The organism is Streptomyces sp. NPDC020422 (assembly GCF_044386705.1).
Classification (GTDB): domain Bacteria; phylum Actinomycetota; class Actinomycetes; order Streptomycetales; family Streptomycetaceae; genus Streptomyces.
The window spans coordinates 561965-617765 of record NZ_JBIRVJ010000001.1 but is presented as its reverse complement, the minus strand read 5'-3'; the positions used below and the strand labels follow the sequence as shown (position 1 = coordinate 617765).

The following is a 55801-nucleotide window of genomic DNA, read 5'->3' as shown; positions in this document are numbered from 1 at the left end:
CGAACAACTTCGTCCCCGGCATCGGGCCGAGCCCCGACCGGATGCTGCTGGCCAGGCTCTTCTCGTACGCGGACGCGCACCGGGCCCGCCTCGGCACCAACTACCAGCAGCTTCCCGTCAACGCCCCCGTCGTCGACGTCCACACGTACTCCAAGGACGGGGCGATGGCGTACCGGAAGACGTCCGATCCGGTGTACGCGCCGAACTCCAAGGGCGGACCGGCGGCCGACACCGAGCGCTACGGCACCCCACCGAGCTGGGCGGCGGACGGCGAGATCACCCGGTCGGCGTACGTCTCGCATCCGGAGGACGACGACTGGGGCCAGCCCGGCACCCTCGTGCGCGAGGTCCTGGACGACGCGGCCCGCGACCGGCTGGTCGACAACGTGGTCGGCCATCTCCTCGACGGCGTGAGCGAGCCGGTCCTGGAACGCGCCTTCACGTACTGGAGCAACATCGACGCGGGCATCGGCAAGCGCATCGCCGAGGGTGTCCGCGCCAAGCGGGGCTCGTAGGCCCGGGCGGGGCACCGGATCGGCCGGACCGGTCCGAGCGGGCAGCCGGCAGCCGACGGACATGGCCGTCCCACCGTGAGGCGACCGGGTCATCGCGACCCGGTCGCCTTCACCTACCGCCGGTGGCACCTACCTCGACGCGGCGCCCGCGCACGGTGCCGTGGGGCATGGCCGGATACCTGAGACCGGAAACAGGCTGTTACGGCTCGCGGACACACCGTAGAAACGGGCTGTCCATTTCCACTGATCGTTTTCGGTCCAAGGAGCCCCTCATGACCCGCTTCCGCACCGCCACCATGGTCCTCGCCGCCGCCGCGATGTCCGCCCTCGCCGCCGCGCCCGCCCAGGCGGCCCCCGGTGACGTGACGACCACCTGCGCGAGCACCGCCACCCCGTCCGGTTACGTCGACGTCAGCTGGGGCTACAGCGCCAGCTGCGGGACCCAGAACTTCGACCCGAACATCAAGCAGATCAAGCAGCTCACCGGCCTGCCGATAGGCACCGTCGTCCAGGCCTGCGGGTCCACGTACTACCCGGCCGGCTGGGTAGTGACCAGCTCCTACTACTCCAGCTCGTGCGTCGCGTGGCCGAACTCCGGCTTCAACAACAACGCCTGGACCCTCAAGCGCGTCTCCTGAGGCACGGCGTGCGGTGGCCGAGACCGCGAGGCCCGGGGATCGCCCCGGGACCCGCGGTCGGAGCCACCGTGGCCGATCGCCGGTGAAGCCACTCCTTCGGGTAGCCGCGAGCGCCGCACCGTCACGGCTCTCCCCCAGCGCGGTTACCTGGACGGAAAGCACTCATGGAGCCCGGCCCGGCATCGACGGGCCGCACGAGACAGGTGACGGGTATGCGCACTGAGGCCGCCAAGCGGGCCGAGCTGGTCTTCTCCCTCTTCGACGCCAACGGCAACGGGGTCCTCGACTCCGGCGACTTCGACCTCATGACGGACCGCGTGCTGGAGGCGGCGGTCGCCTCGAGCGCCGAGGACCGGCAGGCCATCCGGGCCGCGTTCCGCCGCTACTGGACGACCCTGGCCACCGAGCTGGACGCCGACGGCGACGGCGTGATCACCGTCGAGGAGTTCCGCCCGTTCGTACTCGACCCCCGGCGCTTCGGCGCCACGGTCACCGAGTTCGCCAGGGCGCTGTCCGCGCTCGGCGACCCGGACGGGGACGGCCTGATCGAGCGCCCGCTCTTCCTGTCGCTGATGACGGCGATCGGCTTCGAGGAGGCGAACATCCACGCGCTCTTCGACGCCTTCGCCCCCGACGCCGCGGACCGCATCACCGTGGCCACGTGGGCCGCCGGCATCGAGGACTACTACGCACCGGACCTGGCCGGGATCCCCGGCGACCGGCTGGTGGGCGCCCCGGCCGTGTGACACGCCCCGGTCGGGTGCGCCCCGGGACGGCCTCGGCCGTCCCGGGGCGCACCGGCGGTCCGGCGGTCCGGCGGTCCGTCACGGTCCCGGCTTGTGGGCGAAGACCCACCGGTTCCCCTCCAGGGCGTCGTTCGGCTCGGGAAGCGGACCGCGTCCGTGCCGGCGGGTGAAGTCGAAGGGCGTGTGCATCGACGTGGACCAGCCCCTGGCCGTCAGGCGGCCCGCCGAGTCGGGGCGCGGCCCGAGGTCGAACAGGTCGAGCAGGTCGATTCCGATCTGTTCCCGCGTCGCCGTGTAGATCGCGCTGTCGCGGTACGCCAGCAGGTCCTTCTCCAGCTTGGCCTCGAAGGCCAGGGCACTGCCGCCGGTGGTCAGCCGGTCCACCGTGTCGATGAGGTGCGTCTCGGCGGCGCCCGGCAGGTAGAAGAGCAGTCCCTCGGCCAGCCAGACGCTCGGTGCGGCCGGGTCGAAGCCGGTGGAGGTCAGCGCGGTGACCCAGTCCGCGCGCAGGTCGACCGGTACCGGGACGCGCTTCGCCCTCGGGGCCGCGGACAGCTCCGTGAGCACCTGCTGCTTGAAGGCCAGCACCCCGGCCCTGTCGATCTCGAAGACGACGCTGTCGGACGGCAGGTCGAGCCGGAAGGCACGCGTGTCGAGCCCCGCGCCCAGCAGCACCACTTGACGGGCGCCGTCGTGGACCGCCCCGAGGACGAAGTCGTCGAGGACCCGGGTCCGCAGCCCGAAGTAGCGGGCGAACCTGCCCCACAGCGGGTCGTCGTCTCCCTTCGGGACCTGCCCGAGGCGCACCGGCCAGCCCCCGCACGCCGGGGCCGCGCGTACGAAGTGTTCGGCGTGCGCGTCCTGGGCCAGGCTGTCGTGGCGGTGGGTCTCGATCGCGCGGGCCGCGGCGACCAGGAGGGCGGTCAGCCCCACCCCCGCGTCCACACCGCCCGCGTCGGCCGGCCGGGGCGCGGGGGCGGCCGTATCGCCTCCGGTGCCCGGCTGGGGGGTCTCCTCGGTGAGGGAGGTTTCGCTCATCGGTCTCTTCTCTCCGGCAGCAGGACGGGTTTGACCACGCGGCCTGCGTCGCAGTCGCGTTCGGCCTCGTTGACGTCGGCCAGCGGATAGGTGTGGATCAGCTGGTCGAAGGGGAAGCGGCCGGCCTGCCACAGGCCGGTGAGCCGGGGTATCAGCAGTCCGGGCACCGCGTCGCCCTCGCAGATGTGGCGTATGCCCCGGCCGCGGTCGAGCGTGCCCGGTTCGAGCCGCAGGGGGGTGTGGAGGCGTGCCACGAGGCCGAGGGTGCCGGTGGGGCGCAGTGCGTTCAGCGCCTCGTTGACGAGCGGTGCCGAGGCCGTGGTGTCGAGGGCGTACTGGGCTCCGCCGTCGGTCAGTCGGCGGATCCGTTCGGACAGTCCGGGCGATCCGGCGGACAGCGCGGTCGCGCCGAAGCGTTCGGCCAGTTCCAGACGGGCGGGGTGCCGGTCGACGGCCACGGTCCGCGCGCCGGCGGCGGTGGCCGCCATCACGGCGGCCAGGCCCACGGCTCCGGCGCCGTAGACCACGAGGGTGTCGGCCGGTCTCGCGGCGAAGGTGTTCAGTACGGCTCCGGCACCGGTGAGGAAGCCGCAGCCGAGCGGCCCGAGCAGTTCGAGCGGCAGGGCGGGGTCGACCCGGACGGCGTTGCGGGCCGGGACGAGCGCGTACGCGGCGAAGGAGGACTGGCCGAACCATCGCGGGGCCAGTGCCCTGCCGCTCGCGTCGGTGAGCCGCGGTGGGTCCTCCTCGCGCCCGCCGAAGAGGTTGAGGGAGGCGAAGGAGTCGCAGTAGGCGGGGGCCGCGGAGCGGCAGTTCCGGCAGTGTCCGCAGGAGTCGAAGCTCAGCACGACGTGGTCGCCGACGCCGAGCGCGACGTCGGGGCCGCCGCCCGTCGCCACCACGACCCCGGCGCCCTCGTGCCCGAGGACCGCCGGGAGCGGGCTGCGGCCGGCGGAGCGGCGTACCGCGAGGTCGGTACGGCACATGCCGGCCCCGGCGATCTCCACCAGGATCTCGCCGGGCTCGGGATCCGTTCCCAGGGTCACTTCCTCGATCGTGAACGGGTCCTCGTACGAGCGCAGCACGGCCGCCTGGAACCTCGTCGTCACGTTTCCTCCTCCCGGGGCCGGTGGACGACGAACGGCCGGAGGTTGCCGTAGAGGCCCCATGGTCCGCCCGCGACGCCGACGCCGCTGTCCTTGACGCCCGCGAAGGGCTGGGCCAGCGAGAGTTCGGCGTGGTGGTTGATCCAGGCGGTGCCGCATTCCAGCCGCTCGGCCACCGCCTCGGCCCGGTCGAGGTCGCTGCCCCAGACGGAGCCGCCCAGCCCGAAGCCGGTGCCGTTGGCCGCGTCGAGGGCCTCGTCGAGGTTCCGGTACGGCAGCACCGGCAGGACCGGCCCGAACTGTTCCTCGGTCACCACGGGGCTGTCGGGCGGTACGTCGGTGAGGATCGTGGGGGCGAAGAAGTACCCCGCTCCGTCGAGCCGGTGGCCGCCGGCCGCGGCCCGGGCGCCGGCCGCGAGGGCCTGCCGGGTGACCTGCTCGACCCGGGCCAGTTGGGGGGCGTTGTTGACCGGACCGATCCGGGTGTGCGGGTCGAGTCCGGATCCGACCGGGACGGCCTTCGCGCGCTGGGCGAGGGCTTCGACGACCTCGGCGTGGCGGCGGGCGGGGACGTAGACGCGTTTGACCGCCATGCAGACCTGCCCGCAGTTGCGGAACGCGGCCCAGAACAGCCGGTCCGCGATGCGGTCCACGTCGACGTCGTCCAGGAGGACGGCGGCGTCGTTGCCGCCCAGCTCCAGGGTGACCCGGGCGAGCGAGGCCGCCGCGCCCTCGGCGACGGCCCGGCCGGTGGGCACCGAGCCGGTGAAGGTGACGTGACGGATGCCCGGGTGGGCGACCAGCCGGGCGCCGAGCGGTTCCCGGCCCGTGACGACGGTCAGGACGTGCTCGGGCAGGACGGCGGCGAGGACGGAGCCGAGCAGCCGGGTGGCGAGGGGGGTGTGCGGGGAGGGTTTGAGGACCACGGTGTTGCCGGCCGCGAGGGCGGGCGCGAACTTCGCTGCCGCGAGCTGGAGCGGGAAGTTCCACGGCACGATCGCGGCGACGGGCCCGACGGGCAGCCAGCGGACCTCGCTGTGCACGGGCCGGCCGTCGTCGATCCGACGGGTCCTGGGGCTCAGGTCGGCGAAGTAGCGCAGTCGGGCGGCCGTACGGGCGATCTCGGCGTGCGACTCGGTCAGGGGCTTGCCCTGCTCCCGCGTGAGCAGCCGGGCCAGTTCGTCCCCGGCGGCTTCCACGGCGTCGGCGGCGGCGCGCAGGGCGGTGGTGCGTGCGGCGTGGTCGGCACGCCAGCCGCGCCAGGCCTGCCGGGCCCGGGCGACCACCTCGTCGAGCTCCTCCGGCTGCTGGTCGGGGGCGTCGTCGAAGGCCTCCCCGGTGGCCGGGTCGAGGACGGCGAGGCGTGCGGGACGATGCCCGGGGACGCGATCGGCTTCCGGTGTCGGCATCCGGATGGTCAGCTCACGGCCGGGGTGCCGAGGGCGTGTGCCCGGGCCTGCCGGTCCATCTCGGCCCGGAAGTCGGCCACCAGATGCGGCTGGATCCGCCCGGCGTTGCGGTCGCCGCCCGCGCAGACCGCACCTCGCACGCCCACGATGTCGGTGCCGATGCGGGTCAGCGGACCGAGATCGGCCTGCTTGACGCTGCCCGCCAGGGCGGCGAGCAGACCGGAGGCGTGGGCGCGCCGGACGAACTCGGCGCAGGCGTCGGGGGGTACGTGGTCGAAGAGCCGCGTGCCGTCCTTGATCGCGGTGTCCAGCATGGCCGCGTCGGCACCGGCGCGGGCGGCGATGTCGGGCAGGGCGAGCGGGTTGACGCAGCCGATGCGGTGGGCGTCGGCGTAGCCCGAGGCGACCACGAGCGCCTCGGGGCGGTGGTCCTTCACCGCACGGACGACCGCTCGCATGACCTCGATGCCCTGCTCGGGAGTCGTGCACCCGTACAGGCCGACCTTGATGTACGTGGCGCCGGAGACGACCGCGCCGAGCGCGGCCTGCGCCACCGTGCCGGGCTTGTACGGCACGTCCCCGACGGTGGCGGACACCGGCTTGTCCGCCGGCACCGCGTCGCGGATCTCCCGGATGACCCACGGGAAGTTGGCGCCCAGCGAGCCCTCGTCGGGCTTCTTGACGTCGACGATGTCGAGGTGTTCCGCGGCTTTCGCGCAGTCGAGGGCTTCCTCGACACCGTCCGGGGAGATGAGCAGCAACACCGTGAGCTCCTTCCGCCGCATGCCCGCCCGACCGAGGACAGGGTGCGGATCACCTGGTTCACCTGCGGTGCGCTCATCCTTTCCGTCGCCCGGCGGGCACCGGTAGGGCGCGCGGAGCTCCCCCGAGGTGCGCGGGGGCACACGTACGAGGTGCCGTTACACCGGCGTGCCCCGGCCGTTTGCCGGTCCGCGCCACCCCTGCCTCCGGATGCGCACTTGTGTACTCCCCCCTCGGCCGGGTGCACTGTGCCCGCGGGACGCGTCAGGTCCGTTCGGCACCGGCCGCGCGGGCAGCCGGCAGGTGCACCACGAGCAGGGTGAAGGCGGCCAGCGCGACGTTGCGGGCCGCGGCGTCCAGACCGTTCCAGTCCGAGGACTGCCACATGGCGAACCACTCGCCGCCGATCGCGAGGAAGCCCATCCCGAAGAGCAGCAGCACCATCACCAGGCCCACCGTGCTCGCCGCGCGGGCGCGGTCGTACACGCCGTGACGCAGCCCCGTGATCCACAGCCACGCGGCGGCGAGGAGGACCATCGCGGCCCCCGTCTCCCAGACGATCACGGCGACGTAGGCGGCGTTCTGGAGCGCGGGAGATTCCACCGCACGCCACATCAGATCAGGGTCCTTGAACGTGGTGTCCATGCTCAGGACGTGCTGGACGAACTGCTGGTTGGTGCCGAAGTCCGTGATGTTCCCGAACGCGACCAGGGTCATGTACACCGCGACGGTGGCGGTCAGCGCGGCCGCCGCGACGGGCGGTGCGCCCAGCCTGAGGAGCCGGTCGCGCCGGGTGGCCGGGGCGCCGGAACCGGTGCCGGTCGGAGGGTGGGCCTGTGCCATGGAGGTGTCCTTCCCGGTCGTCCCGCGGATGCTCGGACCGCGGGCCTACCGTCCCCCTTCCCCACGGGCAGGGCCTCCAGCCCCTCCGCCCTTCGGGGGACGGAAGGCCGTTCGCCCGACGTCCGAAGGAGCTCCGGGCGTCGGGCGGCGCGGCCGCCGTGCGGCGCGGTGCGGCGGTCAGGCGGCTTCGGCGAGGAGGCGGTTGACCAGGGCCGTGAGCTGGGCGGGGGTCCTGGCCAGGCCGAACTCCTCCTCCCCCAGGGACACCTGGAACTCCCGCTCCAGCCTGCTCGCCGTCTCCAGCAGGGCCAGCGAGTCGTAGCCCAGGGCGGTGAACTCGAGCTCCTCGGGGCGGCGGTCGCCGGCCACGGGGTCGCCCTCGCCCGCGCAGTCCCGGATGATCTCCATGAGCCGGTCGGTCGTCAGCTGCGTCATGCGTCTCTTCTCCTGTCGCCGGTGGGTGGGGGTGGCCTGGGGCCGGTGGCGTGGCGGTGCTCAGTGCGGGTTCGTCAGGACCACGGCGGAGTTGAAGCCACCGCGGCCGCGGGCCAGGACCAGGGCCGCGGCGAGCGGGGCCCGGCGCGGGGTGGTCACGAGGTCGAGGGTGTGCTCGGGGCGGGGCCGGCCGACGTTGACGGTCGGGGGGATCACTCCTTCGCCGAGCGCCAGCAGGGCCGTGGCCACGTCGAGGGCGGAGCCGCCGGCGCTCAGCCGGCCGGTCATGGTCTTGGGCGCGGTGACCGGCACTCCGTGCGGGCCGAACAGGGCGCGCAGGGCGTCGGCCTCGGCCGTGTCCTCCTCGCGGGTCCCGGCCGCGTCGGCGAAGACCACGTCGATGTCCTCGGGGTCCAGTTCGGCGTCGTCGAGGGCCGCGCGGGCCGCGCGCAGCAGGTTCGGGGGGCGGCCGGAGCCGGGCGGCGGGTCGAAGGCGGCCGCGTAGCCGGCGATCCGCCCGTAGCACCGGGTGGCGCCGCGGGAGCGGGCGGACTCCTCGTCCTCGAGGACCAGCAGGGCGCCGCCCTCGCCCGGCACATAGCCGTCGGCGCCCGCGCCGAAGGGCCGGTACGCGGCGGTCGGGTCCGTCTCCTCGCTCATCCGGCCCGTGCTGAGCTGGGCCACCCAGCCCCAGGGGCACGGAGAGCCGTCCACCGCTCCGGCGAGCACCATCGGCCGGCCGCGGCGCAGCTGACGGCGGGCCTGTCCCAGCGCGTCCAGGCCGCCGGCCTGTTCGGTGACGAGCGCCCCTGCCGGGCCGCGCAGTCCGTGCCGGATGGAGACCTGTCCGGTGTTGACCGCGTAGAACCACGCGAAGGACTGGTAGGCGCTGACGTGGGCCGGGCCGCGGCCCCACAGGTTCTGCAGCTCCCGGTGGCCGAACTCGAAGCCGCCCGCGGAGGCGGCGGTGACCACCCCCATCCCGTACTCCGGCAGCGCGGCCGGGTCGACCTCGGCGTCGGCGAGGGCCCAGTCGGAGGCCACGAGGGCCATCCGGGTCATGTGGTCGGTCTGCGGCAGGAGCCTGCTGGGCAGGTGCTCCTCGGGCACGAATCCGGGCAGCTCACCGGCCAGGCCGCTCGGGTAGCGGGCCGCGTCGAAGCGGGTGACGGGGCCGATCGCCGAGGTGCCGCGCAGGGTGTTCGCCCAGTGCTCCTCGTGCCCCAGGCCGGTCGGGGCGACCACCCCGAGGCCCGTGACGACGGTGTCCGCGCTCACCGGGCCGTCCCTTCGCCCGCCCCGGGACCGGCCAGCACCATCGCGCTCTGGAAGCCGCCGAACCCGCTGCCGACCGTGAGCACGCGCGAGACCGGCACCGCGCGGGCCTCCAGCGGCACGTAGTCCAGGTCGCACTCGGGATCGGGCTCCCGCAGGTTCGCCGTGGGCGGTACGACGTCCTGCCGGATCGCGAGCGCGCAGGCGGCGATCTCCAGGGAGCCGATGGCACCGAGCGAATGCCCGATCATCGACTTGATGCTGCTCACGGGCGTGCGGCGGGCGTGCTCGCCGAGGGCGAGTTTGAAGGCGGCGGTCTCGTGCCGGTCGTTCTGCCGGGTGCCGGAGCCGTGCGCGTTGACGTAGTCGATCGCGGAGGGGTCCGTGCGGGCGTCGGCGAGGGCCACCCGGATCGCCTCCGCCATCTCCCGCCCGTCGGGCCGCAGTCCGGTCATGTGGAAGGCGTTGCAGCGGCTCGCGAAGCCGGTGATCTCGGCGTACACCTCGGCGCCCCGGCGGCGGGCGTGTTCCCGCTCCTCCAGGACGAAGACCGCCGCGCCCTCGCCCAGCACGAAACCGCGCCGGGTGCGGTCGAAGGGGCGGGACGCCTCCCCCGGCCGGTCGTTGTCGGGGCTGGTCGCCTTGATGGCGTCGAAGCACGCCACCGTGATGGGCGAGATGGGCGCCTCGGTCGCGCCGGCCACCATCACGTCGGCGGCGCCCTCGGCGATCAGGTCGGCCGCCCGGCCCACCGCGTCCAGACCGGACGTGCACCCGGTGGAGACCAGCGAGACGGGCCCTTCCGCCGCGATCCGGTCGTGGGCGACCTCGACGGCGATGGAGCTGGGCACGAAGTAGTCGAAGAGGTGCGGGACGGCATAGGCGTGGTCGACCAGCCAGCGGCTGCCGCCGTCGCTGACGACGGCGTACTCGTTCTCCAGGCTCGTGGTGCACCCCACGGCGCTGCCGATGACGACGCCCACACGGGCCCCGTCCAGCGCCTCCCGGTCGATGCCGCTGTCCTCGATGCCCTCCCTGGCGGCGACGACGGCGAATTGGGCGGCGCGGTCCATGCGGCGGATCTGCCGGGGGGTGAGTCCCTCGGCCGCCGGGTCGAAATCGCATTCCGCGGCTATTCGGGAACGGAACGGGGTGGGGTCGAACGCGGTGATGGTGCGGGTGGCGGTCCGCCCCGAGGTCAGCAGATCCCAGAACGGTTTCACGCCGATCGCTCCGGGTGCCACGACCCCCATTCCCGTGATGACCACGCGCCGATTACTGGCCGCCTTCATCCGCCTCCCCCTTTACCCGCGCCGATGACCTCGACTGAAATGTCCACACGGGGAGCGTGCGCCGGTGGGCTCGCGTTCGGCTCAATGCGGCGTGGAGGATCGCGCGGAGCCTTGACACCGGCGGCGGGACCGTGTCGGACGGCGAGGGCCTGAGGGCCGAGGGGGGCGTCGGCGAGGTGGATTCCCGCTGGAGGAACGCTGGAGCCCGGACCTCGACGGGATGCGGGAGGGGCGGGATGAACGCGGGCGGAGGTGTCCCAGGTGGCAAGAAGCAACCCCCCGCAGCGCCCCTTACCGGCCCCACACGGGGCCGCCGTGACCGGCCGGGTCGGCGGCGAAGCGGCGGGTTCGCGCGGAGGCCCGGGGAGCGAATCTCCGCCACTTTCCGATGACCAACACTTTACGGGAACTTTTCCCGGCGGCGGCGAGTCCAGCGCTACCGCACAACTCCCTTGTCTCCAGCGGACATTGACCAGGAGATTTCGACGACCTAACGTGAAGTCGAGGTGATCAGCCGATGAGGACGTACCTGAATCGGGAGGAAACATCTTGGAGTTCCGGCTTCTGGGGCCCGTAGAAATACGCTGGCGGGGGCGCAACATCATGCCGACCGCGCCCAAGCCCCGACAGGTCATCTCCCTGCTCATGCTGCGGCACAACACCGTGGTCCAGGCTTCCGAACTGATCGACGAGTTATGGCCCGAACTGCCGCCCCCGAGCGCGGTGACCACGTTGCAGACCTACATCTACAAGTTCCGCAAACTCCTGCTGAAGCAGGGGCTCGGAAACCTGCTGCAGACCCAGCCGGGCGGGTACAGCCTCACCATTCCGCCGTCCAGTCTCGACGTCAGCCTCTTCGAGCGGATGGCAGAGGAGGGGCAGGAGCTCCTCCAGCGGGGTGACTCCGCCGCGGCACTGGAGAGTTTCGAGCGGGCACTCGCCCTGTGGCGCGGGCCCGCGCTGGCCGACGTCGAGACGGGCGGACGCCTCTTCTCGTACGTGACCCGGCTCGAAGAGCTGCGCTTCCGCATCCTCGAACAGCGCATCGAGGCCGACCTGGAGACCGGCCGGCACCGCGAACTCATCAGCGAGCTCAAGTCGTTGGTGCTGGAACACCCCCTGCACGAACACCTCCACGGACTGCTCATGGTGGCCCTGCACCGGTCCGGCCGGCGTCACGAGGCGCTGGAGGCCTACCAGAGCCTGCGCCAGAAGATGATCGACGAGCTGGGCCTCGAACCGGGGAAGGAGCTCGCCCGGCTCCAGCAGACCCTGCTCGCCGACCACCCGGCCGAGCCCGAGGAACGACCACGCCCGAGGCTCGCGCCCGCGACGTCCTCCCTGCCGGCGCCGTCGGTCGACGACCGTGCCCGCCTTCCGCCGGAGCCCGCCCCCGCCCCCGTCCCCGTACGGGAGTCGATCGGGAACCCGGCGCAGCTGCCGGCCGGCCTGGCGGGGTTCGTCGGACGGCAGGCGGTGCTCAAGGAACTGGAGGCGGCGCTGCGCGGGCCCGACGACCCGGTCGCCGAGGGGACCGCGGCGCGCATCGGGGTCATCACCGGGCCGCCCGCGATCGGCAAGAGCGCGCTCGCCGTGCACCTGGCGCACATGCTCCGGCCGCGGTTCACCGACGGGCAGCTCCATGCGGACCTGCGCGGATCCACCGCGGAGCCGCGCGACCCCGCCGAGGTGCTGCGCGGCTTCCTGCGGGCCCTGGAGGTGCCGGCCTCCCGGATCCCGGAGAGCCAGGAGGAGTGCGGGGCGCTGTTCCGGTCCCGTACGGCGGGGCGAAGGGTGCTCGTCCTCCTCGACGACGTCGCGTGTTCGGCCCAGATCCGGCACCTGCTGCCCGCCGACCCCCGGTGCGCGCTGCTCGTCACCGGGCGCCGCAGGATGACCGCACTCGTGGAGGCCGAGCGCGTCGAGCTGGGCCCGCCGCCGCAGGAGGAGGCGCTGGAGATCCTCGCGGCCCTCACCGGCAGGCAGCGCGTGGAGCGCGAACCGGAGGCGGCGCTCCGGATCGTGGAGCTGCTGGGGCGGCATCCGCTGGCCCTGCGCTGCGTCGGCGGGCGGCTCGCCGCCGGGCCGCGGCTGTCCCTGACGGCCCTCGCCGACCGGCTCGGAGCGACCCCGCGGATCCTGGACGTGGCACGGCTCGGCGAACTGGACGTGCGCTCCCGGTACGACACGAGCTACGCGGGGCTGACCTCGTCGGAGCAGGGCGCCTTCCGGCTGCTGAGCATGCTGGGCGAGGCGCCGTTCACGGCGGCGCAGGCCGCGGACCTGCTGAACCGGCCGGCCCCCGAGCTGGAGTACGTGCTCGAAGTCCTCGCCGACCAGCACCTGTTGGGCACGGACCGCTCCGCCGACGGGGTCGGACGGTATGTCTTCGACCGGCTGACCCGGGCCTACGCCAAGGAACGGCTGGACGAGACGCTGCGCGCGGCTCCGGTCGCCGAGGAGGTGGGGGCCCGCTGAAGGGCCGCACGACGTTCCGCTGAAGGGCCGCACGACGTTCCGGTGAGGGGCCGGGTGGAGGCGTGAGGGGTGTCCTGGGAGGCCGGTCAGCCGGAGTCGAGAGCTTCTCCACGGGACCCGGCCAGGCTCGCCGCCATGCCTCCGGGACGACCGGACGGCAGGACGACGAGACGAGGAGGGCCGCTCCCATGCCCGACGGGATCCGCCACGACGCCGAGGTGACCTTCGTCAACAGGTTCACCGTCCACGGTCCGGCCGCGGAGTTCGAGGAGGTCTTCGCCCGGACCTCCGCCTTCATGGCCCGCCAGCCGGGCTTCGTCCGGCACAGCCTGCTGCGGGAACTGGAGGACCCGGCCGTCTATGTGAACCTGGCGGTCTGGGCGGACCGGGCCTCGTTCCGGCGGGCGGTGGGGCGGCCGGAGTTCGCCCCGCACGCCGCCGCCCTGCGAGCGCTGAGCCACAGCGAGAACGGGCTCTTCACGGCCCGACTCTCGGTGTCAGGACAGGGTCTTGAGCACCTCGCGCAGGGCCTCGACGACCCGGTCCTGGACGTCCGGGGCGAGTGAGGGGTACATCGGCAGCGAGAAGATCTCCCCGGCCAGCCGCTCGGTCACCGGCAGGGCGCCCTCCCGGTAGCCGAGGTGCCGGAATCCGGTCATGGTGTGGACCGGCCACGGGTAGCTGACGTTGAGTTCGATGTCGTGTTCGCGGAGCGCCTCGATGATCGCGTCCCGGCGCGGGTGGCGCACGACGTAGACGTAGTACACGTGCTCGTTGCCGGGACTGGTCCCGGGGAGGACGAGGTCGGTGTCGGCGAGGCCCTCGGCGTAGCGCCGGGCCACCTCGCGGCGGGCGGCGACATAGGAGTCGAGACGGCGGAGCTTGCGCCGCAGGATCTCGGCCTGCACCTCGTCGAGACGGCTGTTGTGCCCGGGCAGCGCGGTGACGTAATAGCGCTCCTCCATGCCGTAGTAGCGCAGCCGGCGGAGCGCCTCGTCCACCTCGGGGTCGGAGGTGAGGACCGCGCCGCCGTCGCCGTAGGCGCCGAGGACCTTCGTCGGGTAGAAGGAGAAGGCGGCTGCCTTCCCCATGGTCCCCGCCGGGCGGCCGTGGTGCAGGGCGCCGTGGGCCTGCGCGCAGTCCTCGAGGACGGCGAGCCCGTGGCGCGCGGCCAGCTCCTCCAGGGGGGCCATGTCGACGCACTGGCCGTACAGATGCACCGGGAGCAGACAACGGGTGCGCGGGGTCAGGGCGGCCTCGACCCGGGAGACGTCCATCAGGTAGTCCTCGCGCACGTCGACGAAGACCGGGGTGGCCCCGGTGCCGGCGATGGCGAGCACGGTGGGGGCCGCGGTGTTCGAGACGGTGATCACCTCGTCCCCGGGACCGACCCCGAGGGCCTCCAGGCCGAGTTTGACGGCGTTGGTGCCGTTGTCGACGCCCACGCAGTGCCCGGCGCCGTGCCGGGCGGCGAACTCCTCCTCGAACGACCGGACGCTGTCGGCGAGGACCAGGCGGCCCGATCCGAAGACGGTGTCGACCGCGTCGAGGATCTCCTCGCGTTCCGCGGCGTACTCGTCCAGATATCCCCACACACGAATGGTCACGGGCATTCTCCAATTCCGCTCGGATGGGGCCAGATTTCAATGGACGCCGCTCGTATCCCGCTCGATTGCACCTCGACTCGGGATATCCGTTCTTGTCGTCGTTGATTTCGCCTGGCTAGCATCCCTGGCCATGAAGGGAATCATTCTGGCCGGAGGCACGGGAAGCCGTCTCCATCCGATCACGCTGGCCGTGTCGAAACAGTTGCTCCCGGTCGGCGACAAGCCGATGGTCTACTACCCCCTGTCGGTGCTGATGCTGGCCGGCATCCAGGACATCCTCCTCATCAGCACCCCTCACGACCTGGCACTGTTCCGCCGCCTGCTCGGTGACGGGAGCCAGCTCGGCCTGCGCATCACGTACGCGGAGCAGCCGAAGCCGAACGGTATCGCGGAGGCCTTCGTCATCGGCGCCGAGCACATCGGGGACGATTCCGTGGCCCTGGTGCTCGGCGACAACATTTTCCATGGGCATTCCTTCTCCGAGCTGCTCAGGAAAGAGCGCGAAAACGTGGACGGATGCCTGCTCTTCGGATACGCGGTGCACGACCCCGAGCGGTACGGGGTGGGCGAGACCGACGGGAACGGAAAACTCGTCTCCATCGAGGAGAAACCCGCCAGGCCCCGCTCGAACCGGGCGATCACCGGACTCTATTTCTATGCCTCCGACGTGGTCGGGATGGCGGCGGGACTGCGCCCCTCGGCCCGCGGCGAGCTCGAGATCACCGATCTGAACCGCGCCTACATGGAGAGCGGCCGGGCCCGGCTGGTGGAGTTCGGGCGCGGTTTCGCCTGGCTGGACACCGGGACCCCCGAGTCGCTGCTCCAGGCCGCCCAGTACGTGCGGACCCTGGAGGAGCGGCAGGGGGTGCGGATCGCGTGTGTCGAGGAGGTGGCCCTGCGGATGGGCTTCATCGGACCGGAGGAGTGCCACCGGCTCGGCGCGCGGCTGGGCAACTCGGAGTACGGACGGTACGTGATGGCCATCGCGGAGGAGTTCGCCGCCGCCTCCGGGTGAGGGGGCAGCTTCCGGAAGGGGGGTGCCGCTTCCGGGTGAGGGGGCCGCCCCCGGGTCCCGTCAGCCGCGGCGGGCCACGAAGAGCCCCCGTGCCGTCCAGTCGGGGCGCAGGTACTCCGCCGGGCAGCCGGCGTCGGCGAACGCCGCCAGGTACTCCTCCTCGGTGAACAGGGTGAGCAGGTCGATCTCGGTGAACTCCCTGATGCCGTCGGCGTCGCCGACGACGAACCGCACCTCCATCCGGGTGGTCCGGCCCCGGCGGGTCGAGTGCGAGACCCGCGCGACCGTGCGCCGCTCGTCGCTCGCCAGGTCCCCGGCCACGTACCCGTCCAGGAACCGCTCGGGGAACCACCAGGGTTCGACGACCAGCACTCCGCCGGGGCGCAGGTGCCGGGCCATGGCCGCGACCGCCGCCCGCATGTCCGGGAGGTCCGGCAGGTAGCCGATGGCGGTGAAGAGGCAGACCACGGAGTCGAAGGTGCGCCCGAGGTCGAAGTCCCGCATGTCGCCCTGGTGCAGGGGCACTTCCGGCGGGAGGCGGTCGGCGGCCCGCTCCAGCATGGCCGGCGAGAGTTCGAGCCCCTCGGCGTGGGCGAAGTGTCCGGCGAGGGTCTCCAGGTGGGCGCCGGTGCCGCAGGCGACGTCCAGGACGGAGTCCGCGCCGGGGAGCCGTTCCCTGATCAGCCGGACGGTCTCGGTCGCCTCCGCGGCCCAGTCCTTGCCACGGGAGCGGTAGACCAGCTCGTAGACGTCCGCGAGCTCGTGACCGAACATCGGCCTCCTTCGGGTCGGGGCCCGGCGGGCGGGCGCCGGTGGGATGGGCGGGCGGGTCCGCGCGGGGGCGGGGCGAGGGCGCGCGGCAGGGGCGGGTGCGGTGGCGCCGGGGCTCACTCGTCGACCAGCGCGACGGCGCGGGTCCAGCCGGCCCCGGCGCCGGCGATCTTCACGGGGAAGCAGGCGACCCGGAAGCCGTACGGCCCGGGCAGCTCCTCCAGGTGGGCGAGCCGCTCGATCTGGCAGTACTCGCGGTCCCGGCCGATCATGTGCGCCGGCCACAGCACCTGGCGGTCCCCGGTGGCCCGGTAGCGCGCGATGATGTCGCCGAACGGGGCGTCCAGGCTGAAGGCGTCCGTGCCGACGACCCGGACCCCGAGGTCGAGCAGCAGGTGCACGGCGGGGCCGTCGAGGCCGGCGAAGTCGGTGAAGTACCGCTGGGTGCCCTGATGGCGCTGAGCCCCCGTGTGCAGCAGGACGATGTCCAGCGGCTCCGGGCGGCGCCCGATCCGGGCGAACTCCTTCTCCAGCCGCTCCGCGCCGATCGTCCCGGTGGGCGCGTCGGTGAGGTCGAGGACCATCCCGGGCCGCAGGAACCAGTCCAGCGGCACGCGGTCGATGTGGCGCGGGATGCCGTCGCCGTATCCGGCCCGCGAGCCGTAGTGGGAGGGAGCGTCGACATGGGTGCCGGTGTGGGTGGTGAGGGTGAGGCGGTCGAGGGAGAGGAACTCCCCGTCGGGCAGGTCGTCCGGGTCGAAGTCGACGCCGAAGTGGGCACGCATCTCCTCGCTCATGTGCAGGGCTCCCTCGCGGGGCGTGAGGACGCGGTGTTCCACCGGGTCGGGTTCCCAGAGCGCAGCGTCCACCGGCGAGGACAGGTCGATGAGCCTCACGTCGCACCTCCGTGGGTCGGGCCCGAGACCGAGGCCCGGATCGGGGTCCGCCGGGGGGCCGAGGTCCGAGGTCGGCTCGGCTCGGCTCGGGTCGGGTCGGGTCGGGTCGGGATCAGGGTCGGGATCCTCCCGGCAGGTTCCGGAGCCACGGTCGAGCCGCACTGGAGGCCGGGGCCGGTCCGGGCACGAGTCCGGCTCCACGCGGCCGCGCGAGCATCCCGGCAGCGGACCCGCGACCGGCGCGGGCCGGGAGGGAGAAACGTGAGCCAGACCGTCAGCCCGGCGAGCACCTCGTACGCGGCGCTCTGTGCCGGAGTCCGGCGCTTCCACGCCCGGCAGATGCAGCTGCTCGACTCCGGCGACGCCGAGGCCTGGGCGGCCACCTTCACCGAGGACGGCCTGTTCGCGCCGCCCTCGCTGCCCGAGCCGGTGCGCGGGCGCGCGGCCCTGGCCGAGGGCGTCCGCACCGCGCACGCGGCGCTCGTCGCCGAGGGCGAGGTCCGCCGGCACCTGCTGACCACCGAGGTGGTGGAGGAGCCGGCCGACGGCGCGGTGCGGGTGCGCTCGTACGTCCAGGTGGTGGCGACCCGGAAGGACGACGAGCCGCGGCTGGTCCTGATGTGCGTGTGCGAGGACGTCCTGGTGTCCGAGGACGGTGAGTGGCGGGTGCGCGAGCGGTACGTGACCCGCGACGACCGGCCCTGAGCACGGCGCGGGGCCCGGCGGACGCCGTGGGACGTCCGCCGGGCCCCGCGCTGCGCGCCCGCCGGCTCAGCGGAAGGAGTCCGCCGAGACGATCGTGGGTTTGGGGAACGGCAGGACGAAGCGCCCGCCCGCCCGCAGGAACTCCTTCTCCTTCCGCAGGATCTCGTCGGCGTAGTTCCAGGCCAGCATCAGGTAGACGTCGGGCGGGTCGGCCCTGGCGTGCTCGGGGCTGCGGACCGGGATGTGCGTGCCGGGCAGCACCTTGTCCTGTTTGAGCCGGGTGGTGTCGGTGCAGTAGGCGACCTCGTCCGGGCCGAGCCCGCAGAGGTTGAGGATCGTGGTGCCCTTGGCGGAGGCCCCGTAACCGGCGACCCGGTTGCCCTCCGCGACCAACGACCTGACCAGGGCGGGGAGTTCCTCGCGGACCGTGTGGACGCCGCGGACGAACTCCTGGTAGCCGGCGTCGGTGCCGAGCTCCGCCCGCTCCTCGGCGGCGATGAGCGCCCCGACGGCGTCGGTGACGGGGCGCACTCCGTGCAGGCCGACGAGGACCAGCAGGGAGCCGCCGTGGACGGGGAGCCGTTCGACGTCGAAGAGGCTCAGTCCGTGGCGGGTGAAGAGGGTGTCCAGGGTGCGCACCAGGAAGTACGACAGGTGCTCGTGGTAGATGGTGTCGAAGGCGTGCTTCTCCAGCAGGTCCACGGCGTACGGGACTTCGACGGCGAAGACGCCGTCGGGGGCGAGGAGGGCGCGCACCCCGGCGAGCACGCCCGCGAGGTCGTCGATGTGGGCGAAGACGTGCCGGCCGAGGATGAGACGGGCGGGTCCGTGGGCGCGGTGGACCGCCTCGGCGGTGGTGGGGGTGAAGAACTCGGGAAGCGTGGGGATCCCGATCCGCTGGGCGAACGCCGTCAGGTTGCGGGCCGGGTCGACGCCGAGCACGCGGGCCCCGTCCCGGGCGAAGACGGCGAGCTGCTGGCCGGTGTTGCTGCCGAGCTCGACCACCAGGTGGCCGGGGGCGAGTCCGGCGCGCTCGCGGCAGAGCTCCGCGACGAACTCCATGTGCCGGGTCATGGTCTCCGAACCGGAGGTGACGTAGCTGTAGGTGCGGTAGAGCACCTCGGGGTCGACGACGTGGGTGACGCTCATCAGCCGGCAGGAGCGGCAGGACACCACGCCCAGCGGGTAGGCCGGCTCGTCCTCGTAGGAGGCGGCCGGTTCCAGGAACGCGTTGGCCAGCGGCACGTCGCCGAAGGCGACCACCTCCTGCCAGTCGGAGTCCCCGCACACCCGGCACCGGGTGACCTGTCGTACGTTCTCGGCGTTCATCACCGCACCTTCCTCTTTGTGGGCGGCGCAGGCTCCTCGGTCACGAGCAGGCTCTGCAGGCAGGCGACCAGGCTGCGGGCCTGGATGTTGAGGTAGTGGCTGTGGCGCAGCAGCTCGACGAGCTGGTGCACGGTCATCCAGCGGTACTCGGGGTCGTCGGGCGGGACGTCCGCCCGGCCGGCCGGTCCGCCGTCGGTGTCGACGACCAGATAGCGGTTGAGCGCGTGGTGGAAGCGTCCGCCCTCCTCGGAGAGGACGGACTCGAAGCGGATCCGTCCGGGGTCCGCGTGCTCCACCTCGTCGAGGAAGCGCGGCCGGGCGCTGCTCGGCAGGAACGCGTAGGAGTCGGGGGTGCACTGGACGGTGGGCGCGAGTTCCACCACGTCCATGTAGCCGGCCTCGGCCCGGGCGTGCATCAGGACGTGCAGCACCCCGTCGAGGGTCCGGGTCAGGAAGGCGACGACGCCGGTGCCGTGGGGCTCGATCATCGGCTGGGACCAGCCGGCGACCTCACGGCCCCGGGCCTCCACACGGACGCCGATGACGTCGAAGAAGGCACCGCTGTCGTGGGAGATGCGGTCGCGGCTGCGGTGCCAGCCGGGGAGTCCGGCGAGCGGGACGCGGTGGGCGCGGACCTCGGTGCGGGTCCGGGCCTCGGTGATCCAGCTGAGCACGGAGCCCAGCGAGTGCCGGGGCTCGGCCGTCGGGTCGCAGGAGCGGAACAGGGCGGCACGGAACGGGTCGGCGGGCGGCCCGAGTTCCCGGGCGAGCTCCGCGTGGGCGAAGGGCAGGCAGGACAGCACGGTCCGGGCGTCCATGTTGACCAGGTCCCGCTCGGCGAGCAGACGGTGCAGCTGGCCCAGGGTGAACCAGCGGAAGCCCTCGTGGACCTCCACCTCGCCGTCGGCCTCGACCACCATGTTCCGGTTGCGCTTGTGGTGGAAGGCGGAGCCCTGTTCGGACTGGCGGACGTCGACGAGCGGGCCCCGGGGGCCGGGGTCCCGGAACAGGTCCAGGTAGGGCACCGGCCGGCCGCCGTGGACGCCGGTGTAGTTGCTGCGGGTGGCCTGCACGGTCGGGGAGATCTGCAGCCCGCCCGCGTTGCCCGGCTCGACCTTGGCCTGCATCAGGCAGTGCAGGACGCCGTCGAACTCCTTGACCAGGATGCCCAGGACGCCGATCTCGGGCTGGTTGATGATGGGCTGGCTCCAGGCGGGCACCGGTCCGCCCGGGATGCGCACGTCGAGGCCCTCCACGGTGAAGAAGCGGCCCGTGTGGTGGTGCAGGTTGCCGGTGCGGGGGTCGGTCTCCCAGCCGTCGAGCCCGTCCAGCGGGACGCGCTCGACCCGGGTGTAGGAGCGTTCGGCGAGCGCCGCGAACCAGTCGTGGAAGTCCTCGCCCGGGGTGTGGACGCCCTCGCGGGCCCGGGCCGAGGCGGCGACGCGCAGGGGCGTGGGGGTGGTGGGGCGCCGCGGGCTCGCGCGGCGCGTGGTGGCTTCGGTCATGCGTGCTCCACTGGGTGGTCCGCGCGGCTGGCGTCCCACATGTCCTTGATCGATGCGGGCAGGTCGACCTCCGGCCGCCAGCCCAGCAGGCGGCCCGCCCGGCCGATGTCGGCCAGGGTCCAGTCGCCGCCCCGGGAGTCGACGGGTGCGGTGCGCAGGCGTACCGCGCCCGGCGGCGGGGCCGCGGCGGCGATGAGCAGGTCGAGCAGGTGGGAGAGGGGTACGGCCTCGCCGCGGCCCACGTTGACGACCTGTCCGGTCACCGGGGCGGCGGCGGCCGCGAGGACGGCCGCGGCCAGGTCGCGTACGTCCAGGAAGTCCCGGCGGGCGTCGGCGACGGTCAGTTCGGCGGGCCGGTCCGGGGTGGCGGCGCGCAGACTGCGGACCGCGGCGCCGAGGAATCCGGCCGCCGACACGTCCGGTCCGCAGAGGTTGACCACGCGGAGCACCACCCCGTCCACGGTGCCCGCGCGGGTGGCCCGCAGGACGGCTTCGGCCCCGGCGAGCTTGGTGCGCGCGTAGACGGATTCGGGGCGCGGGACGAGGGTCTCGTCGGCGGCGGTGCCGGCGGGCAGCGGACCGTACTCGTGGACGGTGCCGAGCTGCACGAGACGGACCGGTTCCGGCAGCCGGGCGCAGGCGTCGAGCACGTTCTCCACGAGGCGGACGTGGGCGCGTTCGTTCTCCGCCGCGCCGGTGACCCAGCCGCCGGCGGCGTTGACCACGGTGCCGACCCCGGCGGCGGCGAGGAGGTCCGCGAGTTCGGCGGCGTCGACGGCGGCGAGGTCGAGCGGGTGGAACCGGCGGCCGGCCGGGTCCGCGGGCGGGCGCCGGGCCAGGCCGAGGACCGGGCGGCCGGCCCGCTCGAAGGCGGCGGTCACCGCACGGCCCACACAGCCCGTCGCGCCGAGGACGGCGACGGCCGGGCGGTGGGCCGGGGGCCGCCTCCCGCCGGTCATCGGACCGGGCCGCCGCACAGTGCCCGTTCGAGCTCCAGACACCGGCGGTAGTCGGGGAGGGTGCCGGACTTCTCGGCCGTCTCCAGGGTGGGCGCGGCCCGGTCGCGCGGGGACATCACCGGGTCGAGGCCCTCGGGCAGCGGCAGGTCGAGCACCGGGTCGTACACCGACAGGGAGAGCTCGTTCTCCGGTACGTACTCGCCGGAGAGCATGTACGACATCACGGTGTCGTCCTCCAGCGCCACGAAGGCGTGGGCCACGCCGACGGGGAAGTAGACGGCGCGGAACTCCTCCTGGTCGAGCAGGACGGTCTCCGAGCGTCCGTAGGTCGGCGAGCCGACCCGGACGTCGATGACGATGTCCAGGGCGCTGCCGCGCGCGCAGTACACGTACTTGGCGATGCCCGGGGGCGTGAGGGTGTAGTGGGCGCCCCGGATCGTGCCGCGCCGGGAGCGGCTGTGGTTGGTCTGGGCCACGGGGAACAGGGGGTGGCCCAGGGCCTCTCGGGCGGCCGTCTCCTGGAAGGGCGAGACGAAGAGCCCTCGTTCGTCGGTGAAGATCCTCGGCCGGAACTCGAACGCGCCGTCCACGGCGAGCTGTCGCGACTCCATGACACCGTCCTCGTCTGCTGGGGGTGGGTGCCGGCATTGCCGGCGGCGTTCTGCGGGGTCAGATGACGCGCACCTCGGGCGCGTAGACGATCCAGCGCCCGCCGGACTCGCGGAACAGCCGCTCCTTGGCCATGATCTCCTCGGCGTGGTTCCAGGCGAACAGCACCGCGTAGTCCGGGTAGGGCTCGGTCAGGGCCTCGGTCGGGCGGACCGGGATGTGCGTGCCGGGGGTGAGCCGTCCGTGCTTGGCGGGCGTCGCGTCGCAGACCCACTCGATCAACTCGGGTCCGATGCCGCAGTAGTTGGTCACGGTGGCGCTCTTGGCGGTGGCGCCGTAGCCGACGACCCGCTTGCCGTCGGCGCGCAGGCCGCGCAGGAGGGCGGTCAGATCGGTGCGGATGCGTTCGATCCCGGCGGCGAAGCCCTCGAAGACCTCGGGCCGCCCCAGCCCCCGGCGCTCCTCCTCGGCGGCCAGCGCGGCGACGGCCCGGCTCGGGGTGCCGCGGCCGGCCCGCCGGAGGGTGTAGCGGAGCTCGCCCCCGTGCACCGGCAGCCGTTCGACGTCGACGACCTCGAAGCCGTAGCGGGCCGCGGCGGTGCGCACCGAGGTGAGGGTGAAGAAGTAGAAGTGCTCGTCGTAGATCTGGTCGAAGGTCGTGCGTTCCAGGATGTCGCCGAGGTAGGGGTCCTCGAAGACGAAGACGCCGTCCTCGGCGAGCAGGGTGTCGAGCCCGCGGAAGACGGAGTCGAGGTAGGGGATGTGGCAGATGGTGTTGGCCGAGTAGACGAGGTCGGCGGGGCCGTCCGCGGCGCGGATCTCGGCCGCCGTCGCCTCCTCGAAGAAGGTGTTGCGGACCCGGACGCCCTGCTGGCGGGCGAGTTCGGCGACGCCGCCGGAGGGCTCGACGCCCAGGTGGCGGATGCCCTCCTTGGCGAGGGCCCGCAGCATCACGCCGTCGTTGCAGCCGATCTCCACGACGAAGGGGTCGGCCCCGCGCAGATGGGTCCGGGAGAGCCGGCCGGCGGTCCGCTCGAAGTGGCGGCGCATGTGGGCGGAGCCGGACGAGTGGTAGGGGTAGGCGGCGTGGAACATGCGGTCCCGGGGGACCTCGTCCAGGAGCTGGGTCATGCCGCAGGACTCGCACAGGCCCACGGCGAGCCGGTAGAAGTACTCCTCGTCGACCCGGTCGGGGTCCACGAAGGCGTCGGAGAGTGGCTGGCGCCCGAAGTCGAAGAACTGACGGACGGGTCCTCCACAGACACGGCACATGGGGGGCCTTCCTCGCGGTCATTGGGTCCGGTTCAGGGGGTCGGGTGGGCACGGCCGGTGTCCCGGCGTGCGGCGGGGAAGCGGAACACGCCCCCGGTGATCGGTGCGCGGAGTCGGCGCAGCACCTCGCCGGTGCGGGCCAGGTCGGGCAGCTCCGCGGCGCAGGCCGCCAGGGCCGCCTCGGCCGCCAGCCGGGCCGCCGGGAGGACGAGGGCGTCGAACCGCCCGGTCTGCGGAAGGAGGGCGGGCGCGGGCCGGCGGACGTCGAACCGGTCCGGGTCGGTGTGGCGGACCGGGTCGCGGTGCGCGGCCGCGGCGAGCACGACGACTTCCTCGCCCCGCGCCACCTTGGTGCCGGCGAGTTCCAGGTCCTGGCCCCCGTAGAGCCGGTGCAGCCGTACGGGCGGGGCGCAGCGCAGGGTCTCCGCGACGCAGGCGGGGGCGAGGCCGGGGTCCTCGCACAGGGCCCGCCACTGGTCGGGGTGGTCCAGGAGGAGGGCGACCGCGTCGGCGGTCAGGGTCGTGGCGAGCTCGACGCCCACCAGGGTCAGCAGGGCGCAGACCGTCAGGACGTCGGCGGGCGCGGTCGGCCCGTCGGGTCCGGGGGCCGCGAGGAGCCGCCCGGCCAGGCCCGGCCCGTGCGGGCGGCCGGTCGGGGGGTCCGCGCGCCTCGCCCCGGCCTCGCGGACCGTCTCGGCGAGCAGCGCGTGGAGCTCCGGGAGCACGGCGCCGTACCGGCGGGCGGTGTCCAGGCGCGGCGGGCAGAGCGTGGCGTCCAGCCCGCCCGCGGCCTCGGCGCACAGCCGGGCGAAGCGCTCGGCGTGCCGTGCGGGCACACCGAGCAGGACGCGCGCGGCCCCCGTGGTGGCGGGCCGGACCAGGTCGTCGACCAGGTCGAAGCGCTCCCCCAGCGCGGCCGCCCGCTCCCGGTAGGCGCGGACGGCCGCCGGGCGCAGACGGCGCAGGGCCGGCTCGCCCAGCACCGGTTCCGCACGGCGGTGGAGCCGCTCGTACTCCGCGCGGTCGAGCGCGGCCGGCAGCTCGGGCAGCGGCAGCGCCTCCCGCAGTGCCGGTACGTCCCAGGGCGCGGGCTCCCCGGCGGGTCCGCCGGGGGCGGGGCCGGGGTCGGGCGGCCGGGGGGTGAGGCGTGGGTCGGCCAGGGCGGCCGCGGCCACCTCGTGATCGGCCGTCACCCACGCCTCGGCGCTGCTCCAGTAGAGGGGACCCCGGTCGCGGACCTGCCGTCCGAGGTCGTTCGGGTCGTCTCCGGCCGCGCGGAGCAGCAGCGCGTACGGATCTCCTTTGGTGCCCAGAATCCATTGGACGCCGCGCAGGGTCAGCAGCACACGCCCCAACTCGCCGTCGGTCATGCTCGCCGTCATGGGCAGGACGCTAGGCAGGCGTGCTCGATCCCCCCTCGACTCCGCTTGGCCGTGCCCGGGGCCGCCGTCGAGCCGGGCACGAGGATGCGGTGGCACCGGCGCCGTAGGGTCACGCGGTCATGGACATCATCGGCAAGGGTTTCATCGCCCGGCATCTGTGGCCGTTGCGCGAGGCGCATCCCGGGGTGACGGTGCTGGCCGCGGGTGTGCCGCGCCAGCACCTGCCGGACGGCGAGCACGAGCGGGAGGCGGCGCTGGTGCGGGAGACGGTCGCCCGTTGCCGCCGGCGCGGCGAACTGCTGGTCTTCCTCTCCACGGCCAGCATGTACGGCGGTCCCGGCTGCCGGGGGCGCGAGGACGACCCGCTCGTGCCGAGCACCCGCTACGGCCGGCACAAGTTCGCCCTGGAGCAGGTCGTGCGGGACTCGGGCGTGGCTCATCTGGTGCTGCGCCTCGGCTATGTCCTGGGGCCGCACGGGCCGGACTTCCGGCTGGTCCCGGCGCTGGTGTCACAACTGCGCGAGGGGCGGGTCCGGGTGCACCCGGGGGCCCGGCGCGACCTGCTGCACGTGGCGGACTTCGTCGGGCTCGTGGACGGACTGCTCGCCTCCGGGGTGCGCGACGAGACGGTGAACGTGGCCTCCGGCGACTGCGTGGAGGTGCGGGAGCTCGTCGCGCACCTCAAGCGGCGGCTGGGTCTCAAGGCCGAGGAGGTGGTGGTGGGCGGGGGCGACAGCGCCTTCTCCCACTGCCCCTCGGTGGCGAAGCTGCGGCGCCTGGTGCCTCAGGCGGCCGGGGCGCGGTTCGGGCCGGGCTATCACCGGCGGGCCCTGGACCGCTATCTGCGGGAGACGGCCGGCTGAGCCGGCCGGTGCCGGGCCGCGGCCGAGGGGCGGCGGCTCTCGAACGGGCGTCGACGCGCGGTGGGCGCCGTCACAGCCGCCCCGGTCCGAACCGGGGGGCAGGGAAGGGGAGTCGAGTGAAGGAAGCGGGGAGCACGATGACGACGCACGACGGGACCCTGGCGGTCGCGCCCGATCTGCGCGAGCCGAGGACCTCCTCCGGCGGGGCGCTGCTCGATCTGCTGGCCGGGCACCTGCCGGCGGTGCGGGCCGGGGCCGGGCGGGCCGACCGGGCGGGCGTCTTCCCGGCGGAGGTGTTCGCGGGGCTGCGCGCGCAGGGGGTGCTCGGGGCCACCGTGCCCGTGGAGCTGGGCGGCCTGGGGGTCGGTTCGCTGCACGACGTCTGCCTGGCCCTGACGACGGTGGCGGAGGCGGACGCGTCCACGGCGCTCGCGCTGCACATGCAGCTCAGCCGGGGGCTGACCTTCGCCCACGAGTGGCGGCACGGGGACGGTCCGGCGCGGGCGCTCGCCGAGCGGCTGCTGCGGGGCATGGGCGCGGGCGAGGCGGTGGTGTGCACGACGGTCAAGGACGCGGGCGGCGGCAAGGTGGTCACCCGGCTGCGGCCGGCGCCGGACGGCGGCTGGCTGCTGTCGGGCCGCAAGACCCTGGCGAGCATGGCGCCGATCGCCACCGACTTCGTGGTCTCGGCGCGGGTGGAGGTGGCCGGAGTGGAGCGCTCGGCGGCCGCCGTGCTGCCGCGGACGGCCCCCGGGCTGACGGTCCTCGACAACTGGGACGGGCTCGGCATGCGGGCCTCGGGCAGCGTGGACGTCCTGCTGGAGGACTGTCCGGTCCGGGCCGGGGACGTGTTCCTGCGGGGGCCGGTCGGGGAGCCGTCGGACGCGGCCCTGGCGGGCCAGACGGTCAGTTCGATCACCATGCTCGGGATCTACGTGGGGGTGGCGCAGGCCGCCCGGGACCACGTGGTGGCGGAGCTGGCCCGGCGGGGCGGGCTGCCGGCGGCGGGCGCCGCGACGCGCACGCTGCTCGCCGAGATCGAGGCCCGGCTGTACGCGCTGCGCACCACGGTGGCCGGCACCCTGACGGTCGCGGACCACCTGGCGTACGCCTTCGACGCCGATCCGGCGGAGCGCGGCCGGCGCATGATGTTCGACTTCCAGCGCGCCAAGCTGATGGTGAACCGGCTGGCGCCGGAGATCGTCTCCGACTGCCTTTCGGTGATCGGCGGAGCCTCCTACTCCGGCACCCATCCGCTGGCGCGGCACTACCGGGACGTCCGGGCGGGGGCGTTCATGCACCCGTTCACCTACCCCGACGCGGTGGACTGGCTGTCCGGGGCGGTGCTGGACGGCGCGAAGGGCTGACAGCCGGAGAGGGGGAGGACCGGATCACCGGTCCTCCCCCTCTCCGTGCGCCCGTCGGCCCGTTACCGCCGGGCGTGGGCGACCGCGTGTGCCATGGTGGCGGTGCTGTTGCGGCCCAGGGCGCCGCGGACGAAGGCGCGGGCGTCGGCGACGGTGGCGTCCGGTCCGAGGACGTCCGGGACGGCCTTCTCGTCGAGGACCACGGTGTGCGCGGAGGTGATCCGGCCCTCGTCGAACAGCCACACCCCGGTGTGGGCGGTCATCAGGGCGGGGGTGACGAGCTGTTTGTAGACGATCCGCTCGTGCGGGAAGCAGATCCGCACGGAGCTGGTGGCGTGCGAGGAGCCGTCCGCCGTCCTGGTCTCCATCTCCAGGGTCTGGACGCCGGGGGTCTCCTCGGCGAGTGCGGCGCGGGCCACGTGGGGCAGCCGCTCGGGCCAGCGGCCGGCCTCGTCCACGAAGGCGTAGGCGGCCTTGGCGTCTCCGGTGAACTCCATCGTGTCCCGGAAGGTCAGGACGAGCTCGGCGCGGTTCTCGGCCTGTTCGGCCGCGGTGCGCAGGGCGGCCAGCTCGGCGGCGCTGTTCCGGTCGACCGCGCGCAGGATCCACTCCGTCTTCTCCGGGTCGTCGTCCACGGCCCGGAAGTCGTGCAGCAGCCGGACCCGGCTCTCGGTGCCGGAGAGCGGCTCGACGATCCACTCCCCGCCCATCGCGGCCACCGGCGGCTGGGAGACCTCCTGGCGGAAACGGACGCTGAGCCGCTCGCGGTCGAGCAGCCGGCGTGAGGTCCAGCTCTTGACCTGCCCGTTGGCGGTGGCCCAGATCCGGATGCGCTCCTGCGTCTCGCCGCGCTCGACGTGTTCGACGTGCACGGTGGGCGGGAAGGTCTCCGGCCAGCGGCCGACGTCGGCGATCAGGCCGAAGACGCGCCGCGCCGCGGCGGCCACCGTGATCGCGTGTTCGGTGTGGTGGGTCACGGGAAGTGCCATGGTCCTCCGTCCGGCTCCACTGCGGGTCAGTGGGTCCCCAGCGTCGGTCCCGGCTCTGGACGGCGGCTGGAGAACCGCTCGGGCGGCCGGACGGACAGGGCGTGGCGGAACAGGTCCAGCGGGTCCCAGCGTTCCTTGGCCCGTTGCAGCCGCCGGTGGTTGCCCCGGTGGTAGAGCGTGCTCCAGGGCACGCCCGAGGTGTTCCAGCGCGGGTCGGCGAGGTCGGTGTCCGGGTAGTTGAGGTACGCGCCGCCGTTGGCGTCGCCGGGTACGGGGACGCCGCCGGTGTCGGCGTGCAGCTCGCGGTAGAGCTCGCGGACCCAGGCCAGTTGGCCCCCGGTCTGCCGCTCCTCGCCCCACAGGGCCTCGTGGACGACGCTGAACAGGCAGTCGCGGTGGGGCATGGCGGTGGCGTCAGGGCGGACGGTGTTGATCCGGCCGCCGAGGAAGGTGAGGTAGACGCCCGCGGTGGCGAACTCCTCCCCGCCCCGGTTCAGATGCGTGTGCAGGACGCCGGCCTGCCGGTCCGTCCAGGGGGTGCGCAGCAGCGTCGACTTGGACTTGAACCGGGCCCCGCCGGGCCACTGCACGCCGCCCAGCACCGACTTGAGCCAGGGCGTGGTGGCGCCGGTCACCGTGTACGGGGCGGCGACGGCGCCGGCGAGTTCGGCGACGAAGGCGTCGAGGAGCTCTTCCGCGCGCGGCCGGGAGGCGTCGAGGGCGGCGTCCACGGTGATCCGCCCGCTCGCCCGGTGGCCGAGGGTGAGTCCGCTGGAGAGCTCCGCGTACGGGGAGTCGAGCCCGGCGTGCCGCCGGTGCCAGTCGCCGTGGACGCGCAGCAGTCTGACGAAGGCCTCCCGGTCCAGGTCCTGCCACTGCCAGCCGAGGGAGACGGACCGCACGGCGGCGGGCGGCCGGGGCAGCAGCCCGCCGGGGGCGCCCGAGGCGCCCGGCGAGCGGAAGAGGTAGCGGGTGACGATGCCGAAGGTTCCTCCTCCGCCACCGGTGTGGGCCCACCACAACTCCCGCTCGGCTCCGGTCGAGTCGCGGGTGGCCTCGACGATCCGGGCCCGGCCCGACCGGTCCACGACGACGACCTCGACGCCGTACAGGTGGTCGACGACCAGCCCGTACCGGCGGGAGAGGGCCCCGTAGCCGCCGCCGGCGACGTGCCCGCCGACCCCGACCGTGGGGCAGCCGCCGCCGGGCAGGGTCACGCCCCATCCCAGATAGAGCGTCCGGTAGACCCGCCCGAGCGTGGCTCCGGACTCGACGGCGAAGAGCTCCCGGTCCGGGTCGTGGGAGACGGCCGTCATCTCGGAGACGTCGACGAGCACCCGCACGGCGGGGTCGTCCACGAAGCCCTCGAAGCAGTGGCCGCCGCTGCGCACGGCGATCCGCTTGCGGTCGCGGGCGGCCGCGTCCACGGCGCTGACCACCTGCTCCGCCGAGCCGACCAGGTGCACCACGTCGGGGGTGCCGGCGAAGCGGCCGTTGTGCCCGCGGGTGGTGAGCTCGACATAGCGGGGGTCGGCCGGCCCGATCACCACCGGGCCGAGGGGCGGCGGACCGCCGGCGTCGCGCGCGGCGGCCTCCGCCGGCGGGGCGCCGAGCAGGGCGGCGCCCCCGGAAGCCGCCGAGAGCTCCATCAGCCGTCTGCGCGTGAGTCGTGCCAAGGGGATGCACCGCCCTTCCCGTGCGGCCGTCGGCCGCTCGCCCGTGGGCGGCCAGCGTGGGCGCCGCCGCTGGCACGCCGGTGGAGGGGCGCTGGACGGCACCGGTCGCCACCGGACGGGGGCGGGGCGGGGCGGGCGCGAAGGGGTTCGTGACGGGCGGTTCGAAGGGATGCGCGGAACCGTCAGCAAGGCTGACAAAGACGTTATTGACGCTTCTAAGCTCTCAGAAGTCAAGAGCCCAGAGCATCTGACTTCCCCTCGGCCTGTCCGGGGCCGGACCCCCGGCCCCGCGGAGCCATGACCAGCGGCCCTCCCAGGCCCTGCCCCCTCCACGACCCCCGTACGGGAGAACCCATGATCCACACACGCGGACTCACCCGCAGTTTCCGCGCCAAGGGAGAGACCGTCGAAGCCGTGCGCGGTCTCGACCTCGACATCGAAGCGGGATCCGTCGTCGCCTTCCTCGGCCCGAACGGCGCCGGGAAGACCACCAGTCTGCGGATGCTCACCACCCTGCTCCCCCCGTCCTCGGGCACCGCCAGCGTCGCCGGGCACGACGTCGTGACCGACCCCGCCGGGGTGCGCCGCCGCATCGGCTACCTGGGCCAGGGGAACAGCGCCGGGACCAACTTCCGCGTCACCGACGAGCTCGTCACCCAGGGCCGCGCCTACGGGCTCGGCAAGGCGGAGTCCCGCGACCGCGCCGAGCGCCTGCTGGGCGCGCTGGAGCTGGAGGGACTGGCCCGCCGCACGGTGGGCACCCTCTCCGGCGGCCAGCGCCGCCGCCTGGACATCGCCATGGCCCTGGTCCACGAGCCGGAGCTGCTCTTCCTCGACGAGCCCACCACCGGTCTCGACCCGCACAGCCGCGCCAACATCTGGGAGCACGTGCTGCGGCTGCACAAGGACCTCGGTACCACCGTGGTGTTCACGACCCACTACCTGGAGGAGGCCGACCTCTGGGCCCGGCGGGTGCTGGTCGTCGACCACGGCCGGGTGATCGCCGACGACTCCCCCGAGAACCTCAAGGCCGACCTGGCCGGCGACCTCGTCACCGTGGGGACCGCCGACGCCGCCGACGCGGGACGGGCGGCCGAACTGGCCCGCGCCCTCCCCGGCGTGCGCGAGGCGAGCGCCGAGGACACCGAGGTGCGGGTGCGCGCCTCCGACGGCGACGTGCTGCTGCCCGGCCTGCTGCGCCGGCTGGACGCGGCGGGGTTAGGGGTGCGCAGCGCCCGGCTCGCCCGCCCCACCCTCGACGACGTCTTCCTCACCCTGACCGGCCGCACCCTTCGGGAGAGCGCCGATCCCGCCCCCGCCGACGCCGCCGACGCGCACCCCGGAGCCTGACCATGAAGGTGATCGACGACACCCGCACCGCGTTCGCCCGCGAGCTGCTGCCCGAACTGCGCCAGCCCGCCGGGCTCCTCTTCACGATGATGCTGCCCTTCCTGTTCCTCGGGCTGTTCGCGCCGCTCCTGCCGGGCATGGGCACGAGCGGCGGCGGGACCGCAACGGGCTCCCCCTGGCAGTGGTTCGTGCCCGGCATGCTCGTGCTGCTGGGCCTCTCCGCCACCGCGGGGGCGGGCGCCTCGCTGCTCAACGAGATCTCCTCGGGCGCCTTCGAGCGGATGCTCGTCACCCCGCTCAACCGGGCGGCCATGCTCGTCGGCCGGACCCTGAAGGAGGTCGTGGTCCTGCTCACGCAGGCCCTGCTGATCCTCGTCCTGCTGCTGCCCACCGACTTCCGCCTCCATCTGGCCGGCGCCGTGGCGGGCCTCGCCCTGCTGAGCGTCTTCGGCGTCGGGATCGGCGCCCTCTCCTTCACCCTGGCGCTCCACTCCCGCAAGCAGCAGACCCTCTTCTATGGGGTGCAGCAGGTGATCTTCTTCCCGCTGCTGCTGCTCTCCGGGGTCCTGCTGCCCATCACCCAGGCCTCGGCGCCGGGCTGGCTGTACGTGCTGAGCCGGATCAACCCCGTGACCTACGTGGTCGAGGCCGAACGCGCCCTCTTCGCCGGCCGGATGGCCGAGACGAGCGTGCTGTACGGGGTGGTCGCGGCGGTCGCCATCGCGGTGCTGGGCGTCTGGGCCGGCATCCGCGGCATGCGCGACGCGACCGCGTGAGCGCCTCCCGCACCCCTCCGCCCGAGCCCCGTGCTCCTCGAAGGAAGGACGACCGTTGGACACCCGAACCGTGGACGTCTGGTTCGACCCCTCCTGTCCGTACACCCTGCTGACCTCGCGCTGGCTGCGGGAGGCGGCCCGGATCCGCCCGCTGGACCTGCGCTGGCACCTGATGAGCCTGACCTTCCTCAACGAGGGCCTCGACGAGGATCCGGAGGGGGACGCCGAGGGATACCTCCTGGTGCCCGCGCGGATCGCGACGGCCGTGCTGCACGAGCACGGGCAGCGGGCCCTGGTCCGCTTCCACGAGGCCCTGTGGGCCGACCGCACCAAGCGCTGGATCGGCGACCCCGCGGTGGCCCTGGCGGCCGCGGGGCTGCCGCCCGGCCTCGCGGCGGCCGGCGCCGGCAGCGCGTACGACAAGCGGCTGCGGGCCTCGCACACCGACGCGCTGGGACTGCTCGGCCCGCGCACCGGCACCCCCGTGGTCGCCGTGTCCGACCCGGCGGAGCCCGACCGGCCCGCGGTGGCGTTCTTCGGCCCGGTCCTCTCCCGCGTGCCGCGCGGGGAGGCGGCGGGACTCCTGTGGGACGGGGCGCTGCTGGTCGCGGGCACCCCCGGCTTCCACGAGCTCAAGGGGACGCCCGCCGACCCGGACCCGGACGTCGGCGCGGCGGACGGGCCGGCGTGACGCGGGGCGGGGCGGCGGGCGGGGGTGGAGCGGTGGCGTGCTCCGGCCGGTCAGTAGTTGCCCAGACCGCCGCAGACGTTGAGGGCCTGGGCGGTGATGGCCGCGGCCGTGTCCGTGACCAGGTAGCCGACCAGCCCCGCCACCTCCTCGGGGGTGCTGTAGCGGCCCAGCGGGATCTTCGCCTCGAAGCGTTCGAGGACCGCCTCGGGGGTGGTGTCCCACACCGCCGCGTACCCCGCGCGCACCCGCTCGGCCATGGGGGTCTCCACGTACCCGGGGCAGACGGCGTTGACGGTGATGCCGGTCCTGGCCAGTTCCAGGCCCAGCGCCTTGGTGAAGCCGACGACGCCGTGCTTGGAGGCGGAGTACGGGGCGCCGAGCACGACGCCCTGCTTGCCGCCGGTGGAGGCGATGTTGACGACCCGGCCCCGGCCGCGCTCCAGCATGCCGCCGGTGGTCAGGGCGGCCCTGGTCACCCGGAACACGCTGGTGAGGTTGGTGTCGAGCACGTCGAGCCACAGCTCGTCCGTCAGCTCGGCGGTGGGGCCGCCCCCGTTGCGCCCCGCGTTGTTGACGAGGACGTCGAGCGGGCCGAAGCGGGCGACGGCGGCGCGCACGAAGGCGTCCACCTGCTCCGTGGAGCGCACGTCGCAGCTCTGCCCGTCGGCGTCCACGCCCTCCTTCCGCAGGAGTTCGACGGTCTCGGCGACCGCGTCGCCGTCCCGGGCGCAGAGGAAGATCCGCAGCCCTTCCCGGCCCAGTGTGCGGGCCACGGCGAGGCCGATCCCGCTGGTCGCCCCGGTGACGACGGCCACCCGTTCCTCCGCGCCGGTCATGGTCCCTCCCGGATCGTGACGTGGGGTGTGCGTACGGAGATGTGCGCACGGTGCCCGAGGGTGGCAACGCCCGCTCGACGGGTGCTGGAGCCCGGCAGGAACGCGACACACCGCAGTACGACAGGAACACGACGCACGAAGGAGAGGACGACATGACCGTTCTGGTGACGGGTGCCACGGGGAACGTGGGCCGGCACGTGGTGCGGGGTCTGCTGGCGGCGGGCGAGCGGGTGCGGGCGATGACCCGGGCGCCCGAGCGGGCCGCGCTGCCCGAGGGGGTGGAGGTGGTGCGCGGCGACCTCGCCGATCCGTCGAGCCTGGACGCCGCGCTCGCCGGGGTCGACCGGGCCTACCTCTTCCCGCTCCCCGGCACCGCCGAGGAGTTCACGGCGCGGGCCGCCAAGGCCGGGGTGCGGCGGATCGTCGTGCTCTCCTCGGTGTCGGCCGAGTACGCGGACGGCGACTACAGCGGCGACCACCACACCGCGGTGGAGCGGGCGGTGGAGGCTTCCGGCCTGGAGTGGACGCACGTCAGGCCCGGCGAGTTCATGGCCAACCTGCTGACCTGGTGGGCACCGACCATCCGGGCGGAGAACGTGGTCCGCGCCCCCTTCGGCGCGGCCCGCAGCGCCCCGGTGCACGAGGCCGACATCGCCGACGTGGCACTGGCGGCGCTGCTCCAGGACGGGCACGCCGGGCGGGCCTACTCCTTCGCCGGGCCGGAGTCCCTGGCCAAGCACGAGCAGGTGCGCACGCTGAGCCGGGTCCTGGGCCGCGAACTCCGCTTCGAGGAGCTGACGGTGGACGAGGCCCGTGCCCTGTGGCTGGGGCAGGGCATGCCGCGGGAGGCGGTGGACTGGCTGCTGCAGGACCCGGTGGACGTGCCGGTGGGTCCGACCGCCGAGCACATCACCGGGCGGCCGGCCCGGACGTTCGCGGAGTGGGTGGACGACCACCGCGCGGACTTCTGAGGCGTCCCCCGCGGGGCGAGCGGCGTTTCCGGCTCCGCGTTCAGTGCCGGTCGAGCGGGTCTCCAGGGCAGCCGTCGACCGTGTTCGGGACCTCTTCCCGGAGCGAGTGGAACGATGGGACGCCGACATGGTGGATGCCGCAGAGAACGCGCTGATCCGACGCCTGATCCGAGCCGGAGCCGGCACCGACGACGAGATCGACGTCCTGCTGAAGGACGCCGGTCTCGCCGCGGTGGCGCGGGTCCTCGTCGAGGAGGTGCTGTTCCGCTGCCCCGAACCGGTGAACACCGCGCCCGTCGAGGTGGCGCTCGACCTCACCCACGGCGGTGAACGGCACGGCGTCGCGCTGCGCGTGGTGCGCGACGAGCCCGTCCGGGTGGTCCCCGACGACTCGGCCCGGGTCCGCTCCCGGGTGACGTTCACCGCCGCGGGACTGCTCCGCCGGCTCTTCGGGTCGACGGACTCCCCGCTCACCGGGGACTTCGGCAACTCCTTCCTGCCGACGCCCGAGGACCCCGCGCAGGTGCGCGAGCTGCTGACCGAGATGAACACGGTGCTGCGCGCGGCCGCCCAGGCCACCGCCACCCTGATGGCGGGATGCACGGGTCGCTGCCCCGACCTGGGCGAGCTGTCCATCCGCTACGGCTCCGACAAGTGGGCCAGCTTCCACTGGTACACGGCCCACTACGAGCGCCACTTCGCCCGCTACCGGGACCGCCAGGTGCGGGTCCTGGAGATCGGGATCGGCGGCTTCGAGGACGACCTGGGCGGCGGCTCGCTGAAGATGTGGAAGCGCTTCTTCCCCCGGGGCGAGATCTTCGGCCTGGACCTGTACGACAAGACGGCGCTGACCGAGCCGCGGATCACGGCGCTGGTCGGCGACCAGAACGATCCGGAGCACCTGACCGCGATGGCGCGCGAGCACGGGCCGTTCGACCTGGTCATCGACGACGGCAGCCACGTCAACGAGCATGTGCGCACCTCGTTCCGGACCCTGTTCCCGCTGGTGCGGCCCGGCGGCCTGTACGTGATCGAGGACCTCCAGACCGCCTACTTCGGCGACTTCGGCGGCAGCTCCGGCGGCGTCGCCGGGCCCGACACCTCGCTCGGTCTCGTCAAGGGGCTGATCGACGACCTGCACCACCGGGAGCACCGGGACCCCGCCGTCGGCCGTCCCACGGTGACCCAGGCCACCGTGACCGGGGTGCACGCCTACCACAACCTCGTCTTCGTGGAGAAGGGCACCAACGGGGAGGACACCCTCCCCACGTGGATGGACGCCGACGTGTGGACCGCCCTCGGCGCCAAGTGAGGCGGGCGGGACGGTCCGAGCGCATCGAGACGGAGGGAGTTCACCGTGCGCGTCCTGTTCACCGTGTCGTCCTGGCCCACCCAGTACGCGGCCATGGTCCCCCTGGGCTGGGCGCTCCAGGCGGCCGGCCACGAGGTCCGGGTGCTGTGCGCCGCCTCCCAGGCGGACGCGGTCGGCCGGTCCGGCCTGCTGCCGGTGCCGGTCCTGTCGGGGATGGAGGAGGTGCTGCGGCTGCGGCTGCAGTACCACGCGGAGGCGGTCAGCGGGCTCTGGCCGTATCCCTGGCTCCCTCCGCACCCGGTGACGGGCGAACGCATGGACCGGCTCGACGCGTTCGACGCCGAGCGGTTCGCCGCGGAGACCGGGCCGGCCCTGGCGGAGTCGGCTGCCCGGAGTTTCGACGCGGCCGTGTCCTACGCCCGGGACTGGCGGCCGCGGCTCGTCCTGCACGATCCCGGCAGCCTGGAGGGCCTGCTCGTCGCCAAGCTGTTCGACGTCCCGTCGGCGCTGTGCCTGTGGGGACCGGCGAGTCCGCACGACCCGGAGCACATGCGGATCGTCCCCACCGACCACAGCGGATCCTTCCCCCGGTACGGCCTGGGGACGTTCGACCTCGGGATGGTCGAGCGGGTCGTCGACCCGAGCCCGCCGTCGCTGAAGGTCCCGGTCCTGGCGGAGCGGCTGCCCGTGCGCTACGTCCCGTACAACGGTGCCGGGGCCGTCCCGGCCTGGACCGTCCGGCCGCCGGAGCGGACCCGGGTCTGCGTCGGCTGGTCGACCGCCCTGTCGACGCTGTGCGGCCCCGACTCGTTCCTGCTCCCCCGGATCGTCGCCGCCCTCGAGGGGCTGGACTGCGAGGTCGTGCTCACCGCCACCGCGCGGGACGTCGCCGCGCTCGGCACGGTGCCCGACTCGGTCCGGGTCGCCACGCACCTGCCGCTGGCCGCCCTGCTGCCGGGCTGCGCGGCCGTGCTCCACCACGGCGGCAGCGGCAGTGCCCTGACGGCGCTGTGGGCGGGGGTTCCGCAGTTCGTCGCGACCTTCGCCGCCGAGCAGCAGATCGTCGGCGAGCGGCTGGCGGCCGGCGGAGCCGCGCTGCACGTCCCGGGGCACCTCGCCGACGAGGACGCGATCAGGACCGGCGTCGAGCGCCTGATCGAGGACCGGAGCCACCGGGACGCCGCCGCTCGGCTCCGCGCGGAGATCACGCAGGCCCCGAGCCCCGCCGCGCTCGCCACCGATCTGGAGGCGCTGGCGACGGGCGGGTGAGCGGCGGGCGGCACGGCCCGCGGGGCGATCGCGGCGGCCTCGGTGCTCAGCTGTCGAGGTCCTTGCGAGGCCTCCTCCGGATCCTGCCCGGCATGACCACACGAACCGAGGAAACCGAAGGCCCGGGCCGCCCGCCCGCGGACCGCGCCCCGCGCGGGATCGTCGTCACCGGCGGCGGCACCGGCATCGGCCGGGCCACCGCCCTCGCCTTCGCCGAGCGCGGCGACCGGGTGCTCGTCGTCGGCCGCACCGCGGCCACCCTCGCCGGGACCGCCGAACTCCATCCCGGCATCCGGGTCCTGGTCGCCGACGTCACCGAGCCGGACGCCCCGGACCGGATCGCCGAGGACGCCGTGAGCGCCTTCGGCGGGGTCGACGTGCTGGTGAACAACGCGGCCGCGATGGGCTACCGACCGCTCGCCGCCCTGGACCGGGCCGAGGCCGAACGGCAGCTCCACACCAACCTCCTGGCCCCCGTGCTGCTCACCCGGGCCGCGCTGCCGCACCTGGCGAAGCGGTCCGGCACGGTGGTGAACATCGGCTCGGCCGGCGCGCTCGGCCTGCGCTCCTGGCCGGACAACGGCCTGTACGGGGCCGCCAAGGCCGGTCTCGACTTCCTCACCAGGACCTGGGCGGTGGAGCTGGCCCCGCACGGCGTCCGGGTCGTGGGGATCGCTCCCGGGGTGACCGACACCCGGGCCGATCCGGACCCGGCCGGCGGCGAGCCGGAGCAGGCGGACTTCCTGGAGCGGATCGCCGCCCGGACCCCGAGCGGCCGGGTCGCCCGCCCCGAGGAGATCGCCTGGTGGGTCGTCCAGCTCACCCGGCCGGAGGCCGCGTACGCCAACGGCCTGGTGGTCCCGGTCGACGGCGGACTGTCCCTCACCTGACCCGCCCCGGATCCCCCGGCGATCCGGGCCCCGCCGATCCGCCCCGCCGCTCCGAGTCCTGCCGAACCGCCCTGGCCGATCCGCCCCCGCCGCTCCGAGTCCTGCCGATCCGCCCTGGCCGATCCGCCCCCGCCGCTCCGAGCCCTGCCGATCCGAACCGTCCGAGAGGGGAACGCCGATGCGCGTCCTGTTCCAGCCCTTCGCCGCCGCCACCCACGTCGCCGCCCAGGTACCGCTCGCGTGGGCGCTGCGCGCCGCAGGACACGAGGTGCGGGTCGCGGCCCAGCCGGACGTGACCGAGGACATCACCCGGGCCGGCCTCACCGCGGTGCCGGTCGGCGAGCCGCTGCACGTCGCGGCCAAGATGAACCCCGACGACGCGGGGCTGCCGGCCGAGCTGCGCGACGACGCCTGGCTCCGCGCCCTCGATCCGGGCGAGATCCACCCCGCGCGGCTCACGCCGGGGCACCTGCACGGGATCTTCGCCGCGTGGACCCCGCTGGTGCACCGGAACACGGTGCCCGACCGCATGATCGACGACCTGGTCGCCTTCGCCCGGGACTGGCGGCCGGACCTGGTGGTCTGGGACACCATGACGTACGCCGGCCCGGTCGCCGCCAGGGCCTCGGGCGCCGCGCATGCCCGGCTGCTGTTCGGCCTCGACCTGGTGGGCCTGCTGCGCGAACGCTACCGGGCCGTCCTGGACCGGCTGCCGCCGGAGCTGCGGGACGACCCGCTGGAGGAGTGGCTGGGCCCGGTCCTGGAACGGCACGGTCTTTCCGGGCCTGGCCGGGGCTTCGACGAGCACATGGTGACCGGCCAGTGGACCATCGACCCGGTCCCCGCCTCCGTGGCCCTGCCGCTCCCGCTGCCCCGGGTCCCGGTGCGCTACGTGCCGTACAACGGGCGGGCGGTGGTGCCCGGATGGCTCGACGAGGCTCCCCCGCGACGCCGGGTGTGCCTGACCCTCGGCGTCTCCTTCCGAGAGGTGGTCGGCCGGGACCAGGCCTCCGTCGGCGAACTCCTCGCGGCCGTCGCCGACCTGGACGTGGAGGTGGTGGCGACGCTCGACTCCGGGCAGCTCGCGGAGCTGGGGCCGTTGCCGCCGAACGTGCGCGCCGTCGACTTCGTCCCGCTGAACGAGCTGCTGCCGAGCTGCGCGGCGGTGATCCACCACGGCGGCGCGGGGACCTTCCTGACGGCGCTGGCGCACGGGGTGCCCCAGGTCGTGGTCCCGGCCCGGATGTGGTGCAACACCCCTCGGGCGGAGCGGGCCCGGGCAGCCGGGGTCGCCCTGACCTGCCCGCCGGAGGAGCTGACCGCCGCCCGGCTGCGCGCGATGGTGCGGCGGGTGCTCGACGACGGGTCGTTCGCGCGCGCCGCGGCCAAGGTGCGCGAGGAGCTGCGCGGGACCCCGTCGCCCGCGGAGATCGTGCCGGGTCTGGAGCGGCGGGTGGCCGCGCACCGCTCGGACCGGCGGAACGGCGGGGCGTGACATACCGTCGGGGAAGAGAAGATCACGCGTCTCCCGGTCGAGGTGAACCTTGCGGACACACATCCCCTATCTCCTGGCCGTGGCGAGCACGGTGGCGACGCGCCGGGTCGACGAGCGCCTGCAGGACTACGACCTGACGGTTCGTCAGTACGGTCTGCTGACCCAGCTCTCGCTCGAACCGGAGCTGACCATGGCGGAGCTCGCCCGCCAGCTCGGCGTCGCCCGGCAGTCCGTGCACCAGCTGGTGAACGACCTCGCCGAGGCCGGTCATCTGCGCCGCCGGCCGGGCGCCGACGACCGCTCGCGCCGGCTGGAGATCACCGACACCGCCCGCTATCTGCTCAGCCGCATCGACGGGCCGCTGGAGCGGGTCGAGACGGAGCTGCTCGGCGACCTCGACGCGGACGAGGTCGAGACCCTGCGCGAGCTGCTGCAGCGCGTCCTGGCTCATGCGACCGACGACGAGGCCTGGCTGCCCGGCCCCTGAGGAGGGGGTCGAGGGCGGATCGAGGCGGGCTCGACCGCGCGGGGCGGGCCGCCCGCCGTTGCGCTCGCGCGCGTCGAGGCGGCTTCGAGGTCCGCTCCCTAGCCTCGCCGCCATGCGAGTGCTGTTTGTGACCCTGGCCGCCACACCCCACTTCTTCGTCCAGGTCCCGTTGGCCTGGGCCCTGCGCGCCGCCGGCCACGAGGTGCGTGTCGCCAGTCAGCCGGACCTCGTGGAGGCCATCACCGCGGCGGGGCTCCCCGCCGTCCCGGTGGGGCCCCGGCTGGCCCAGGACGAGTCCGTCGAGGAGCTGCGGCGGCGGCAGGAGAAGGCCGCCGAACGGCTCGCGGACCCGCCCGACGCCCAGGAACTGATGCGGATGACGGAGGACCGCCCCGAGCGGCTGACCCCGGACTTCCTCGACGGCCTGTTCACCGTCATGACCTCGTCCATCTTCCAGAACTTCTCCGCCGAGGAGACCGTCGACGACCTGGTCGCGCTGACCCGTCGCTGGCGTCCCGACCTGGTGGTCTGGGACACCCTCATGATGGGCGGCTCCATCGCGGCCCGGGCCTGCGGGGCGGCGCACGCGCGCCTGCTCTACGGCCTCGACCTCGTCGGCACCATGCGGCAGCGCCACCGCGCCTCGCTCGCCGCCCGGCCGCGGGCGCTGCGCGAGGACCCGCTCGCCGAGTGGCTGCGGTGGACCGCGGCCCGCCACGGCGGCGGCTTCTCCGAGGACCTGGTCACCGGCCAGTGGACCGTCGACCCCGCTCCCGCCCCGCTGCGCACCCCGACGGACCTGCCGTGGGTGCCGGTGCGGCACATCCCGTACAACGGGCGGTCCGTGCTGCCCGACTGGCTGCGCGAGCCCCCCTCCCGGCCGCGGATCTGTCTGACCCTCGGGCTCTCGTTCCGCGAGGTGATGGGCGGCGAGCAGACCTCCGTCCGGGTCCTCCTGGAGGCGCTCGCCGGGCTCGACGCGGAGGTCGTGGCGACCCTCGACGCGGGCCAGCTCGCCGAGGCCGGCAGGCTGCCCGACAACGTGCGGGCCGTGGACTTCGTCCCGCTCGACGCGCTGCTGCCGTCCTGCTCCGCGATCGTGCACCAGGGCGGGTTCGGCACCTCCCAGAACGCGCTGGTGCACGGCGTCCCGCAGATCGTCGTCCCCAACGACCTGTGGGACCTCCATCCGAGGGCGGAGCTGGTGGTCCGCTCGGGCGCCGGTCTGCGCCCCGCCGGCCCGGGTCCGCTGACCCCGGCGGAGCTGCGCGGGCTGGTCACCCGGGTGCTGGGCGAACCCTCCTTCGCGCGCAACGCGGCGCGGCTCGGGGACGAGATCGCGGGCATGCCGTCACCGGCCGAACTGGTCCCCGTCCTGGAGGGGCTGACGCGGCGGCACCGGCGGAGCGCCTGGCCCGCCTGAGCCGCCGGCTCCCCCGGCGTCCGTCGCCTCCCGCAGCGCCTCGCCGAGCGCCGCGCGCCACGGCCGGGGCGGCGGGATCCCGGCCTCCCGCCAGCGGGCGTGGCCCAGCACGGTGTAACGAGGACGCGGGGCCCGACCGCCGAACGCCGCACCGGACACCGGGCGCACCCGGCCGGGGTCGGCGCCGACGAGCCGGAACACCTCGCACGCCAGCTCGTACCACGTGGCGCGGCCCGCGTTGGTGGCGTGGAAGACGCCGTGCGCGCCCGGCGTCCGTCCGAGGGCGAGCAGCAGCCGGGCCACGTCCGCCGCCCAGGTCGGCTGCCCCACCTGGTCGGCGACCACGTCCACGGGTCCCTCGCCGCCCGCGCGCCCGATCATCGTGCGGACGAAGTTCGGCCCGTGCCGGCCGTACAGCCAGGCGGTGCGGACCACGGCGCCCCGGTCGGGCAGCAGCTCCAGAACGGCCCGTTCGCCCGCGCGTTTGCTGCGTCCGTACGCGTTGCGGGGGTCCGTCGGGTGGCCCTCGGGGTACGGGGTGTCGGCGTCGCCCGGGAAGACGTAGTCGGTGGAGAGGTGCAGCAGCCGGGTGCCGTGCCGGGCGCAGCGGGCCGCCAGGTGCCGGGCGCCGTCCCCGTTCACCAGGAGCGCGCGTTCCTCCTCGCCTTCGGCGGCCTCCACGTGCGTGTAGGCCGCGCAGTTGACGACGAGGTCGGGGCGGTGGCGGGCGAAGGCGGCGACGAGGGCGTCGGGGTCGGTGACATCCAGGGCGCGCCGGTCCAGACCGACCGCGTCGGCGCCCGCGGCGGCCAGGGCCGCCGTCACCTCGCGTCCGAGGAGCCCGCCGGCTCCGGTGACCAGCCATCTCATCGGGAACTCCTTCTCCGGGATCGGTGATCCGTGCGCGGTCGTCCGTCCAGCGGGCCGGTGCGCGGCGGGCGTTCGTCCAGTGGGCGTCGAGCCGTCGGTGACCGCCGGGGCCGACACTCGGGCCTCGACATCCACGACGTTGGAGGCACGATGGCGCTGTTCGCCGTGCTGGCGACCCAGTCCCCGACCGGTATCCCCGCCGACGAGTTCAGGCGGCGACTGCCCGAAGGGTTCGGCTACATCAGGGGTTTGGTGGACAAGGGGATCATCCGGCACAACTGGATCAGGGTCGGCGCCTCGGGCGGCCTGCTCATCTACGAGGTCGCCTCGCACGAGGAGCTGAACACGCTGCTGTACGGGAACCCGCTCAGCCCGCACCTCCGCTTCGAGGTGATCCCCCTGGCGGAGGTCGGCGGCTTCGACCCGACGGCGTTCGAGCGGCAGGCGGGTGGGGCGGCGGTCAGGAGGCCGTGAGCGCCCGGGCGAGGGCGCGGTAGAAGGCCGTCACCCCGGGTTCCTTCGGCGAGAGGTGCCCGCGGGCGGCGAAGCGGGAGCCGGCCACCCGCTGGACCGCCTCCATGCCTTCGCGGTCCTCCCGGTTGACCACCTCGGCGCCGGCCGCGACCTCGGCGAACTGCTCGTCGAGGGCCGCCCGGTCCAGGCCGGCCAGAGCGGCGGGGTGCATCAGCACCCCGCCGCGGACCTCGACCCGGTCGACGGCCAGCGGGATCATCGTGATCCAGACGACGGAGTCGCCGAAGGCGGCGAGGCTGCCGCAGGGGAAGACGGCGCAGTTGTACATGGTCGCCCGCTGGTCGGCGTCGAGCGGCAGCGCCGTGGCGGCGAGGGGTTCGCGGAACGGGCTGAGCAGCCGGGTGACCCAGCGGGTCTCGGTCCGCACCTCCATGGCGCCGCCGGGCGGGGTGATGAGCGCCACCGTGGTGGGGTGGAGACCCATGGCGTGGTAGTTCTCGTGGGCGTTCTGCACCGCGACCTTCCAGTTGCACCGCCACTCCTCGGTCCAGGAGGCGACCTGCGTCATCTCGGGCAGCCGGTAGGCGGTGAGCTCCTCGCCGGTCCGCCGCAGGTGCGGGGCCAGCGGCTCGGCGGTCCCGTCCGGGTTGAGGAAGACGAGGCCCCGCCACTCCTCCACCGCCGGCGTCGGCCGGTGCGGGCCGAGGGCGGACCGGGCGCGCAGGGCGCCGTCCGGGCCCCGGGTGACCGTGAGGGGCCGGCCGGCCGGGGCGAGGGTCACGCTCGCGCCGGGCTCGGCCAGCTGGTCCGTGTGGGCGGCGAGCAGCCAGGACCGGGCGAGGACCAGGTCCGCTTCCGCCTCCCACAGCTCCGGTGAGGTGAAGGCCGCCGGGGGGAGGCTCAGCTGGGGGGCGTCGTCGTCCAGGTAGCGTTCCAGCTCCGCCAGGATCTCCGTGAGCGTCATGCTCCTCGCCGTTCCTTCCGGTGCAGGGCCGTGAGCCGTTCGATGGCGGCGACGGCCTCGTTGGGCGTCGGCATCTCCTCGGTCTCCCGCCGCAGCCGCCGGGCGTGCGCGGTGTACGACGGGTCCCCCAGCACCGTGGCGACCTTCTCGCGGAAGCGGTCGGGGGTGAACTCGCGCAGCGGCAGGGCGAGGAGGTTGCCCTGCTTCTCGTAGGCGGCGCCCATGGATTCGGTGACCCACTCCCAGCCGGTGAGGAGGACCTGGGGGACGCCGTGGAACTCCGCGGTGGCCTTGGTCTGGTAGCCGCCGTGGTGCACGACGGCCGCGCAGGTGGGCAGCAGGTCGTGCAGGGGCACGTGGTCCACGACCCGTACGGTGTCGGGGAGCGGCGGCAGGTGGGCGCGCTGCCGTTCGGAGAGGGCGGCGACGACCTCGACGTCCAGTCCGGCGAGGGCGTCCAGCATGCCGGTGAGGACCGTGTCGAGGTCCCACAAGCCGTAGCCGCTGTCGATGCTCACGCCGAGGGTGAGGCAGACCCGGGGCCGGGCCGGCGGCTCACGCAGCCAGCGGGGCACGGCCGAGCGCCCGTTGTAGGGGATGTAGCGGGCGGGCACGACGGTCAGGCCCAGGTCCTCGCGGAGGCTCGCCGGGCGGGTGTCGACGGTCCACTGGCCGGTGAGCACGGACTCGTCGAAGCGGGCTTCGGCGCCGAGGCGTTCCAGGGTCCGGTCGAGCCATTCGGCGGTGGGGTCCTCGCGGTGCTCGGGCGGCTGTTCGGCGGCGAGCCGCAGGAAGGCGCGTCGGGTGCCGAGTTGCATGGCGAGTTCCGGTCCGGAGACCAGGCGGGCGTGCGCGGCGCCGACGGTGAGCGCCGCGACGGGCCCGGCCAGGCAGAGCGTCTCCCAGATGACCAGGTCGGGCTGCCAGTGGCGGGCGTAGGCGACGAGTTCGTCGATCAACCGGTCGGAGTTGAGGCGGGAGTTGAGGGCGGGGACGATGACGCTCTCGTAGCCGAGCTGGTCCGCCCAGCTGTCGTCCCGGCCCGGGTCCGGGCCCGCTTCGGAGGCCCGCCCGGGGTTCTGGTCGGCCGTGCCGAAGTGGGCGATGGCCTCCTTGTGGAAGTCCTCGAGCCCTTCGTACCAGGGCGGGCTGTCGAGGGGGACGGCCGTGATGCCCGTCCGGGTGACGGTCTCGACCACGTCGGGGACGCAGGCGGCGCGCACCTCGTGTCCCGCGGTGCGCAGGGCCCAGGCCAGTGGGGCGAGCAGTTGGAAGTGGCTGCCTTCCAGGGAGCTGAACAGGACCCTCATCGCTCTCCCGTCCTCCTCGTGCCCGGGGCGGCGGTCGCCCGCAGGGGGACCCGGGCGGGGCCCCGGGTCAGCGGCGCCCGGGGGCGGCGTACCGCCGGGGCGGCGGGGTTCAGTGCGGCGTACCGGTCCGCCACGGCCGCGAGGAGGCTCTCCGCCATCGCGCGGCGGAGCGGTGCCGTGGCCCGCAGCACGGGCGGACCGGCCGCGCCTGGGCCGTCGTCGAGCAGCACCGCGAGCCGTTCGCCGGGCGCGATCCGGGCGCCCGCGAGCTCGATGTCGGCGTGGGCGGCCAGCGGGGCGATCCGCACCGGCGGCTCGGCGTCGAGGGCCCGGTCGACCGCGGCGGCCGCCTCGCCGCGCGGCAGGGGCAGCCGGGCTCCGAGGACGGTACGGGCGACGAGGTCGGCGCCGGTGCGGGCGCCGGTCACGACCGTGGCCGGGTCCGGGGCGCCGGGGACGGCGCGGAGGAGGGAGCGCAGCACGTCGAGGGCGGGGCCGGTGCGGCGGGCGGTCGCGAACCGCTGCGGGCACACCAGCGCGTCCAGGGCGGTCCCGCAGTCCGCGAGGGCCTGGGCGAAACGCCCGTGCTCGGCCTCCGGGATGGCGCAGGCCCGGGCGAGGGCGGCCGCCGCCAGGGGTTCGGCCACGTCGGCGACCAGGTCGAACTCGGGTCCCGCCGCGTCGAGCAGGCGGACGCACAGGGGGTCGAGGTCGGGGACGGGCAGGGGAGCCGTGGGCGGCCGGGAGGCCTCGCCGGGGAGGACGGGCTCGTGCCGGGTCCCGGGGTGGGCGAGCAGGGCGGCGCCGACGGCCGGGTCCGCGGTGACCCAGGGCCCGGGGCCGGAGCGCCACAGGGGCCCGGCGGCCCGGACGCGCTCCCGCAGCGGTCCCGGGTCCTCGTCGACGTCGCAGAGGAGGGCGGCGTACGGGTCGCCCTTGAGCCGGTGCAGCCACAGCGTCCCGTACGCGCGCTGGAGCCGCTCCCCCAGCTCCGCGAGCTCCGCCGGGTCCGCCGGGTCCGCCGGGCCTTCCGGGTCCGCCCTGTTCTCCGGGTCCGTCCGGGGCGTGGTCACGCGTCGGCTCCGGCTTCGGGGGCGATGAGGGGGAACCGGTCTCCGTCGACCGGGGCGCCCGGCTGCAGATGGGCGACCGGATGGTCCTGGACGCCGGGGCGGTAGGTGGCGTCGGAGTCCATGTAGACGGCGGCGAAGGCGAGCCGGCGTTCGCCGTCCGTGTTGGCCCCGGCCATGTGCACGGTGCGGAAGTCGTGGAAGACGATGTCGCCGGCGCGCATCGGGACGGCCACCCTGGGGCTGAACGGGAAGTCCGGCCAGACCTCCTCCATCGGCCGGTAGTCCCGGAACCCGGCCAGATGGATCTGGCGGTGCTCGGGCGGGCGGCGGTGCGAGCCGGGGAGGTAGACGAGGGAGCCCCGGTCGGCGGGCACGTCCACGAGGGGGATCCACACGGTGAGGGCGCGGGTCAGTCCGGCGAGCGGCAGGCCCGGTTCGTCGTCGTGGACGACGGTGGGCAGGTGGACGTGGGGGTCCTTCTTGAGGACGTCGGTGCCGTAGAGGCGCAGCGGCCCGCCGGCCAGGCTCTCGGCGGCCCGGGTGACCACGGGGTGCAGGGCCAGGCGGCGCAGTGCGGGGTGCTTGAGCCAGGCGGCCTCGACGTAGTGGACCTGGGTCTCCGCATCGGAGGCGCCCCAGGTCTCGGGGCCCTCCTTGTCGAGGAGTTCCTCGGCGGCGGCCCGGTAGCCGGCCACCTCTTCGGGGGAGAGCACCGCCCGGAAGTGGACGAAGCCCTGGTCGTGGTAGTGGCGGAGGGCTTCCTCGTCGGGGTGGCCGTGCTCCGTCAGACAGGCGGTCGTCAGCATCTGTTCGTCTTTCCTGGCTCGTGGGGGGGGCGGTTCACCCGACGGCCGCGACGAGCCGGGCGGCCGTCTCGGCGGGGGTGGGCATCGCGCGCAGTTCGTCCCTGACCTGGCGGGCGTTCTCGCGGAGGCTCTCGTCGTCGAGCAGGGTCAGGCACTGGGCGGCGCCGAGGTCCTTCGCCTCGGCCACGATCCCGATGCCGCGGGCGGGCAGCAGGTCCGCCCCGGTCTGCTGGTAGGAGCCGCGCGGGATGACGCACTGCGGGAGTCCCGCGGCGGCGGCCGTGAGCATGGTGCCGCTGCCGCCGTGGTGGATGATCGCGTCGCAGCCGTGCAGGAGGAGGTCGAGCGGGGCCCAGTCGACGAGGCGGACGTTGGGCGGGGCGTCGCCGAGCAGCGCGGGGTCGCCGCCGCCGAGGGTGACCACGAACTCGGCCTCCACACCCCGGGCCGCCTCCATGAGGGGTTCCAGGATCGCGAGTCCGCCCCACTGGGCCTCGATGGTGCCGAGGGTGACGGCGATGCGCCGCGAGCCCGGGGGTTCGGCCAGCCACGCGGGGAGCACGGACCCGCCGTTGTAGGGCACGTGGCGCAGTGGCCGGGCGAGGGGCGTGCGCCGGTCCTCGGGGAGCAGGGCGGTGAGGCTGTCGGGGAGGGTGGTGAGGGGGATGGTCTCGGCGGGTTCGCCGGAGACGCCGTGGCGGTCCCAGTGCGGTGCCATCCCGGCGCGGAGCAGGCTGCGCAGGCGGGCGCCGCTGTCGTACGAGCCGAGGCGGGGCTCGATCAGGGGTACCCGGAGCGCGGCGGCGACCAGTCGGCCGGCGCCCTGGAGGGGCGGGGCGACGACGAGGTCGGGCGACCACTGCCGGGCCGCCGCCAGGGCACCGTCCACCATGACCCCGGAGACCCGGGCGAAGAGGGTGGCGAGTTCGGCGTCGTCGGGGTCCTCGGCGAACATCGGGTGGTCGACCGGGGCGCCGTCGGCCCCGGGCTCCCGGGGCAGGTAGACGGGCAGGTAGTCGAGGCCGGGCGTGACGTCGACGACGTCGAACCCCGCATCGGCGGCGGCCAGGCTGAGGCCGCCGGTGGCGTATCTGACCCGGTGTCCGGCGGCGCGGAAGGCCTGGGCGAGGGGAATGGTCGGGAAGAGGTGGCCGAGGCCGGGAGAGGTCAGGAACAGGACGCGCATGCGGCCTCCAGCCGGGAGTCGTGGGTCGGTTCGTCGTCGGGGCGCGTCGGGGGCGTCACGCGGCGGTGCCGAGGAAGAGCCCCCGGCCGGAGTGCGGTCCGGGGACGTACGCGACGGTGAGACCGGCCGCCCTGAACGCGGCCTCGTAGGTCGTGCGGGCGAACAGGGAGATGCGGTGGGTCTCGCTGAAGTGCCGGGCGCCCGCGCCGGCGTCGGCCACCACGTAGTGGACGTCCATCCGGCAGGCGTCCCCGTCCCGGGCGGAGTGCGAGACGCGGGCCACGGTCCGGCCCGCGAGGGTGGTGACGTCCCCGGAGACGTAGCCGTCGAGGTAGGTCTCGGGGAACCACCAGGGGTCGACGGCCACCACTCCCCCGGGTGTCAGGTGCCGCGCGAACGCGGCGAGGGTGGCGTGGAGTTCGCCCTCGTCGGTGGCGTATCCGATGGATCCGAACATGCACGTGACGACGTCGAAGCGGGCGTCGAGCTCGAAGCCGCGCATGTCGCCGAGGTGGACGGGCACGTCCGGCAGGGAGCGGCGCGCGGCGCGGACCATCGGCTCGGACAGCTCCAGGCCGGCGACCCGCTCGTACAGGCCGGCGAAGTGGCGCAGGTGCGCGCCGGTGCCGCAGGCGACGTCGAGCAGCGAGTCGGCTCCGGGCCGCAGCCGGCGGACGTGCCGGGTGAGCTCCCGTGCCTCGGCCCGGTAGTCCTTGCCGCGGCTCTCGTGGATCAGTTCGTGGATCTCGGTGAGGTCAGCGCCGTACATGGTCGGATCGTCCGCGGGCGCGGTGGAGGAAGCGGCCAGGACGGGTGGAGGCGGGGCGGCCCGGGTGTCGACCGGGCGGCGAGGGGTTCACGAGTGCCCGCGAGCACCCTCGGCCGGACCGAACCGAGGGAGGGCCGACGTGGACGTCCGGGAGATCGTGGCGGAGCTTGAGCGGTATCTGGGGCCGGATGCGGCGGCGTTGAGCCTGCCGCCCGCGGCCTTCACCTCGCCGGAGCTGTGGGAGCGGGAGCGGGAGCGGGTGTTCGGCCGCTCGTGGGTGCTGGTGGCGCACGTGGACGAGCTGGCGGACCCCGGTGCGTACGTGGCGCTGTCGGTGGCGGGTGAGCCGGTGGTCGTGGTGCGCGGCGAGGACGGGGTGCTGCGCGGTCTGTCGACGGTGTGCCGGCACCGGTTGATGCCGGTGGTGGAGGAGGGTTCCGGCCGCACGGACGTGTTCACCTGCCCGTACCACCTGTGGCGGTACGGGCTCGACGGGCGGCTCGTCGGCGCCACCCACATGAAGCGGAACCCTGCCTTCGACCCGTCGGCCTGCCGGCTGCCCGGGTTCGCGGTGGAGGAGTGGCGGGGTTTCGTCTTCGTCAACCTCGACGCCTCGGCCGAGCCCCTGGCACCGCATCTGCGCCGGATCGGCGAGGACCTGGTGAACTACCGGCTGCCGGAGCTGACCCAGGTCGCCTCCTGGACCGAGGAGTGGCGCTGCAACTGGAAGGTCGCCGTCGAGAACGCGCACGAGAACTACCACGTCATGGGCTTCCACCCGGAGACCCTGCAGCCGACCACGCCGGGCGGTGCACCGACCCGGGTCCGCGCGGACTCGCCGTGGGCCGACAGCATGCGGGTCAGGTACGCGGCCCCGCTGGAGCCGGGGGTCCTCGACCTCACCGAGGAGGAACGGGCCCATCTGTACGGCTTCTTCGTCTTTCCCTCGGGGAGTCTGGCCGCCTCCGGGGACATGGTCGTCTGGCTGAGCCTGATCCCCGCTTCCCTCGACCGCACGCTGGTCAGGGGCGGGATCCTGATGCCCGCGTCCATGGTGGAGCACCAGGACCGCGACACGGTCAGGAAGGAGGCCGAGGCCTATGCCGCCGTGATCAACGGGGAGGACCGGCGCGGCCTGGAGGCCGTCCAGCGGGGTGCCATGTCCCGTTTCGGCGAGCGGGGTCACCTGTCCCCCAAGGAGCCCGGCGTCCTCCTCTTCTACCGGAGCCTGGCCCGCGCCCTGTGCCGCGAGGACGGGGAGTATCCCGGGGGCCTCTGACCGTCCGGGCGCGGCGGGCCCGGTCCGCCCGCGGCGCGCAGGACGCCGGGGCGTCGCCGAGGTCAGACGGTGCTGATGTCGGCGAGGGTGCTCTGGAGCCGGCGGATCGCGTCCTCTGCCTCCGCGTACTGATCACGGGTCGGGCGGACGGTGCCGAAGGTGGGACCGTCCTCGGTGGGCAGGGCGCGCCAGTGCAGGATCGGTGTGAGCGCCGTGGTGGCCGCGCCGATGAACCAGGCGAGACGACCGTGGATCTGGGCGAGGGCGATGGCCAGATCGGCGAGCGCCTCACGCAGGTGTGCCAGCCGGTCGACCGCGGACAGGGCCTGCTGGGCCTCCGGGGGGCCGACGGCAGCGCCCAGGTCGGCGGCGGCCTTGGCGGCGACGATACGGTCGGCGGGTTCCGGGGCCCACGTCTGCTCGCGGATCTGTCGTTCGGCTTCCTCTACCAGGTCCTCGATGACCGCTCGCATATCCATGGCCGTCACCCTATGCCCGTTTCCGTGCTCCCACGGCAGGGCCCGGAGAGGCCTGCTGGTCGGCTCTCCTCAGGCTGTCCAGATCCCGTAATAGGCGATACATTTGCCCCCTGAAACTCCATGAAGTGAAACGCGGGAGGCCCAGGGGCGCGGTCTGCAGGACGGTGCGCGGGCACTCGGTGGCTCCCGCAGCCGAAGGGAAGTCCATGAGCCCCACGCTGGCCGACGAGATCCGCAGTCGGCTCGGAGAGCTGAGCCCCGCCGAACGCAAGGTCGCGCGTGTCCTGCTGGCCGGCTACCCCGCCGCGGTCTTCGAGACGGTCGCCACGATCGCGGAGCGGGCCGGCGTTTCGGCGCCCACCGTGCTGCGGTGCGCGTCGCGGCTGGGCTACAGGGGATTCCCCGATCTGCAGGCGGCGCTGCGCTCGGAGCTCGACGCCCGCAACGCCTCGCCGATCACGCTCTACGCGGCCGCCGAGACGGCGGAGCGGGAGACGACGGCCGGGCCGAGCTCGGTGGCCACCCCGCTCGGCGAGCGTTCGGCCCTGGTGCAGCAGGCGGTCGCCCGGACCTTCGACGAGGTGGCCCAGCACGAGTTCGCGGTGGCGGTGAGCCTCCTCGGCGATCCCAGACGCCGGGTGCACCTGGGGGGAGGAAGGTTCACGCACCTCCTGGCCGAGTACCTGGGCCTGCACCTGATGCAGTTCCGCGACCAGGTGAGCCTCCTGCCGCACAAGGACGTGGAGCGGACCTCGTTCCTCACCCAGCTGACCCGACGCGACGTCACCGTGCTCTTCGACTACCGGCGTTACGAGGCCGACAAGACGCTCATCGCCGAACTGGCCCGGGAGCGCGGCGGCAAGGTCATCGTGTTCACCGACCCCTGGCTCTCGCCCGCCGCAGCCCATGCGGACGTCGTCCTCATCACCCAGGTGTCCTCGGACTCCCCCTACGACAGCCTGACACCCGCGATGGCGGTCGTCGAGGCGCTCGTCGGCGAGGTCCTCGACCGCATCGGCGGCGACGGCCACGAGCGGATGAAGGAGGCGGAGGGGATCGCCCGGCGCACCGGCCTGCTGTGAGCGAACCCCTCAGTCGGGCTCAGTCGAGGGCCCCGTTGACGGTGGCCCGCTCGATCCCGATGCCGGGGACCTTGTACTTCGTGAGGATCCTGCGGTAGGAGCCGTCGTCCATGAGGGACTGGAGGGCCGCCTGGACGGCTTCCTTCAGGCCCGGGCGGTCCTTGGCCAAGCCGATCCCCATCGGGGAGGCGCTGTACTCTCCCACCGCCTCGCGTCCCGTCACCGTGGCGAAGGCCGTGCCGCCGTCAGCCTGGGAGGCGACGTACGCGGCGGTGACCTCGTCCAGGTAGTCGGCGACGACCTTGCCGCTTCTGAGGGCCAGCTGGGCCTCGGAGTCCTTCGAGAACGCGAGGATCCGGATGGGCGCGAGGTTCTTCGCCTTGCAGAGCTGCTGGCGCTGCTGAAGGAGCTTCTGGTGGTTGGTGCCCGTCTGCACTCCGACGGGCTTTCCGCACACGTCCGTCACGACCCTGATGTTCTCCGGGTTGCCCTTCCTGACGAGCCAGCCGGGGCCCGCGTTGAGGTAGTCGACGAAGTCCACGGACCGCTGTCTGGACTTCTTGTCCGTCATGGCCGACATGACGGCGTCGAACTTCCCCGCCTGCACCGCGGGCAGGATCCCGTCGAACTTCTGCGGCGTGAACTCGAACCTGACCCCGAGGCGGGCCCCTATCGCCTGGCCGAGGTCGTAGTCGATTCCGGTGATCCGGCTGCTCCCCGGCCCGGTGTACATCTCGAAGGGCGGGTAGGGGACGTCGGTGGCGACGCGGACGACACCTTCCGCACGGATGTCCTCGGGCAGCAGGGCGGAGAACTCGGGGTTCGGCCTGATCGTGAGGCCCGGCAGGACGGTCACGGGGCCGGCCGTCCGGGACCGGGCGGGCGGCGGGGTCTCGTGGCCGGTGCCGCATCCCGGGACGAGGAGCGCCAGGAGGGCGACGGAGACGACCGTGGGGCGGGGGTGAACCGTCATGGGGCGGCCTTTCGCTGAGGGGAGGACCGGCCCGCGGATCCCGGAGAGGCGCATGCCGACGTCGCCTTGCCGGACGCGTGGGCCGGAAGCTGTCTTGCGTACGGGGGTTCGCTCTTTTTTTGGGAGGGGGTCGGACGCGGCGGAGCCGGCCGACCCGAGGTGCCGGCTCCGCCGCCCGCCCGATCACCGCGGGGCGATGTCGATCCGCAGGTCGATCAGGGTCCGGGCGCTGGTGCCGTCCTCGGTGAAGGCGGCGAAGCCGCGTGCCTTGGCGAAGGTCACGGTGAACCGCGGTCCGGTCTCGAAGGTCGTCGCGGTGGCGGTGTTCTGCGCCCGGGTCGACGCGAGGGCGCGGGCGGTGGTGCGGAAGGAGTAGGGGGTGCCGTCCGGGTTGGCGGCCGAGAAGAAGACGTCGGTGTTGGCCGGCACGGGGGTCGTGGCGGCGGGGACCAGAGGCCGCTTGCCCGGGCGGACGCGCGGTGTCCACGAGCGGGCGTCGTACTGGTCTCCGTCGGTGAGGTAGCTGTACCGGGCCCGGTGGAGGGACCAGCCGTGCGCGGAGTCGTGTGCGCGGGCGTCCCGCAGGTCGAGGACGGCGACGCCGTTCGGGCCGAGGACCGTGATGTGCTCACGGCTGCTGCCGGGCCGGTCGACGACCAGGGCGGTGTTCTCCTCCAGGGCGTAGACGCGGTCGTGGCCGGTGTCGGAGGCGAGGCGCAGCGCCCGGCCTTCGCGGCCGTAGGCCCCGGTGTGGGTGTCGACGAGTCCGGAGCGCAGGAAGCCGAATCCTCCCTGGGGGATGTATCCGAGGCGGGCGGGGTCGTCGAAGTAGCCGGGTGCGCTGCCGTCCCGGAGCGACTCGTAGGACTCGCCGCCGCTGACCATGTCGGGGCCGGAGGCGATCTGGGCGCCCGCGGAGGAACCGGAGACCACGGCCCCGTGGGCGAGCTTGGCGCGGATGGCGGCGAGGACCTTGGAGTCCTGGTGCGCGTCCCCGCGCATCAGGGTGGTGAGGTAGCGGTACTGGTCGCCGCCGCCGAAGAAGAAGCCGGTCATGGACTCGACCTGGGCGACGACGGCGTCCGAGTCGGCCTCGGCCACGTGGTCGAGGTCGACGGGGATCCACTGGGCGTCCGCGGCGCCGTGCCGCTTGAAGAGGTCGGCGTAGTAGGCGCCGTTGCAGGCGGAGTTGCTGCACAGGGCGGGATCGCCGGCGTGGGGGTCCTGGCTCTCGGGCACGGAGGCGGCGGTGATGACGCCGATGCGGGCCCGCGGCCCGCCGGCCCGCTTGATGATCTCCCCGTAGACCTGGGTGTTGTTCTCCTTCAGTGCTCCGCCGACGAGCACGAGGGACCCGGCCCGGTTCGGGGCCGGCGGGGAGTCGGCGGTCGCGGGCGGTGCCGCGGTGAGGAGGGCCAGGGCGAGGCCGCCGGCGAGGACGGTGCGGCGGGCGGCCGGAGCGGAAGGAACGCGCATGGGTGCCTCCGAGGGCGGGAGAGGGGGGCGGGCCCGTGTGTCCGGCGTACCGGTGCGGGCCCGGGTCGGTCCGGCGTGGTCGCCGAGTGCGCGGGCGGAGGGAAGCGGAGCTTCCCTCCGCCGGTGCGTCGAGGGGGTTCAGGTGGTGCCGGCGGCGCCGAGGGCGACGATGAGGTCGGCGAGCATGGCGACGCGCTGCGGGACGCTCGTGGTGTCGAGCCATTCCTGGGGCGTGTGGTCGGCGCCTCCCACCGGGCCCAGGCCGTCCAGGACCGGAACTCCGGTTCCCGCGATGAGGTTGGCGTCCCCGACTCCGCCGGTCGCCGCGGCACCGAGCTCGATGCCGGCCGCGTGCGCCGCGCGGCGCGCGTGGTCGAACATGCGCCGGGAGGCGGGGGTGTCCTCCATCGGCGGACACAGGTCGAGCTGCTCCACCGCCACGGTGACGCCCGGGACGCCCGGATGGGCGGCGGCGTCCTGGATGGCGCGGGTGACGCGCTGGATGTCGGCCGTCGTGGCGGCGCGCACCTCGACGCGGAGCTCGGCGTCGGGGCAGACGATGTTGGCGCGGGTGCCGGCCCTGACCACCCCGACGTTGACCGTCACGTCGTCCCAGTGGCCGTTGAGGGCCTGCAGGGCGACGGTCAGATGGGCGGCGGCGAGGGCGGCGTTGGCTCCGCGCTCGGGTTCGATGCCGGCGTGCGCGGCTCGCCCGGTGACGGTGAGGCGGAAGTCCGCGACGCCCTTGCGCGCGATGACCAGGTCCCCGTTCTCCCGGGCGCATTCGAGGCCGAGACCGTAGTGCACGTCCCTGGCGGTGCTCTCGATCAGGGGGCGGCTGGCCGGGGAGCCGATCTCCTCGTCGGGGGTCGCGAGGAAGACCAGCTCGGCGTAGGAGTCCGCGCCGCACTCCCCGAGGATCTCCAGGGCGGTGAGCCCCGCGAGCAGACCGCCCTTGTCGTCGCTGACCCCGGGCCCGTACGCCGTGGAGCCCTCGACCCGGAAGGGGCGGGCGGCAGCGGTGCCGTCCTCGAAGACGGTGTCCATGTGGCCGGCGAGGAGGATCCTGCGGCCGCCCTCCGCCTCGGGAAGGCCGCCGCGTCTGCGCCCGATGAGGGCGTCGCCGGTCCGGCGTCCGTCGGCGGCGGCCGGGAAGCCGACGCGTTCGACCTCGAAGCCGATCCGCTGCAGTCGGCGCTCGACCCAGTCGGCGACCCGGTCGACGCCTTCGGCGCTGTAGGAACCGGAGTCGACGGAGACCAGCTGCTCCAGGTCGCGCAGGTAGTCGGGGCGGCGCTCCCGGGCGAGGTCGAGGAAGTGCCCGTACCGGTGCTGCCGGCGGGTGGGGGCGCTCACAGGACCTTGGACAGGAAGGCGCGGGTGCGCTCCTGCTCCGGGTCGACGAGCACCGTGCGGGGGTCGCCCGCCTCCACGACGACGCCCTCGTCCATGAAGACCGCGGTGTCGCCGACCTCGCGGGCGAAGCCGATCTCGTGGGTGACGACGACCATGGTCATGCCGTCGGCGGCGAGCTGGCGCATGACGTCCAGGACGTCGCCGACGAGCTCGGGGTCGAGGGCGGAGGTCGGCTCGTCGAAGAGCATCAGCTTGGGCCGCATGGCCAGCGCGCGGGCGATCGCCACGCGCTGCTGCTGGCCACCGGACAGCTGGGCGGGGTAGTGGTGGGCGCGGTCGCCGAGTCCGACCCGCGCCAACAGCTCCTGCGCCCGCTCACGGGCCTCGCCCCGGGCGACCGACGCGACCTTCACGGGGGCTTCCATGACGTTCTCGACGGCGGTCATGTGCGGGAACAGGTTGAACCGCTGGAAGACCATGCCGATGTCCCGCCGGCGTTCGGCGACCTCGCGCTCGCGCAGTTCGTGGAGTCTGTCGCCCTGCTGGCGGTAGCCGACGAGCTGTCCGTCGACGGAGAGCCGCCCTCCGTCGATCTTCTCCAGGTGGTTGATGCAGCGCAGGAACGTGGACTTGCCCGAGCCGGAGGGGCCGAGGAGGCAGCACACCTGGCCGCGTTCCACGGTGAGGTCGATCCCCTTGAGGACCTCCAGCTTCCCGAAGTG

General features: G+C 74.1%; 54 protein-coding genes (2 of these 54 cut by a window edge). 22 read left to right on the top strand and 32 right to left on the bottom strand.

Annotation, left to right across the window (positions count from 1 at the left end):
• The 3 genes from ACH414_RS02750 to ACH414_RS02740 all read left to right on the top strand — a co-directional run.
• Positions 1–515 carry the 3' end of a catalase gene (locus ACH414_RS02750; protein WP_398940643.1) on the top strand. 946 nt of this gene lie to the left of the window's left edge, so only the last 515 of its 1461 coding nucleotides appear in the window; its start codon lies beyond the left edge, outside the window; its stop codon occupies positions 513–515.
• A gap of 272 nt (positions 516–787) precedes the next feature.
• Positions 788–1153, top strand: a complete 366-nt coding sequence (locus tag ACH414_RS02745) for a hypothetical protein (protein WP_398940642.1) — start codon at positions 788–790, stop codon at positions 1151–1153.
• A 212-nt stretch (positions 1154–1365) separates the two neighbouring features.
• The gene (locus ACH414_RS02740; RefSeq protein ID WP_382534737.1) at positions 1366–1899 is read left to right on the top strand and encodes an EF-hand domain-containing protein; all 534 of its coding nucleotides are present in this window, start codon (positions 1366–1368) and stop codon (positions 1897–1899) included.
• Positions 1900–1977: 78 nt separating this feature from the next.
• Here ACH414_RS02740 and ACH414_RS02735 read toward each other — a convergent pair whose 3' ends face one another.
• From ACH414_RS02735 to ACH414_RS02700, 8 genes are all read right to left on the bottom strand, one after another.
• On the bottom strand, positions 1978–2937 hold the full coding sequence (locus tag ACH414_RS02735; RefSeq protein ID WP_382534735.1) for a class I SAM-dependent methyltransferase: 960 nt from the start codon (positions 2935–2937) through the stop codon (positions 1978–1980).
• Complete coding sequence (locus ACH414_RS02730) at positions 2934–4022, bottom strand: NAD(P)-dependent alcohol dehydrogenase (protein ID WP_398940752.1); 1089 nt, start codon at positions 4020–4022, stop codon at positions 2934–2936. The genes ACH414_RS02735 and ACH414_RS02730 overlap by 4 nt, the downstream gene beginning before the upstream one ends.
• A gap of 20 nt (positions 4023–4042) precedes the next feature.
• Positions 4043–5452, bottom strand: coding sequence for an aldehyde dehydrogenase family protein (locus ACH414_RS02725; RefSeq protein WP_398940641.1), 1410 nt, complete (start codon positions 5450–5452; stop codon positions 4043–4045).
• 8 nt (positions 5453–5460) lie between these two features.
• On the bottom strand, positions 5461–6216 hold the full coding sequence (locus ACH414_RS02720; RefSeq protein WP_382534731.1) for a (5-formylfuran-3-yl)methyl phosphate synthase: 756 nt from the start codon (positions 6214–6216) through the stop codon (positions 5461–5463).
• A gap of 262 nt (positions 6217–6478) precedes the next feature.
• Positions 6479–7057, bottom strand: coding sequence for a DUF2165 domain-containing protein (locus ACH414_RS02715; RefSeq protein WP_382534729.1), 579 nt, complete (start codon positions 7055–7057; stop codon positions 6479–6481).
• Between the two features lie 177 nt (positions 7058–7234).
• A complete protein-coding gene (locus tag ACH414_RS02710) occupies positions 7235–7492 on the bottom strand; it encodes an acyl carrier protein (protein WP_382534727.1) in 258 nt (85 codons plus the stop codon).
• Between the two features lie 60 nt (positions 7493–7552).
• On the bottom strand, positions 7553–8770 hold the full coding sequence (locus ACH414_RS02705; protein ID WP_398940640.1) for a ketosynthase chain-length factor: 1218 nt from the start codon (positions 8768–8770) through the stop codon (positions 7553–7555).
• Entirely contained in the window at positions 8767–10059 is a 1293-nt protein-coding gene (locus ACH414_RS02700) for a beta-ketoacyl-[acyl-carrier-protein] synthase family protein (RefSeq protein WP_398940639.1), read from the bottom strand. The genes ACH414_RS02705 and ACH414_RS02700 overlap by 4 nt, the downstream gene beginning before the upstream one ends.
• A 603-nt stretch (positions 10060–10662) precedes the next feature.
• On the opposite strand from ACH414_RS02700, the gene ACH414_RS02695 reads away from it, so the two are divergent.
• Both ACH414_RS02695 and ACH414_RS02690 read left to right on the top strand, forming a co-directional pair.
• A complete protein-coding gene (locus tag ACH414_RS02695) occupies positions 10663–12537 on the top strand; it encodes a BTAD domain-containing putative transcriptional regulator (protein WP_398940638.1) in 1875 nt (624 codons plus the stop codon).
• A gap of 188 nt (positions 12538–12725) precedes the next feature.
• Entirely contained in the window at positions 12726–13103 is a 378-nt protein-coding gene (locus ACH414_RS02690; protein ID WP_398940637.1) for an antibiotic biosynthesis monooxygenase family protein, read from the top strand.
• Here the strand turns inward: ACH414_RS02690 and ACH414_RS02685 are convergent.
• Positions 13035–14144: a DegT/DnrJ/EryC1/StrS family aminotransferase gene (locus tag ACH414_RS02685; protein ID WP_398940636.1), complete on the bottom strand. Its 1110-nt coding sequence runs from the start codon at positions 14142–14144 to the stop codon at positions 13035–13037. The two genes, ACH414_RS02690 and ACH414_RS02685, sit on opposite strands and share 69 nt — an antisense overlap.
• A 130-nt stretch (positions 14145–14274) precedes the next feature.
• On the opposite strand from ACH414_RS02685, the gene rfbA reads away from it, so the two are divergent.
• The gene (gene rfbA / locus ACH414_RS02680) at positions 14275–15159 is read left to right on the top strand and encodes a glucose-1-phosphate thymidylyltransferase RfbA (protein WP_398940635.1); all 885 of its coding nucleotides are present in this window, start codon (positions 14275–14277) and stop codon (positions 15157–15159) included.
• A 60-nt stretch (positions 15160–15219) separates the two neighbouring features.
• Here the strand turns inward: rfbA and ACH414_RS02675 are convergent, their stop codons facing one another.
• Both ACH414_RS02675 and ACH414_RS02670 read right to left on the bottom strand, forming a co-directional pair.
• Positions 15220–15933, bottom strand: coding sequence for a class I SAM-dependent methyltransferase (locus tag ACH414_RS02675; RefSeq protein ID WP_398940634.1), 714 nt, complete (start codon positions 15931–15933; stop codon positions 15220–15222).
• A gap of 113 nt (positions 15934–16046) precedes the next feature.
• Complete coding sequence (locus ACH414_RS02670; RefSeq protein ID WP_398940633.1) at positions 16047–16826, bottom strand: cyclase family protein; 780 nt, start codon at positions 16824–16826, stop codon at positions 16047–16049.
• Positions 16827–17087: 261 nt separating this feature from the next.
• Here ACH414_RS02670 and ACH414_RS02665 point away from each other — a divergent pair, with 261 nt between their 5' ends.
• The gene (locus tag ACH414_RS02665) at positions 17088–17531 is read left to right on the top strand and encodes a nuclear transport factor 2 family protein (protein WP_398940632.1); all 444 of its coding nucleotides are present in this window, start codon (positions 17088–17090) and stop codon (positions 17529–17531) included.
• A gap of 66 nt (positions 17532–17597) precedes the next feature.
• On the opposite strand, the gene ACH414_RS02660 is transcribed toward ACH414_RS02665, so the two are convergent.
• Genes ACH414_RS02660 through ACH414_RS02635 form a run of 6 tightly spaced genes read right to left on the bottom strand, consistent with a single transcriptional unit; the run spans position 17598 to position 24587 of the window.
• Positions 17598–18860, bottom strand: a complete 1263-nt coding sequence (locus ACH414_RS02660) for a methyltransferase domain-containing protein (protein ID WP_398940631.1) — start codon at positions 18858–18860, stop codon at positions 17598–17600.
• Positions 18860–20365, bottom strand: a complete 1506-nt coding sequence (locus ACH414_RS02655) for an NDP-hexose 2,3-dehydratase family protein (protein WP_398940630.1) — start codon at positions 20363–20365, stop codon at positions 18860–18862. Before ACH414_RS02655 ends, ACH414_RS02660 begins: the two co-directional genes overlap by 1 nt.
• On the bottom strand, positions 20362–21324 hold the full coding sequence (locus tag ACH414_RS02650) for an NAD-dependent epimerase/dehydratase family protein (protein WP_398940629.1): 963 nt from the start codon (positions 21322–21324) through the stop codon (positions 20362–20364). Before ACH414_RS02650 ends, ACH414_RS02655 begins: the two co-directional genes overlap by 4 nt.
• Positions 21321–21935 carry a dTDP-4-dehydrorhamnose 3,5-epimerase family protein gene (locus ACH414_RS02645; protein ID WP_398940628.1) on the bottom strand — a complete coding sequence of 205 codons (615 nt, stop codon included), beginning with the start codon at positions 21933–21935 and terminating at the stop codon, positions 21321–21323. The genes ACH414_RS02650 and ACH414_RS02645 overlap by 4 nt, the downstream gene beginning before the upstream one ends.
• A 58-nt stretch (positions 21936–21993) precedes the next feature.
• A complete protein-coding gene (locus tag ACH414_RS02640) occupies positions 21994–23205 on the bottom strand; it encodes a methyltransferase domain-containing protein (RefSeq protein ID WP_398940627.1) in 1212 nt (403 codons plus the stop codon).
• A gap of 32 nt (positions 23206–23237) precedes the next feature.
• The gene (locus ACH414_RS02635; protein WP_398940626.1) at positions 23238–24587 is read right to left on the bottom strand and encodes a P450-derived glycosyltransferase activator; all 1350 of its coding nucleotides are present in this window, start codon (positions 24585–24587) and stop codon (positions 23238–23240) included.
• 119 nt (positions 24588–24706) lie between these two features.
• On the opposite strand from ACH414_RS02635, the gene ACH414_RS02630 reads away from it, so the two are divergent.
• Both ACH414_RS02630 and ACH414_RS02625 read left to right on the top strand, forming a co-directional pair.
• On the top strand, positions 24707–25450 hold the full coding sequence (locus ACH414_RS02630; RefSeq protein WP_398940625.1) for an NAD-dependent epimerase/dehydratase family protein: 744 nt from the start codon (positions 24707–24709) through the stop codon (positions 25448–25450).
• Between the two features lie 137 nt (positions 25451–25587).
• Positions 25588–26817, top strand: coding sequence for an acyl-CoA dehydrogenase family protein (locus ACH414_RS02625; protein ID WP_398940624.1), 1230 nt, complete (start codon positions 25588–25590; stop codon positions 26815–26817).
• Between the two features lie 62 nt (positions 26818–26879).
• Here the strand turns inward: ACH414_RS02625 and ACH414_RS02620 are convergent, their stop codons facing one another.
• Positions 26880–27806: an aromatase/cyclase gene (locus tag ACH414_RS02620; RefSeq protein WP_398940623.1), complete on the bottom strand. Its 927-nt coding sequence runs from the start codon at positions 27804–27806 to the stop codon at positions 26880–26882.
• Between the two features lie 26 nt (positions 27807–27832).
• The gene (locus tag ACH414_RS02615) at positions 27833–29482 is read right to left on the bottom strand and encodes an FAD-binding oxidoreductase (RefSeq protein ID WP_398940622.1); all 1650 of its coding nucleotides are present in this window, start codon (positions 29480–29482) and stop codon (positions 27833–27835) included.
• A gap of 354 nt (positions 29483–29836) precedes the next feature.
• Between ACH414_RS02615 and ACH414_RS02610 the strand changes: the two genes are divergently transcribed.
• Genes ACH414_RS02610 through ACH414_RS02600 form a run of 3 tightly spaced genes read left to right on the top strand, consistent with a single transcriptional unit; the run spans position 29837 to position 32299 of the window.
• Positions 29837–30832, top strand: coding sequence for an ATP-binding cassette domain-containing protein (locus tag ACH414_RS02610; protein ID WP_391768204.1), 996 nt, complete (start codon positions 29837–29839; stop codon positions 30830–30832).
• Positions 30833–30834: 2 nt separating this feature from the next.
• The gene (locus ACH414_RS02605; RefSeq protein WP_398940621.1) at positions 30835–31608 is read left to right on the top strand and encodes an ABC transporter permease; all 774 of its coding nucleotides are present in this window, start codon (positions 30835–30837) and stop codon (positions 31606–31608) included.
• 55 nt (positions 31609–31663) lie between these two features.
• Positions 31664–32299 carry a DsbA family protein gene (locus ACH414_RS02600; protein ID WP_398940620.1) on the top strand — a complete coding sequence of 212 codons (636 nt, stop codon included), beginning with the start codon at positions 31664–31666 and terminating at the stop codon, positions 32297–32299.
• Positions 32300–32349: 50 nt separating this feature from the next.
• Here the strand turns inward: ACH414_RS02600 and fabG are convergent, their stop codons facing one another.
• The gene (gene fabG / locus ACH414_RS02595; RefSeq protein WP_391768203.1) at positions 32350–33135 is read right to left on the bottom strand and encodes a 3-oxoacyl-ACP reductase FabG; all 786 of its coding nucleotides are present in this window, start codon (positions 33133–33135) and stop codon (positions 32350–32352) included.
• A gap of 152 nt (positions 33136–33287) precedes the next feature.
• Between fabG and ACH414_RS02590 the strand changes: the two genes are divergently transcribed.
• The 7 genes from ACH414_RS02590 to ACH414_RS02560 all read left to right on the top strand — a co-directional run bounded on the left by ACH414_RS02590 (position 33288) and on the right by ACH414_RS02560 (position 40982).
• On the top strand, positions 33288–34106 hold the full coding sequence (locus tag ACH414_RS02590; protein WP_391768202.1) for an NAD(P)H-binding protein: 819 nt from the start codon (positions 33288–33290) through the stop codon (positions 34104–34106).
• 127 nt (positions 34107–34233) lie between these two features.
• Positions 34234–35418, top strand: a complete 1185-nt coding sequence (locus tag ACH414_RS02585; RefSeq protein ID WP_398940619.1) for a class I SAM-dependent methyltransferase — start codon at positions 34234–34236, stop codon at positions 35416–35418.
• 45 nt (positions 35419–35463) lie between these two features.
• The gene (locus ACH414_RS02580) at positions 35464–36687 is read left to right on the top strand and encodes a nucleotide disphospho-sugar-binding domain-containing protein (RefSeq protein WP_391768200.1); all 1224 of its coding nucleotides are present in this window, start codon (positions 35464–35466) and stop codon (positions 36685–36687) included.
• 158 nt (positions 36688–36845) lie between these two features.
• Entirely contained in the window at positions 36846–37577 is a 732-nt protein-coding gene (locus ACH414_RS02575) for an SDR family NAD(P)-dependent oxidoreductase (protein WP_398940751.1), read from the top strand.
• A 178-nt stretch (positions 37578–37755) separates the two neighbouring features.
• Positions 37756–39072: an activator-dependent family glycosyltransferase gene (locus ACH414_RS02570; RefSeq protein ID WP_386562172.1), complete on the top strand. Its 1317-nt coding sequence runs from the start codon at positions 37756–37758 to the stop codon at positions 39070–39072.
• A gap of 49 nt (positions 39073–39121) precedes the next feature.
• Positions 39122–39559 (top strand): MarR family winged helix-turn-helix transcriptional regulator, encoded by a 438-nt coding sequence (locus tag ACH414_RS02565; RefSeq protein WP_382534708.1) that lies wholly within the window; start codon positions 39122–39124, stop codon positions 39557–39559.
• Between the two features lie 112 nt (positions 39560–39671).
• Positions 39672–40982, top strand: a complete 1311-nt coding sequence (locus ACH414_RS02560; RefSeq protein ID WP_386562169.1) for an activator-dependent family glycosyltransferase — start codon at positions 39672–39674, stop codon at positions 40980–40982.
• On the opposite strand, the gene rfbD is transcribed toward ACH414_RS02560, so the two are convergent.
• Entirely contained in the window at positions 40911–41852 is a 942-nt protein-coding gene (rfbD, locus tag ACH414_RS02555; RefSeq protein WP_398940618.1) for a dTDP-4-dehydrorhamnose reductase, read from the bottom strand. The genes ACH414_RS02560 and rfbD overlap by 72 nt on opposite strands.
• A 150-nt stretch (positions 41853–42002) precedes the next feature.
• On the opposite strand from rfbD, the gene ACH414_RS02550 reads away from it, so the two are divergent.
• Positions 42003–42326, top strand: coding sequence for a muconolactone Delta-isomerase family protein (locus ACH414_RS02550; protein WP_382534702.1), 324 nt, complete (start codon positions 42003–42005; stop codon positions 42324–42326).
• On the opposite strand, the gene ACH414_RS02545 is transcribed toward ACH414_RS02550, so the two are convergent.
• From ACH414_RS02545 to ACH414_RS02520, 6 genes are read right to left on the bottom strand one after another with little or no spacing between them, the layout of a single operon-like run.
• On the bottom strand, positions 42313–43290 hold the full coding sequence (locus ACH414_RS02545; RefSeq protein ID WP_398940617.1) for an SRPBCC family protein: 978 nt from the start codon (positions 43288–43290) through the stop codon (positions 42313–42315). The genes ACH414_RS02550 and ACH414_RS02545 overlap by 14 nt on opposite strands.
• On the bottom strand, positions 43287–44600 hold the full coding sequence (locus tag ACH414_RS02540) for an activator-dependent family glycosyltransferase (RefSeq protein WP_398940616.1): 1314 nt from the start codon (positions 44598–44600) through the stop codon (positions 43287–43289). The genes ACH414_RS02545 and ACH414_RS02540 overlap by 4 nt, the downstream gene beginning before the upstream one ends.
• A complete protein-coding gene (locus tag ACH414_RS02535; RefSeq protein WP_391768196.1) occupies positions 44597–45673 on the bottom strand; it encodes a hypothetical protein in 1077 nt (358 codons plus the stop codon). Before ACH414_RS02535 ends, ACH414_RS02540 begins: the two co-directional genes overlap by 4 nt.
• Positions 45670–46479: a phytanoyl-CoA dioxygenase family protein gene (locus ACH414_RS02530; RefSeq protein ID WP_398940615.1), complete on the bottom strand. Its 810-nt coding sequence runs from the start codon at positions 46477–46479 to the stop codon at positions 45670–45672. The genes ACH414_RS02535 and ACH414_RS02530 overlap by 4 nt, the downstream gene beginning before the upstream one ends.
• Before the next feature lie 34 nt (positions 46480–46513).
• Positions 46514–47665: a nucleotide disphospho-sugar-binding domain-containing protein gene (locus ACH414_RS02525; RefSeq protein WP_398940614.1), complete on the bottom strand. Its 1152-nt coding sequence runs from the start codon at positions 47663–47665 to the stop codon at positions 46514–46516.
• A 55-nt stretch (positions 47666–47720) separates the two neighbouring features.
• A complete protein-coding gene (locus ACH414_RS02520; protein WP_382534691.1) occupies positions 47721–48434 on the bottom strand; it encodes a class I SAM-dependent DNA methyltransferase in 714 nt (237 codons plus the stop codon).
• Positions 48435–48573: 139 nt separating this feature from the next.
• On the opposite strand from ACH414_RS02520, the gene ACH414_RS02515 reads away from it, so the two are divergent.
• Positions 48574–49713 carry an SRPBCC family protein gene (locus ACH414_RS02515; protein ID WP_398940613.1) on the top strand — a complete coding sequence of 380 codons (1140 nt, stop codon included), beginning with the start codon at positions 48574–48576 and terminating at the stop codon, positions 49711–49713.
• Between the two features lie 62 nt (positions 49714–49775).
• Here ACH414_RS02515 and ACH414_RS02510 read toward each other — a convergent pair whose 3' ends face one another.
• Positions 49776–50192: a hypothetical protein gene (locus tag ACH414_RS02510; RefSeq protein ID WP_398940612.1), complete on the bottom strand. Its 417-nt coding sequence runs from the start codon at positions 50190–50192 to the stop codon at positions 49776–49778.
• A gap of 206 nt (positions 50193–50398) precedes the next feature.
• Here ACH414_RS02510 and ACH414_RS02505 point away from each other — a divergent pair, with 206 nt between their 5' ends.
• Positions 50399–51274: a MurR/RpiR family transcriptional regulator gene (locus tag ACH414_RS02505; RefSeq protein WP_398940611.1), complete on the top strand. Its 876-nt coding sequence runs from the start codon at positions 50399–50401 to the stop codon at positions 51272–51274.
• A gap of 19 nt (positions 51275–51293) precedes the next feature.
• On the opposite strand, the gene ACH414_RS02500 is transcribed toward ACH414_RS02505, so the two are convergent.
• The 4 genes from ACH414_RS02500 to ACH414_RS02485 form a co-directional block, all read right to left on the bottom strand.
• Complete coding sequence (locus ACH414_RS02500; protein ID WP_382534683.1) at positions 51294–52247, bottom strand: ABC transporter substrate-binding protein; 954 nt, start codon at positions 52245–52247, stop codon at positions 51294–51296.
• Between the two features lie 183 nt (positions 52248–52430).
• Complete coding sequence (locus ACH414_RS02495; RefSeq protein WP_386562158.1) at positions 52431–53723, bottom strand: cyanophycinase; 1293 nt, start codon at positions 53721–53723, stop codon at positions 52431–52433.
• Positions 53724–53861: 138 nt separating this feature from the next.
• Positions 53862–55079 carry a M20 family metallopeptidase gene (locus tag ACH414_RS02490; protein WP_398940610.1) on the bottom strand — a complete coding sequence of 406 codons (1218 nt, stop codon included), beginning with the start codon at positions 55077–55079 and terminating at the stop codon, positions 53862–53864.
• Positions 55076–55801: the 3' portion of an amino acid ABC transporter ATP-binding protein gene (locus tag ACH414_RS02485; RefSeq protein ID WP_382534677.1), read on the bottom strand. Its footprint extends 39 nt past the window's final position; the window shows 726 of its 765 coding nt (coding positions 40–765); its start codon lies beyond the right edge, outside the window; the stop codon is at positions 55076–55078. The genes ACH414_RS02490 and ACH414_RS02485 overlap by 4 nt, the downstream gene beginning before the upstream one ends.

Coding starts and splice junctions, on each gene's coding strand:
- ACH414_RS02745 (WP_398940642.1), top strand. CDS start 788: ATGACCCGCTTCCGCACCGCCACCATGGTCCTCGCCGCCGCCGCGATG.
- ACH414_RS02740 (WP_382534737.1), top strand. CDS start 1,366: ATGCGCACTGAGGCCGCCAAGCGGGCCGAGCTGGTCTTCTCCCTCTTC.
- ACH414_RS02735 (WP_382534735.1), bottom strand. CDS start 2,937: ATGAGCGAAACCTCCCTCACCGAGGAGACCCCCCAGCCGGGCACCGGA.
- ACH414_RS02725 (WP_398940641.1), bottom strand. CDS start 5,452: ATGCCGACACCGGAAGCCGATCGCGTCCCCGGGCATCGTCCCGCACGC.
- ACH414_RS02715 (WP_382534729.1), bottom strand. CDS start 7,057: ATGGCACAGGCCCACCCTCCGACCGGCACCGGTTCCGGCGCCCCGGCC.
- ACH414_RS02710 (WP_382534727.1), bottom strand. CDS start 7,492: ATGACGCAGCTGACGACCGACCGGCTCATGGAGATCATCCGGGACTGC.
- ACH414_RS02700 (WP_398940639.1), bottom strand. CDS start 10,059: ATGAAGGCGGCCAGTAATCGGCGCGTGGTCATCACGGGAATGGGGGTC.
- ACH414_RS02695 (WP_398940638.1), top strand. CDS start 10,663: ATGCCGACCGCGCCCAAGCCCCGACAGGTCATCTCCCTGCTCATGCTG.
- ACH414_RS02690 (WP_398940637.1), top strand. CDS start 12,726: ATGCCCGACGGGATCCGCCACGACGCCGAGGTGACCTTCGTCAACAGG.
- rfbA (WP_398940635.1), top strand. CDS start 14,275: ATGAAGGGAATCATTCTGGCCGGAGGCACGGGAAGCCGTCTCCATCCG.
- ACH414_RS02675 (WP_398940634.1), bottom strand. CDS start 15,933: ATGTTCGGTCACGAGCTCGCGGACGTCTACGAGCTGGTCTACCGCTCC.
- ACH414_RS02660 (WP_398940631.1), bottom strand. CDS start 18,860: ATGAACGCCGAGAACGTACGACAGGTCACCCGGTGCCGGGTGTGCGGG.
- ACH414_RS02655 (WP_398940630.1), bottom strand. CDS start 20,365: ATGACCGAAGCCACCACGCGCCGCGCGAGCCCGCGGCGCCCCACCACC.
- ACH414_RS02650 (WP_398940629.1), bottom strand. CDS start 21,324: ATGACCGGCGGGAGGCGGCCCCCGGCCCACCGCCCGGCCGTCGCCGTC.
- ACH414_RS02645 (WP_398940628.1), bottom strand. CDS start 21,935: ATGGAGTCGCGACAGCTCGCCGTGGACGGCGCGTTCGAGTTCCGGCCG.
- ACH414_RS02640 (WP_398940627.1), bottom strand. CDS start 23,205: ATGTGCCGTGTCTGTGGAGGACCCGTCCGTCAGTTCTTCGACTTCGGG.
- ACH414_RS02635 (WP_398940626.1), bottom strand. CDS start 24,587: ATGACGGCGAGCATGACCGACGGCGAGTTGGGGCGTGTGCTGCTGACC.
- ACH414_RS02630 (WP_398940625.1), top strand. CDS start 24,707: ATGGACATCATCGGCAAGGGTTTCATCGCCCGGCATCTGTGGCCGTTG.
- ACH414_RS02625 (WP_398940624.1), top strand. CDS start 25,588: ATGACGACGCACGACGGGACCCTGGCGGTCGCGCCCGATCTGCGCGAG.
- ACH414_RS02620 (WP_398940623.1), bottom strand. CDS start 27,806: ATGGCACTTCCCGTGACCCACCACACCGAACACGCGATCACGGTGGCC.
- ACH414_RS02610 (WP_391768204.1), top strand. CDS start 29,837: ATGATCCACACACGCGGACTCACCCGCAGTTTCCGCGCCAAGGGAGAG.
- ACH414_RS02605 (WP_398940621.1), top strand. CDS start 30,835: ATGAAGGTGATCGACGACACCCGCACCGCGTTCGCCCGCGAGCTGCTG.
- fabG (WP_391768203.1), bottom strand. CDS start 33,135: ATGACCGGCGCGGAGGAACGGGTGGCCGTCGTCACCGGGGCGACCAGC.
- ACH414_RS02590 (WP_391768202.1), top strand. CDS start 33,288: ATGACCGTTCTGGTGACGGGTGCCACGGGGAACGTGGGCCGGCACGTG.
- ACH414_RS02585 (WP_398940619.1), top strand. CDS start 34,234: ATGGTGGATGCCGCAGAGAACGCGCTGATCCGACGCCTGATCCGAGCC.
- ACH414_RS02570 (WP_386562172.1), top strand. CDS start 37,756: ATGCGCGTCCTGTTCCAGCCCTTCGCCGCCGCCACCCACGTCGCCGCC.
- ACH414_RS02560 (WP_386562169.1), top strand. CDS start 39,672: ATGCGAGTGCTGTTTGTGACCCTGGCCGCCACACCCCACTTCTTCGTC.
- rfbD (WP_398940618.1), bottom strand. CDS start 41,852: ATGAGATGGCTGGTCACCGGAGCCGGCGGGCTCCTCGGACGCGAGGTG.
- ACH414_RS02550 (WP_382534702.1), top strand. CDS start 42,003: ATGGCGCTGTTCGCCGTGCTGGCGACCCAGTCCCCGACCGGTATCCCC.
- ACH414_RS02545 (WP_398940617.1), bottom strand. CDS start 43,290: ATGACGCTCACGGAGATCCTGGCGGAGCTGGAACGCTACCTGGACGAC.
- ACH414_RS02540 (WP_398940616.1), bottom strand. CDS start 44,600: ATGAGGGTCCTGTTCAGCTCCCTGGAAGGCAGCCACTTCCAACTGCTC.
- ACH414_RS02530 (WP_398940615.1), bottom strand. CDS start 46,479: ATGCTGACGACCGCCTGTCTGACGGAGCACGGCCACCCCGACGAGGAA.
- ACH414_RS02525 (WP_398940614.1), bottom strand. CDS start 47,665: ATGCGCGTCCTGTTCCTGACCTCTCCCGGCCTCGGCCACCTCTTCCCG.
- ACH414_RS02520 (WP_382534691.1), bottom strand. CDS start 48,434: ATGTACGGCGCTGACCTCACCGAGATCCACGAACTGATCCACGAGAGC.
- ACH414_RS02510 (WP_398940612.1), bottom strand. CDS start 50,192: ATGGATATGCGAGCGGTCATCGAGGACCTGGTAGAGGAAGCCGAACGA.
- ACH414_RS02505 (WP_398940611.1), top strand. CDS start 50,399: ATGAGCCCCACGCTGGCCGACGAGATCCGCAGTCGGCTCGGAGAGCTG.
- ACH414_RS02500 (WP_382534683.1), bottom strand. CDS start 52,247: ATGACGGTTCACCCCCGCCCCACGGTCGTCTCCGTCGCCCTCCTGGCG.
- ACH414_RS02495 (WP_386562158.1), bottom strand. CDS start 53,723: ATGCGCGTTCCTTCCGCTCCGGCCGCCCGCCGCACCGTCCTCGCCGGC.